The sequence below is a fragment of the Lysinibacillus sp. NPDC093190 genome, assembly GCF_050280425.1.
Lineage (GTDB): Bacteria > Bacillota > Bacilli > Bacillales_A > Planococcaceae > Lysinibacillus.
The window spans coordinates 1-45,226 of sequence record NZ_JBNNVG010000025.1; the positions used below are offsets into that span (position 1 = coordinate 1).

General features: G+C 37.0%; 46 protein-coding genes and 5 pseudogenes. 3 read left to right on the forward strand and 48 right to left on the reverse strand.

From position 1 onward, the window contains the following. From ACQKOF_RS17980 to ACQKOF_RS18005, 6 genes are all read right to left on the reverse strand, one after another. On the reverse strand, nt 1–2,742 hold a 2,742-nt coding region (locus ACQKOF_RS17980; RefSeq protein ID WP_427559890.1), incomplete at its 3' end, for a DUF6531 domain-containing protein. 30 nt (nt 2,743–2,772) lie between these two features. Then, complete coding sequence (locus ACQKOF_RS17985) at nt 2,773–3,171, reverse strand: DUF4280 domain-containing protein (protein WP_427559893.1); 399 nt, start codon at nt 3,169–3,171, stop codon at nt 2,773–2,775. Nucleotides 3,172–3,248: 77 nt separating this feature from the next. Further along, nucleotides 3,249–3,746, reverse strand: coding sequence for a hypothetical protein (locus ACQKOF_RS17990; RefSeq protein WP_427559895.1), 498 nt, complete (start codon nt 3,744–3,746; stop codon nt 3,249–3,251). A gap of 39 nt (nt 3,747–3,785) precedes the next feature. Then, on the reverse strand, nt 3,786–4,883 hold the full coding sequence (locus tag ACQKOF_RS17995) for a pentapeptide repeat-containing protein (RefSeq protein WP_427559898.1): 1,098 nt from the start codon (nt 4,881–4,883) through the stop codon (nt 3,786–3,788). A gap of 15 nt (nt 4,884–4,898) precedes the next feature. Beyond that, nucleotides 4,899–6,425, reverse strand: a complete 1,527-nt coding sequence (locus ACQKOF_RS18000) for a phage baseplate assembly protein V (protein ID WP_427559901.1) — start codon at nt 6,423–6,425, stop codon at nt 4,899–4,901. Beyond that, the gene (locus ACQKOF_RS18005) at nt 6,422–7,066 is read right to left on the reverse strand and encodes a hypothetical protein (RefSeq protein ID WP_427559904.1); all 645 of its coding nucleotides are present in this window, start codon (nt 7,064–7,066) and stop codon (nt 6,422–6,424) included. The genes ACQKOF_RS18000 and ACQKOF_RS18005 overlap by 4 nt, the downstream gene beginning before the upstream one ends. A gap of 388 nt (nt 7,067–7,454) precedes the next feature. Between ACQKOF_RS18005 and ACQKOF_RS18010 the strand changes: the two are divergent. Then, nucleotides 7,455–7,620: pseudogene (locus tag ACQKOF_RS18010) on the forward strand (IS1595 family transposase); the annotation flags it as partial. A gap of 668 nt (nt 7,621–8,288) precedes the next feature. Then, complete coding sequence (locus tag ACQKOF_RS18015; RefSeq protein ID WP_427559907.1) at nt 8,289–8,951, forward strand: hypothetical protein; 663 nt, start codon at nt 8,289–8,291, stop codon at nt 8,949–8,951. A gap of 204 nt (nt 8,952–9,155) precedes the next feature. Here ACQKOF_RS18015 and ACQKOF_RS18020 read toward each other — a convergent pair whose 3' ends face one another. The 9 genes and pseudogenes from ACQKOF_RS18020 to ACQKOF_RS18060 all read right to left on the reverse strand — a co-directional run bounded on the left by ACQKOF_RS18020 (nt 9,156) and on the right by ACQKOF_RS18060 (nt 13,650). Beyond that, on the reverse strand, nt 9,156–9,449 hold the full coding sequence (locus tag ACQKOF_RS18020) for a hypothetical protein (RefSeq protein WP_427559910.1): 294 nt from the start codon (nt 9,447–9,449) through the stop codon (nt 9,156–9,158). Nucleotides 9,450–9,617: 168 nt separating this feature from the next. Then, a complete protein-coding gene (locus ACQKOF_RS18025) occupies nt 9,618–9,749 on the reverse strand; it encodes a deaminase domain-containing protein (protein WP_427559913.1) in 132 nt (43 codons plus the stop codon). After that, a pseudogene (locus ACQKOF_RS18030) lies at nt 9,734–9,965 on the reverse strand (PoNe immunity protein domain-containing protein); the annotation flags it as partial. The gene ACQKOF_RS18025 and the pseudogene ACQKOF_RS18030, both read right to left, overlap by 16 nt. A 248-nt stretch (nt 9,966–10,213) precedes the next feature. Further along, complete coding sequence (locus tag ACQKOF_RS18035) at nt 10,214–10,669, reverse strand: DUF6630 family protein (protein ID WP_427559915.1); 456 nt, start codon at nt 10,667–10,669, stop codon at nt 10,214–10,216. Nucleotides 10,670–10,690: 21 nt separating this feature from the next. After that, nucleotides 10,691–11,662 carry a hypothetical protein gene (locus ACQKOF_RS18040; RefSeq protein WP_427559917.1) on the reverse strand — a complete coding sequence of 324 codons (972 nt, stop codon included), beginning with the start codon at nt 11,660–11,662 and terminating at the stop codon, nt 10,691–10,693. A gap of 14 nt (nt 11,663–11,676) precedes the next feature. Then, a complete protein-coding gene (locus tag ACQKOF_RS18045; protein ID WP_427559919.1) occupies nt 11,677–12,009 on the reverse strand; it encodes a hypothetical protein in 333 nt (110 codons plus the stop codon). 180 nt (nt 12,010–12,189) lie between these two features. Further along, a complete protein-coding gene (locus ACQKOF_RS18050) occupies nt 12,190–12,531 on the reverse strand; it encodes a hypothetical protein (RefSeq protein ID WP_427559922.1) in 342 nt (113 codons plus the stop codon). Then, nucleotides 12,531–12,719, reverse strand: coding sequence for a hypothetical protein (locus ACQKOF_RS18055; RefSeq protein ID WP_427559924.1), 189 nt, complete (start codon nt 12,717–12,719; stop codon nt 12,531–12,533). Before ACQKOF_RS18055 ends, ACQKOF_RS18050 begins: the two co-directional genes overlap by 1 nt. A 658-nt stretch (nt 12,720–13,377) precedes the next feature. After that, nucleotides 13,378–13,650: a hypothetical protein gene (locus ACQKOF_RS18060; RefSeq protein ID WP_427559927.1), complete on the reverse strand. Its 273-nt coding sequence runs from the start codon at nt 13,648–13,650 to the stop codon at nt 13,378–13,380. Between the two features lie 112 nt (nt 13,651–13,762). Between ACQKOF_RS18060 and ACQKOF_RS18065 the strand changes: the two are divergent. After that, nucleotides 13,763–13,953, forward strand: a pseudogene (locus tag ACQKOF_RS18065) (IS3 family transposase); the annotation flags it as partial. A 79-nt stretch (nt 13,954–14,032) separates the two neighbouring features. Here ACQKOF_RS18065 and ACQKOF_RS18070 read toward each other — a convergent pair. From ACQKOF_RS18070 to ACQKOF_RS18230, 33 genes and pseudogenes are all read right to left on the reverse strand, one after another. Then, on the reverse strand, nt 14,033–14,467 hold the full coding sequence (locus ACQKOF_RS18070) for an SMI1/KNR4 family protein (RefSeq protein WP_427559929.1): 435 nt from the start codon (nt 14,465–14,467) through the stop codon (nt 14,033–14,035). A 15-nt stretch (nt 14,468–14,482) separates the two neighbouring features. Continuing rightward, nucleotides 14,483–14,959 carry a hypothetical protein gene (locus tag ACQKOF_RS18075; protein ID WP_427559932.1) on the reverse strand — a complete coding sequence of 159 codons (477 nt, stop codon included), beginning with the start codon at nt 14,957–14,959 and terminating at the stop codon, nt 14,483–14,485. 4 nt (nt 14,960–14,963) lie between these two features. After that, complete coding sequence (locus tag ACQKOF_RS18080; protein ID WP_427559935.1) at nt 14,964–15,404, reverse strand: phage baseplate assembly protein V; 441 nt, start codon at nt 15,402–15,404, stop codon at nt 14,964–14,966. A 291-nt stretch (nt 15,405–15,695) separates the two neighbouring features. Next, nucleotides 15,696–16,181 (reverse strand): hypothetical protein, encoded by a 486-nt coding sequence (locus ACQKOF_RS18085; protein WP_427559937.1) that lies wholly within the window; start codon nt 16,179–16,181, stop codon nt 15,696–15,698. Between the two features lie 19 nt (nt 16,182–16,200). Beyond that, the gene (locus ACQKOF_RS18090; RefSeq protein WP_427559940.1) at nt 16,201–16,800 is read right to left on the reverse strand and encodes a zincin-like metallopeptidase toxin domain-containing protein; all 600 of its coding nucleotides are present in this window, start codon (nt 16,798–16,800) and stop codon (nt 16,201–16,203) included. Further along, nucleotides 16,694–17,323, reverse strand: a complete 630-nt coding sequence (locus ACQKOF_RS18095) for a pre-toxin TG domain-containing protein (protein WP_427559943.1) — start codon at nt 17,321–17,323, stop codon at nt 16,694–16,696. Before ACQKOF_RS18095 ends, ACQKOF_RS18090 begins: the two co-directional genes overlap by 107 nt. A 466-nt stretch (nt 17,324–17,789) precedes the next feature. Next, a complete protein-coding gene (locus tag ACQKOF_RS18100) occupies nt 17,790–19,022 on the reverse strand; it encodes a PoNi-like cognate immunity protein (RefSeq protein WP_427559945.1) in 1,233 nt (410 codons plus the stop codon). A gap of 27 nt (nt 19,023–19,049) precedes the next feature. Next, nucleotides 19,050–19,534, reverse strand: a pseudogene (locus ACQKOF_RS18105) (hypothetical protein); the annotation flags it as partial. Between the two features lie 177 nt (nt 19,535–19,711). Beyond that, a pseudogene (locus tag ACQKOF_RS18110) lies at nt 19,712–20,437 on the reverse strand (pre-toxin TG domain-containing protein); the annotation flags it as partial. Then, complete coding sequence (locus ACQKOF_RS18115; protein WP_427560095.1) at nt 20,437–21,105, reverse strand: phage baseplate assembly protein V; 669 nt, start codon at nt 21,103–21,105, stop codon at nt 20,437–20,439. The pseudogene ACQKOF_RS18110 and the gene ACQKOF_RS18115, both read right to left, overlap by 1 nt. A 392-nt stretch (nt 21,106–21,497) precedes the next feature. Next, a complete protein-coding gene (locus ACQKOF_RS18120) occupies nt 21,498–22,175 on the reverse strand; it encodes an endonuclease V (protein WP_427559947.1) in 678 nt (225 codons plus the stop codon). A gap of 25 nt (nt 22,176–22,200) precedes the next feature. Then, the gene (locus ACQKOF_RS18125; RefSeq protein WP_427559950.1) at nt 22,201–22,623 is read right to left on the reverse strand and encodes a toxin-antitoxin system YwqK family antitoxin; all 423 of its coding nucleotides are present in this window, start codon (nt 22,621–22,623) and stop codon (nt 22,201–22,203) included. Next, on the reverse strand, nt 22,613–24,040 hold the full coding sequence (locus ACQKOF_RS18130; RefSeq protein ID WP_427559952.1) for a YwqJ-related putative deaminase: 1,428 nt from the start codon (nt 24,038–24,040) through the stop codon (nt 22,613–22,615). The genes ACQKOF_RS18125 and ACQKOF_RS18130 overlap by 11 nt, the downstream gene beginning before the upstream one ends. Next, nucleotides 24,040–25,572, reverse strand: a complete 1,533-nt coding sequence (locus ACQKOF_RS18135) for a contractile injection system protein, VgrG/Pvc8 family (protein WP_427559955.1) — start codon at nt 25,570–25,572, stop codon at nt 24,040–24,042. The genes ACQKOF_RS18130 and ACQKOF_RS18135 overlap by 1 nt, the downstream gene beginning before the upstream one ends. 33 nt (nt 25,573–25,605) lie before the next feature. After that, a complete protein-coding gene (locus tag ACQKOF_RS18140) occupies nt 25,606–26,013 on the reverse strand; it encodes a DUF4280 domain-containing protein (protein ID WP_427559958.1) in 408 nt (135 codons plus the stop codon). 151 nt (nt 26,014–26,164) lie between these two features. Further along, on the reverse strand, nt 26,165–26,896 hold the full coding sequence (locus ACQKOF_RS18145) for a hypothetical protein (protein WP_427559961.1): 732 nt from the start codon (nt 26,894–26,896) through the stop codon (nt 26,165–26,167). Nucleotides 26,897–26,931: 35 nt separating this feature from the next. Next, nucleotides 26,932–27,483: a serine protease gene (locus ACQKOF_RS18150; protein WP_427559963.1), complete on the reverse strand. Its 552-nt coding sequence runs from the start codon at nt 27,481–27,483 to the stop codon at nt 26,932–26,934. Between the two features lie 26 nt (nt 27,484–27,509). Continuing rightward, the gene (locus ACQKOF_RS18155; RefSeq protein WP_427559966.1) at nt 27,510–28,640 is read right to left on the reverse strand and encodes a pentapeptide repeat-containing protein; all 1,131 of its coding nucleotides are present in this window, start codon (nt 28,638–28,640) and stop codon (nt 27,510–27,512) included. A 47-nt stretch (nt 28,641–28,687) separates the two neighbouring features. After that, complete coding sequence (locus ACQKOF_RS18160) at nt 28,688–30,112, reverse strand: hypothetical protein (RefSeq protein WP_427559968.1); 1,425 nt, start codon at nt 30,110–30,112, stop codon at nt 28,688–28,690. A 2-nt stretch (nt 30,113–30,114) separates the two neighbouring features. Beyond that, a complete protein-coding gene (locus ACQKOF_RS18165) occupies nt 30,115–30,807 on the reverse strand; it encodes a hypothetical protein (RefSeq protein WP_427559971.1) in 693 nt (230 codons plus the stop codon). A gap of 40 nt (nt 30,808–30,847) precedes the next feature. Then, nucleotides 30,848–31,621 (reverse strand): DNA and RNA helicase, encoded by a 774-nt coding sequence (locus ACQKOF_RS18170; RefSeq protein ID WP_427559974.1) that lies wholly within the window; start codon nt 31,619–31,621, stop codon nt 30,848–30,850. A gap of 117 nt (nt 31,622–31,738) precedes the next feature. Beyond that, complete coding sequence (locus tag ACQKOF_RS18175; protein ID WP_427559975.1) at nt 31,739–34,387, reverse strand: molecular chaperone; 2,649 nt, start codon at nt 34,385–34,387, stop codon at nt 31,739–31,741. 22 nt (nt 34,388–34,409) lie between these two features. Next, nucleotides 34,410–35,105: an iron-dependent peroxidase gene (locus tag ACQKOF_RS18180; protein ID WP_427559977.1), complete on the reverse strand. Its 696-nt coding sequence runs from the start codon at nt 35,103–35,105 to the stop codon at nt 34,410–34,412. After that, nucleotides 35,096–36,370, reverse strand: coding sequence for a normocyte-binding protein (locus ACQKOF_RS18185; protein WP_427560098.1), 1,275 nt, complete (start codon nt 36,368–36,370; stop codon nt 35,096–35,098). Before ACQKOF_RS18185 ends, ACQKOF_RS18180 begins: the two co-directional genes overlap by 10 nt. A 4-nt stretch (nt 36,371–36,374) precedes the next feature. Then, entirely contained in the window at nt 36,375–38,006 is a 1,632-nt protein-coding gene (locus tag ACQKOF_RS18190; RefSeq protein ID WP_427559980.1) for a serine/threonine protein phosphatase, read from the reverse strand. A gap of 50 nt (nt 38,007–38,056) precedes the next feature. Then, nucleotides 38,057–38,896 (reverse strand): PP2C family protein-serine/threonine phosphatase, encoded by an 840-nt coding sequence (locus tag ACQKOF_RS18195; protein WP_427559982.1) that lies wholly within the window; start codon nt 38,894–38,896, stop codon nt 38,057–38,059. Nucleotides 38,897–38,902: 6 nt separating this feature from the next. Further along, nucleotides 38,903–39,430, reverse strand: a complete 528-nt coding sequence (locus tag ACQKOF_RS18200; protein WP_427559985.1) for an FHA domain-containing protein — start codon at nt 39,428–39,430, stop codon at nt 38,903–38,905. Between the two features lie 39 nt (nt 39,431–39,469). After that, nucleotides 39,470–40,045 (reverse strand): FHA domain-containing protein, encoded by a 576-nt coding sequence (locus tag ACQKOF_RS18205; RefSeq protein WP_427559987.1) that lies wholly within the window; start codon nt 40,043–40,045, stop codon nt 39,470–39,472. Nucleotides 40,046–40,081: 36 nt separating this feature from the next. Further along, a complete protein-coding gene (locus tag ACQKOF_RS18210; RefSeq protein ID WP_427559990.1) occupies nt 40,082–40,516 on the reverse strand; it encodes a J domain-containing protein in 435 nt (144 codons plus the stop codon). Nucleotides 40,517–40,607: 91 nt separating this feature from the next. Further along, nucleotides 40,608–41,033: a membrane-associated protease 1 gene (locus ACQKOF_RS18215; RefSeq protein WP_427559993.1), complete on the reverse strand. Its 426-nt coding sequence runs from the start codon at nt 41,031–41,033 to the stop codon at nt 40,608–40,610. A gap of 226 nt (nt 41,034–41,259) precedes the next feature. Further along, complete coding sequence (locus ACQKOF_RS18220; RefSeq protein WP_053486090.1) at nt 41,260–43,428, reverse strand: hypothetical protein; 2,169 nt, start codon at nt 43,426–43,428, stop codon at nt 41,260–41,262. Between the two features lie 541 nt (nt 43,429–43,969). Further along, nucleotides 43,970–44,893, reverse strand: a complete 924-nt coding sequence (locus ACQKOF_RS18225; RefSeq protein WP_427559996.1) for a serine/threonine-protein kinase — start codon at nt 44,891–44,893, stop codon at nt 43,970–43,972. A 148-nt stretch (nt 44,894–45,041) separates the two neighbouring features. Beyond that, nucleotides 45,042–45,226 (reverse strand): hypothetical protein (locus ACQKOF_RS18230; protein WP_427559999.1); only part of this gene is annotated, 185 nt, incomplete at its 5' end.

Sequence of the window (45,226 nt, forward strand, 5' to 3'; positions counted from 1 at the left end):
TTTTTGCATCATTAAGTGATTAACATATTTAATATGCGTACTTTGCGCTAACGCATCTTGGATTTCGATTAAATCTTGTCCATCATTGTAAACATAGCGAATTAAGGCTTCACGACTCATCTGGTTACGTAAGGCGACTTCTGTCATTCTGCCTAACTCATCCGTCGTAACCTCGAGCACTCTACCAACACTGTCGGTTACTTGAGATAAGAAGCCTTTAAGGTTATAGGCAAATTGAATATGATGCTCTTGCTCATTTTTTACTTCTTTTAATCGGTATTTCGTCTCTGTTGTTTGTTCAAATACATAAATCAATCGTGTATCATGCTCAAACAAATGATACTCCTCACCTGTATTTGTTAAGGTCATTCTTTCTTGTTTATTAAAATACGGCAAGTTTATTGGTAAATTTGGAAATACGACTGCGCGACCATCCGTCACAACAATCCCAATCAGGTCTTCTTCTTCAAAAATCTCTAAGGCTAGATCGTATGTAAAGTGCATACCATGACCTGACAAGCCAATCCGGCTACTATCACTGTACCAAGCGCGCTCCCATGAAAGGGGGATAGGTCCAGGTAGTTCAAAATCGACGTCTTCATAAACCATACGTCCAGTGATTAAATCAACGGGTTCAAAACCCCACTGACAGAATTTCTCACTTAACCCTTGTGTACATTTAAATTTACTGTTCATTAATACTTTATGATTTAATTTCGTTAACCCTTTTGTAGCCATATCCTTCATACCGTCTAATACCTTCGACACACCTAGCAATTCATCCATAGACGAAATGACTTTATCTGCGGCCGTCTTCACAGCCTTAGATCCTTTGTTAGCTAGTTCCGCTAGTCCCTTTACTGCATCTAACGTTTTAGATACTTTTGGATAAGCTGCCTTCATCCCTTTTGCTACAGCTTTTGAAGCATCTATTGCCTTATCAGCACCTTTTGCGACATCAGCAGCTTTATCTAAGAGTTTTGCCCCTTTTTTGACCTTGTAAGCTGCTTTCGCGGCATCACCAACTACCGGGACCGCACCTACAATGTTCATGGCTGCATCCATGTAGTTCCCTCTTGCCAAGCTAATTCCTGCATTTGCAATATCTGCAAATGTACCTATGACAGGAATAAACCCAGCGATATCCAGCGCTGTACTTACGCCATCTACTAAACTACTAAACCAGCCTTTCTTCTCTTTTTTCTCTTCTGCCTTTTGCGGGAAAATTAAGTCAACTTTACTCATAGCTTCGATTGCTTCTTCATTTAACTTCGGTGGTTGACTCTGCTTCTCTATACCTTCTTGATCAATGAGCGTACTAATTAATTGTGTGTCAGCGGCCATAATTACATGACTTTGCTCCTTCGCTGATATCGCAATCCATTCTTCCGCCTCTACGGATAGCTCTTTCATTCCACTAATTTCGAGTGTTTCATCCGCCGCTAGCATGATGGTACTGTTACTTTGAAATGTTACGCCATCTCCATCATCCATCTTTAAGTCCAATACCCCATCTACTGCACTAAAGGTAATATCTCCAACTCCTAATGTCACATCTTTCCCAACATTGGTCGCCAATGATTTAACGGTAGTATCCGCCATTTTCTTCGTCTGCTTTTGTCCACCCTCTGGTGTGGCTGGATTCACACGCACCGAGCTAATAACAATGGCTTCTTCTTCAACTGCACTAGGAAAATGCAATTGGGCACGTGCACCTATTTGAGGCATTAAATACATAACGCCATTGGCATCTGCTGAATAGGCAAACCAATGTGCTTTTTCTTGATCCTGGCTTTTATCTATATCTAAATGAATTTTAACGGTGTTTTGCGTAACATCAATGATCTTTCCTGTAAATGCTGCACCAATGAGATCTAAATTACGTACTAATCGCTGACGAATACTTTTCTCTGGTTGGGCAGTGTATTGAAACTTCAACACACCCTCATCAAGATGAGTTTCCCTAGCCGTTACGATATAGGAACTTCCCTTGAATTGCACCAACGTGCCTAACTCATGGGGCTCTGTGCTTTCAAACTCACAAAAAGTATAATCTGCTTCACTCACATCTGTACCATCGTTTTCAGTAATCAGCCGATACGCATCGACGTCCATTCGTACTATAGAAGGCAGATGGTCGATCGTTATGCTTTTTCTACTTTGAGGTGTACCAAGCCAAAATCGAGCACCCTTTCCTTTTAAATCAGGAAAAACAACGGCGTGCAAATGAGAAGCCATTCTTTTAATGAATTCCCAATCTGTTTCTAAGTATTGAATCGCAATACTACCAATGGCTTGACCGTTAGAAGCTTGGTCAATGTAATCCCCATTAGGATAGGCGCTTACGATATTTTTTATTAACTGCACGTACGTCATGTTCACATCTTGAAAAGAACGTGAGCGCTTTGCAATATCCATATTTGCTGTAAATGATACTGCCTCAACGGAGACAAAGTGCACCCCTTGTGCTGCCTGCAACTCCGCATTTTCAATTCTTCCTGAGAACAATATGTCACTAGATCGTCCAAATTTCACAACAACTTCATCTGTATGATTGACCCGCTGAATATACTTTTGCGCTTGCTCTTCAGCGATCATTCCCGTAAAGTACAACCTCGCATGGTCATTGCCCTTATGTTTGATGGTTAGTTTATCTAAATGAATAAGTGGATATGGCCATTCGAGCACAAGATCCTCATACGTACTAACCATGTGTATTTCCTTTTCTTCTAGCGATTTCATTACTTACCTCCTTTCAACCAACCTCGTCTTTTAAAAACCTTGTTTCGGTATTTCTACTTCCTCTTGACCGTCATGAATAATTTCGATTTTGCCTCCACCTGCTGAGCATTGGGTATGGCAGCGGCTTAATAACGCTTGCTTCCCCTCGATATTGACATTTTCCATGCCTTCCAACCAATCAATGGAACATGTTGGTGTACATGGCTTTTGCAACTGTAAACAAACACCAAAAGTTGGAATGTTGTCAGGGTTTCGATCCCCTACATTCATTACGGCTTTCTCTTTAATATAAACGCCATGGTCTTGCGGCAAATTTAAATAATTGAGATGGCTACCATGTTCACATGAAATGATTGCTCCATGTACGACATAACTAAATTGCTCTTGTTCCGAACCTTCTGTTTCCAAACTTTCTACAACTTGAGCCATTAAATATCCTTCCTTTCGAATCGATTGAACACTGTTTCAAACTACGACAGTGTTTTGGAATGATTTATTAGAATGATCTATCGACTTTGTAGTTTTACTCTCTGCAAATGAATCCCGATATATGGTCGTCGTAGCATACTTTCTGCCACGTCTAAATTAACGATTGTGAACGATTCCTTTTTGCCGTCGACTTGAAAAATACAATCCAGTTCCACTTTCTTCGGGTCAATTACGAGCTCCTTTATCTGTCCGTCTGGATAATAAGCCGTCTCATCGGAAATACAGTTCTTCTTTACAATGTCCATAAGCCAATGCACACGCTGTGTTCCTTTCTTCACATCCGTAAAGACAATGGCTGTAAATTCTAAGTTATCCTCATATTTCACCAATAACCCTTTTAAATCATCAGACACGATTCTTCGAGGCTTTTCTAAATAATCCAGATATACCGCATTCTCTTTTTCTATTACTTCCCCGAATACAGATGAACAGACAAAGTTATCATCGAGGTCTGTCTTGAAAGGAATAATTGGATTTGTAATGCTTTGATCTTGCCGAACAATAAAATACTCCATCTTTTCCTCCTGTAACTATCATTTCTGTCGATTCCAACGTTAATGAATCCAATGAATGTCTTTTATCTGGTCTGGGCTAAATAGACATTTTTCTTGATCGCGTTTAAAGAAGGTAGCCCCTTTTAAATTAGCACCTGTAAAATTAGCGCCTGCAATCTGCGCAAACTCAAATTTTGCATTTTCCAAATTCGCATGACTGAAATCAGTGCCTAGGTAACATGCAACTTCATCATCAGGAAGCATTAGCGTTTTTCCTTGTGCATGCGTAAAATTAGCGCCTGCTAAATTGGCATTTCGAAAATCAGCATCTTGAATGGCTGCATAGGAAAAATCAACATTCGCTAAGCTACAATCTACAAAACTAGTCCCGACGCAAACACTTTGCTTCAATGAAGCCCCTTCTAAGTCACAGCCATTGAAATTCGCATAGGAAAAGTCCATTTGGTCGAAAAGTTTTTGCTGTAACTGTAGGCTTGAGAAATTTTCAAATGTATATGATTTATCCGTCTCATTTTTCCCTAACCATGAGAGAAGATTTTGTTCCACCCGTTCCCGTTCGTCGAGCATTGCAACATCTTCACTAAATCCTTTATATTCACCGACACGAAATCGCAAGCATGCTGCTCGTTGGAAATCTATTTCAGGTACGCTTTCTTGTTGATAACGGAAAAGATAGCGTACCAATTGAATAATATACTGATGAAACAAAATCACAGTCTGTTGAATAATTCCTCGAACGTCAGCTGCTTGGATAGCGAGATATGGTTTTCTTTCTTTTTCAAGCGTTTTGTGTAAATCTATAATCGCCTCGCTGAGCCATTCCGCTTCATACTGTGCCGTGCATTCGCCCCAGTCGTAGTACCATTTTTCTCCATACGCTTCTAGCAAATACGTACACTTGTTATCTAGTAATGATGTTCGTAGTAATGAAAAATGAATAAAGGCAACTGGCGCTAGCCTTCCTTGATCTTGCTGACCTCTAATATTTGAAAACAGCTGTTCAAGTGAGTGAATGATTGGTTTTAGTAATATTTCCTTCTCTTGGCGAAACTGTCGATCAACCTTCTCTTGTAATCGGCTGATATGAACTGACACGCATTCATCCATAAAATGCTGTAATGCTTCTTCTCGTTTCATGCGTCCACATCCTCACTAATTTGCTCGTACTTCTGTTCCTTTGATCTCCATTTTGTCTTCCATCTTGATGGAACTGTCTTTACAAACCATCTCTATTTTCTCGCTCGCATTAATCATAATTTGCTTCGCATTGATGGCGACTTTATCTGTTGCTTGTAAGGTAATATTTTTATCACTTATGATGGAGATCCCATTATCATCCATAAGCGAAATCATTAATCCTCCACCAGATATGACAATCCGATCAGGTGCAAGTAGAATTTGTTTACCGTGCTTCGTTCTGAGTGTTTTGACATCTGGATCGGCCATCCGTGCTGGGTCTTGGCGACTATCCTCCGGTGGTGCAGGTCTTGAACCACCGCCGCCACCGCCACTAGCACTTCCACCGCCTCCTGGACTAGGCGGATTCGTCGCTGCTAACATCGAACCAGATTGCGGAGGGGCTTTAGATACGGAACTAATCGCAATCCCTTCATCCTCACGATTGCCTGGGAAATAGATTCTCACATTATCAGATAGCTCCGGCATGAAGTACCAGCCTGTATTATCTTCTGATGCATAGATCGTTGAATACGGAAACCAATACGCTGTATCTTTTTCTTGACCCTCGTCGAAATCGACATGAATACGAATTTTGTCCCCCGCAACATCAATTACTTTTCCTTGAATGGAGGCGCCAATAATAGCTTGATTATAAGTAGTGTGTACACTGAAGCCGTTCTGAGGTGTTAACGTATAAATATGCTTGAACAAGCCATCTTTTAAAGTTGAGTAGATTTTATAGACATACAATTTTTTTGATTGAAATGTAACTTCATTGCCTATTTTGAATGGTTGGAACGATTCTACTTCATAGTACATGTAGTCACTATCAGTTATACCGTCGAGATGATTTTTACTGGACACAAGGAAATTGCCGATCGCCTTTTTAACTCGATAATTAATGGCCTCCATTTTTTGCGTGCCCCCAGCTTGAAACGGAACACCGAAGTAAAACTTTGCGGCTGGGTGAACCGTATCTGGCACCAGACCTGTATGGAATCTTGATGCCATACGTTTAAGAAACTCCCAATCTGTCTCTATATATTGCATCGTAAAGCGTCCAATAGTAGCGCCCTTTGAGGCATAATCCATGAAATCTGCACCTTTTTGATCGGCAATACATGCATTTATTAATTCACTATAGGGCATACTCGCATTTTGATAAGTTTGGTTTATCTTCTTCACATCTAACACATACGTATGCGAAACTGCTTTAACCTCTAAATAATAGGTACCTAAAACCGATTTCACTTGTACATCTAACGCCAGGCCATTGAAGATAGGAATAGTTTGTCCACCACTACCGATTTGCACTACTTCAATAGCCGTTTCGGCATCCGTCATATATACATAGGAATCTTCGAGTTCATCTGGAATCACGCCCGTTAAATGCAATGTAGCATGCTCATTCATTTGTTGCGTAATTTCGATTTGATTGACGCGAATATTATAGGGCATCACGATGATATCTTTATACGTCAAGGCTGTTTCCTTACTCATTCGACAACACCTTCCCCATCTAATAATTTGTTTTCAACAAAGATGGATTCCATCATGCCGTAAGCAATGGGCTTCCAAATATCCATCTCTTTTTTCAAACAATTGACCGAGCCCATCGTCACATTCTCGCCTACTATAAACAAAAACATTAAATTATAAATCTTGTTATCTAGTGCTGGCGAAATGAAATCAAAGTAACCAATTTGTAAACCGTTAACTTCATTCATGCCGGTATCCAACATTTTTGTAGTTGGCTGCGTTTTTTGAAGGATATTCCTCATAGCCTCTGTGAAATCTTCTAATTCCTCTTCTTTTACCTGTTGTTCCATGATTTTCAGTGTGACATTGATGGACGTACTTTCGCTTGTATAAATATAATCGGGTCTACGACTGGATGGATATTTAATATCCATTAATTCAGGTTCCATCACATCAAATGTTGCAGGCATGCACATCCGGATTTGATCCTCATAAAAACTCATTTCTGTAAACGCAATCGTTTCATCTTCAATCATGAGCTGACCATCTTTAATCGCTTGCACGATATCAGTATGTAATAATTGGTTTTCGATGTTCTCCATTCGTTTCTTCTGCCTTGCCTGTTTCGTCATCTCGATAACTTCTTCATCCATGTAATTCATTGTTTTCGCTCCTTTGTTTTATCTACTATTCGTTCTATCTCATAACCTTGTATTCTTTTGTTTTCCTATTAAATAGCACCGATTTTTTATCAGTAATAAATCAAAAGTTATTGTTATTAATTTTATTTTTTTCAGTAATATTCCAGTGTAAAATACATTTATGACAAAATAACCATTAACTGGTTATTTTCATCATTAAATATGCTAATAAACCCTAGATAAAAAGTCAACATCCATAAGTTCTATTATTTGGAATAGACAAAAAAATAATCCTGAAGATCGGAAAAATTTGAAATTTAGTAGTTAGATATACTGTGTGAGGAAAAGAAAATATAGAACTTTAATCATTGTGGTATAGAAATAAAACTCGATCGAACGACGAATATATGGGAAGAGAATAATTTTAAGTTGTAACTATGAGCCACGCAAACGTGGTGATATCGCTAAGAGACGAGGGAAATCAAAGGAACAAATATGTGTGGTCATTTGCTTACGACATTGGTAGAGGAATCCTCTCTCAAATGGCAAATAAGGGTCGGATTACCGCTCAAGAATAGGACGGGTGTTAGGTCCTACATCGACACCTCAGTTTTGTATAAACGTTGATATAAATATGTACAAAAATGCTTGTTTAACCAAATACATTTTTGATTCCCTTTGTATATTACAACTTTACAGGGAGTGGCGAGCATGATAGCCTGGGCCGGTTAGCCATCACTTGATATAGCTGGGTTCTATGCTATCGAATCGTGCGAGTAGAGGCTCCGTGTCAAGTTGTAATTATTCACGCACTTGTATAGAAAAGTAGTTAATCAGCAAAAGTGTACATGCTTAGACTAGCAAAAATGTACATGCTTAGACTAGCAAAAATGTACATTGTTATTTTGACATTTACATTATGTACAGATTCTACAACGAACTATAAGAATTTTGCTAAAATGATAGGTATGCAATACAAAGCCGTTAATGTGCGACAAGGCAAATAAGTTAGAAAAGGATTTATCATATTCAACACGTCAATAGTTACCCAAGCGTTTAAAGGAATGGATGAATCGTTTCCAAAGCGTGGCGACACGTTACTATGTCAAATCAAGAAAAAGCTAAATTAGTGCTTCTTCAAACGTGTCGTAAGGTCAAGTTCTTGACAACTAACTCTTTTAGGAAAGCTACATAATGAGAGACAGGATGTTACTTATATAGACTAGAAAGGGATTGGGTAGCTATGAAAAAGATCACTTGGAATAGAGGGAAACTTTGGAAAGGGTGTATGTTGGCTTCTATCGCTCACGCAATAAACGTTGCACACTACCCAGAATTTGCTCACGAACAGTCTTGGGACGGCTTCAATTACAACGTACAGGATAGTTCTGGCACACGAGGGACAATAACATTCCATTCTAACTACCTAGTAGCCGCCTTTCGTAATGATAATAACGAAAGGCTATCAGACTATAAAAATGCTTTAGAATACTTTAAGGATGCACCCGAAGAAGTAAAAGAGTTAGCCACAGATGAAACACCCCCATATTTGTTAGAAGATATTAATGGAGAGACAAGACCTATGATTACTGCTGCTTTTTGGGGAACTGGCGAGGAAATCTATTCACAAGAGGAAATTGATGAAATGATTGAAAACAGGGGCTTTCTCTTAGAAAGACAAGCAATGGACATAGAAACTGCTATCGCTGAATCGCAAGAGGATGCTGAAATGACTAATGTACAAATTAACCTACTAAAGTCTATCTTCCATCGTAAGATTGAAAATCCCTATAAAACCATTGTTTTAACGGCAGAGGAAATTCAAATGATTGAATCTGAAGATGAAGAAGGGTTAGCTGAAAGCAGAATTTCTTTTGAGGAAATAGGTATCGAGTGGGAAGTATAAAAAATCAGTACATATTGGAATAAGAGGCTGTGACATAACTAATTGTTTCCTTCATAAAGCCAAAGAATCCCTACGTTTTTTGTAAGTTGAAACACTTTCGTCCCAGTCTCTTACTATTATTTCTATTAGCAACAATAGTTACGCTCTTCTGAAATTATCAAATAATTGTCAAGTTAAAATCATTATGTTATTTAGACTCTTCTATCAATCGTATAGGGAGATTAAAAAATCTGATAAAGTATCACTGACCTTATTAAAATCATCTAATTCTACACTTTCATCATAACAATATACCGCTGGATCGTCCCCATCATTTAAATTAAAAAACCAGAACATATATCCTTGATGCATCATAAATATAAATTGATTATCTGTGAGCTTTTTTATGCAATTATTTTCCTCCAAAAGTTCAATAGCCCACTCTTTTAAATCAAAAATGTACTTCATGGAATAATCCGTACCAACTAAAAATTCAATTCCATTACCAGCTTTATTCATAAAATCCAAATAAGTTTTAGGAAGTGTTCTAGTTGGAGACAATTTTACTAATTTTGATATATCATCCTTCTGCAGGGTTTCATTGGATAAGAATCCTTCTCTAAGGATGTCAAGAAATCCTCTATATTACTACTTTTATAAAAGTTCATACTAAATCTCCTTCATATTTTACTCATCTAATATTTGTACTCTCGTAATATTAATGTTTGGGAAATCCTTTTGAAATTGATCAATAATATCATTACAACTTTGACAAATCGCCTTGTGAGAAATGATTTTCAATATAAGGAAATCGTCCAAAGCAGATCATATCTCAGACTATCCTAGTACCTGTATGCTCTTTAATTACATTAAGAAAGTCTTCTTCTATTGTACTAATGATCCCCTAAAGAATACTTAGCACTAATATCATCCATCTCATATCTAAAACTTGCCAGATAGGTTCCTTCTATAATACTCTTATTATCTTTAGAATACCTCCGGATGATATTCAATTCCTTCTCTACATTCTTCTATACATAAATGATCTCACATTACATTTGATTCCTGCTCGTCTCTGAATTAAGGCCATTCTCCAATTATCTCACCCTTTGAATTAATAGTGTTGTTTTTAGAGTACTAAGTACCTACTCTCACTTTATAATAAAAGGTTGCTTATGGTTTTAGTCTAACCATAAGCAACCTATCAAATTTATAATTTCCATCATTTTGTACAAGCCTGTAAGTACAAAAATTTGAATCAAAAAACATTCATATTATACTTTTCAGGAAAAATACTGGATAAACCTTTCTTTATGAGGAATATATTCATCTTCAAGTAATTCCACTTCCAATAATTTCTTTTTATTCTCTAATTTCACAATAAATAAAGCGTAAAAATCACCATTAGTTGGGTAAGAGAATAATCCATACCCTTTGGAAGATATGACTTTGTTGACTTCCCTTATCTTTTCGGGTAAAAACTCATATTCAAATTCTCCCAACTTCTCAAGCTCTTCTTGTGAAGCTAACTCAATATTTTTGTCAAATTCATAATCTAAAATATAGTTTACAATTTCATAATTATCTTCACCTTTATAATCAAGATAAAGAAATTTCTTCGTAAGCATTCCATGTTCTAATACACTTGTATATATACTCTGCATTTCTGAATTATTTAAAATGGCTTCTAAATCATCATTATCATCGAAAATAAGCGGTACGATTTCCTCTTCAGACATTTTGATTTTCCTCCTGTATAACTATTGGAATAGTTCCCCATGTTTGTTTGGGATATAATCTGGATAATTTTTTCGATAAAAATTATCGATTAAGCGCAATAAAGGGTCCCATTCAGGATATGGTTCGGGATCACCTATTGTCATCTTTGCTTCCGGTGTATTCATTAGCAAATCATCGAAATGGTCGGGAACTGGTAAGCCAATCTTTTTCCTTACATGTATTAGGAACAAAATTTCATAGGGATAAAATCCATATCTATAATCACCAAACTCAATAGATTCCCCTAGCTCTGAGGCTAAATTCGAATGAAACATAGACATTTTCTCTATTAAAGTTTTGATTTCATCAAGTTGAGGTGTAGCCCAATTTTCTAGTACTTCTGAATAAATATCTAAATCCTTAGGTATTAAGTCGTACTCTAAATTTGATTTATTAAATTGTTCTCTCACAGTGATATGCAAGTTTTGGTTTGCTCCAGCAATTGTCTTGTTTCGATATTGTAAGTAAAGCTCTAACAAAAACCAAGTATGTTTGTTCCAATCATTTGTATCCAGTAGACGACCGCCAAAATGCTTTACAATAAAATCAAATAATATTTTCTCTTCTTTCTCCCATCCAAACATTGTGAAATGAATTAAGCTTGCTATAACGTCTCTAAAAGAGTATTCAAGCATCATTTTCGGATAACGGATTTTATATAGGTCTTGTCCCATACATTGATAAAAAACAACAATCATTATTTTTTTAAAATCTTCTATATTATCTTCGCGATTAATTAATACATCATTTTTCCATTTTGAAAGGTAATAGGATTCTATTGAATCTAGGTCTATTAATAAAATATGATCCTTTTCTACAGAATTCAGATCAACTATAGAAGTAATTTCATTTTGATTATCTAAGTAACCTTTTTCTACATCCTCAAATTTTATCCCTTCAAAGTTTTTGCTGTACCTTCTATACGCTAACTCTAATTTTTTTTGGTTTAGCATTGTAATCTCCTTAATTAATCAAGTTTTTTATTCCAATCTTTTACCTTTAATTCGTCTACTCCAAAACCTGTTTTAGTAATTTTTATATCTGTTTCTACCCTAATAAAGTCAAATTCTAGTCCCGGATTCTCCTTTTTTAGTTTTTCATATTGCACTTTAAAATCAGAATACCTTAAATCATCACTATCAACCATGTTTTGGAAGTACTTTTTACCACCCATTTTCTGTTTATCCGAATAACTGAAACGTGCAGAATCTGAAGCTTTTGATTCTATCATTGTTAACTTAGGTGGTGGTCCTTTCGATAAAAATGTCCCATCAATACCATTTCTACCCACCTGGAACATATCTGATATATCGTCCCCTAAGTTATTTCTCTTAGCTACTATTTTCGATACTTCTTCTCCAAAATCCCCCTTGTCATGGGAGAAATATTTAGTATTATCGATTTTTCTTTCGTATGTTTTTGCATCTTTTAGCTAGCTAATAAACTTGATACTCTAGATGATATAAGTAAAAAATATGAATTACTTAGATAAACAAATAGATAAATTGAAAAAAGAAGGAAATAAAGATGAAGCTAAAAAATTAGAACGAGAAAGAAGTAATTTAACTGCTTTTTTTACAGCCTTTTTAAACTTCTTGACCAATTTGCTCTTGGATAAATTATTTTTTAGCTTCCTGGCTTTTGTCAAGACCTTGCCTAACTTTTTCTTGAGCTTTTTCTTCGCTTTTTTTAAGGCTTTCTTTAGTTTCTTTTTGGCCTTTTTGATTTTCTTTTTAGCCGCTTTTTTAATTTTCCCTACGACAGGGATACTGCTTAAAGCACTACCAAGTGCTCCGAAGAATCCTTTACCATTCTTCGCCATTAAGCACCACCCCCACCAATAGGGATCATGCCCATGACGTCTAGTGCGGATTCAAGGTCAGCACCTTCTCCCGATGTATTAGACACGGACACAGGTGCTTTGTTCGAGCCTTCCATTGTGACAACCTGTCCCTGCATATCGGTGATACCGTCAAGAACGAGACTGCTAGTGCCACATGTCAAGCGCATGGATTCTGTTGCACTCATGGAAATGCTTTTACCAGCAAAGGTGATCGTATCATTGGCTGTTAGTGTAAGCGGATGCTTACTATGTACTTCTACCCCGCTTCCCTGATCCAGCTTTAGGAAAACGGCGCCTTCCTTTGCAGTAAACGTGACAGATTGTGGGTCTAGCTTGATGTCCTTGCCTTTTGGTGTACCCCAGTAGGACGTTTTCGGATCGGCTGTTTTTGGATTCGAGTCGCCGCCCTTTCGTACCCTGTGGCGGACAACGGCTGCTTCCTCCCGGTATGTCGGGAAGGCAAGATGAACGCTATCGCCTTCTTCTGGCGGGCTGTAAAAACCGCTATGTCCTTCTGCAATATAAGGCGTAGCAAGCGAGAACCATGTGGCTTCTTCCTTTTTTGTGCCTTCAATGATAGGTGCAGGCGTCCTCTAATACCTTACCCTCAGTGGCTGTGCCTGAAGGAATGTTGGGTCTTTCATATAGGAAGCACAATTTGTTTCAAAAGACTGTCGACTTTGCCTACAATGCAAAAATAAACAGCTCACACCTACCAATAAAATGGTTGTATGAGCTGTTTAAGTAGATGAAAAGATTTTTTAGCATGTGATGATAGCTATTAAAATTTAGCAATTATGGTTTTGTGAGCATATCCATATTAAATTAAAATAATCTTTTAATCTCTTTTTTGAAAAATATACTTATCTTTAATATACCTACGCTGTAAAAATTTGTAAAAGTATCTGTAATCTTATAAAAACCATCTTTCTTTTTGCCTTCAGAATAAAAATAGACTGCAGGATCTTCACCCTCATCTAATTTAAAGAAACAAAACATACACCCTTGACTTACCCAAAATACAAAGTCATTAGAAGTACGGACCAAAGACACGTTATTTTCTTCTAATAATTCTGCTCCCCATTCGTTTAATTCCAATAACTCGTCAAAAAAAACATGCTTAATTCAACACGAATTACTTTGGAATATTTGAAGGAATCATTGATTTCAAACTAGACGTATTAACTTCTCCGTTTTTCAGTTGATTTTGAACTGTTACTACAACTCAGTCATGGAGAATTACTTTTGGAATTATGAAATCTGAATTCCTTTACATGAAGGAGTTTGAAAGTATAGAGCATTTAAAATAGAATTAGAAAAATATATAAATTACTATAATACGAAACGAATTAAGGCAAAATTAAAACGAGTCCGGTGCAAAACCGAACTCATTTAACCTAGCTGGCCTAATGAAATAACCGTGTTTAACTTTTAGGGGTCACTTCAAAAGCCATTTTAGCTAATCAAGATTTTTTATCTATTAGCTCAAAAAAGCTGGCAACTGATTTAACCATTTTTCAAAGTTATCAGCATCCTTTTCGATATTATTCTCTTCATGTGAATAATAATAGACTCCTGTATTGGGGCATTTATTTGAGAGAAGACAAAAGTAGTCTCCATTACCTACACTATAAAATGGAATTAATTCCTTCTTCCACCCTCCAAATTTCATTTCATAGTCATAGGTAAATTCAATAGTGTCATTTCCATTTGTTTTACCATTGGAAACATTTAAAATGTCCCCTGGAAAGGAATATTCAGTCATTAATTCAATAAAAAATTTAAATTCCATTGGTAACTGACACCCGAACTTTTTCTCTATCTTTTCCCAATCACTAATCGAAGGAATATCTAAATCCCCTAATTCTTTATCTAAAATACTATCTAATAAATTTGCAATCTCATCTCTTGTCACTATCTTTTCCTCCTTTTAAATCCCTTCTCCTGGTAGTATATATTCTTTGCCTCTTTCTTTATAATGTTCTCTAATTTCCTTAGTTCTTTGAGAAGAAGTTAACTGGGAAGGTCTATTATGACGTGTATGATTCCCTTCACCCCTATGAGTTCTTTGTTCTAATTCATCTAATTTCCCTCCATCTTTAACAGGGACTTGTTGTCTATGATGTGCTTCTATATTTTTATCACCATGCGTCTTTTTAGTTGTTGGTCCTCTTCCATTACGCATTCTAATGACTTCTTCTATTGTTTTTGGTTCATACCTTACAGGTGGTAGAGACATTGGTGGATCTGGATTTGGATAATTGTTTGGACTTAGTTTAGCATTATCCGTACCCTTATTCTGCTGTTGGGCAGTTGACGTACATAGTAAGCATCCGCTTACACTAACAGCCAGTGATACGATCACCTTTGCAGGTAAAAGCATCTCCATGAGCGCAACAGAATCCATGCGCTTAACATGTGGCTCCAGCAGTCTTGTTTTTGACGGGATCACCGATATTCAGGGACAGGTTGTCACAATGGAAGGCTCGAACAAAGCACCTGTGACCGTATCTAGGGTTCGAGTCGCTGCCCTTTCGTACACTATGGCGGACAACAGCTGCTTCCTCCCGGTGTGTCGGGAAGGCAAGATGAACGCTATCGCCTTCTTCTGGCGGGCTGTAAAAACCGCTATGTCCTTCTGCAGTATAAGGCGTAGCAAGTGAGAACCATGTGGCTTCTTCCTTTTTTTGTGCCTTATCAATGGATAGGTACAGGCGTACTTGATCCTTTTTGACCTCTAATACCTTACCCTCAATCGCTGTGCCTGACAGCGAAGGAATATTTAGTCTTTCTTGACGAATACCTGCCTTGGACAGTAGATGATATTCATATGTAAGGACACCTTGTTGCATATGAGTGTTGCCTTTGCCACAATGTAAAAATAAACAGCTCATATTTACCTTAAAAATGGTTGTATGAGCTGTTTGAGTTGATGGAAAGCGTTTAACTTGTAATAGTAACTATATTAAAAACCCATATTGGTTTTATTATAAAAATATTGCGTTTGATTCCAGTGTTTTTCTTGTTCTTCTTCTGTGAATTCAGTGACACCTACTCTACTGAGCTTCGCAAATATTCTATCTTTTAGGGACTATAATCAATAGACTACCTTTAGAATTTAACAAAATAGACTTCAAACGTTATTAATCGTTATATCCTTCGGGATCTTCTTCACTCATGATATACTCTATATCTTCATCCGTGAATTCTTTACCTTCCCTTACAGGTTGTCCATTAGGATCTAACATTCCCATTACTGCTTTATCTCGGTCTGATACAATTAAAGTATAATCTTCAACTGAAAATGGATTTGGTGGTAAATCTACGGTTACTCTCCACGCTGGCCGGATGTCATCATTATCTCTATTTATCATATCCACTCTAAATGTATAGGCCTCATCAAAATATAAATTTTCTATTACTTCATTAACTGTCCCATCCAAACCATGTTCTTTATGATATTCTATTGCTTCTTCGGGTGTCAATATTGTATTTACTGTTATTTCTCCTATTTCGCGATAATGTCTCGGAAAATCTTCTTCCTTCAATTTTATATATTCTTCAAATTCTTCATCAGTTAAACTTTTAAACTCTTCATCAGTCATTCTTTTGTATTTATCTAAAGACATATTTTATCATTCCCCTTTTTTACTTTGAGTTTCTTCTTAATCTATTAATATATTCAAACGAATGTTCTATCGAAGCCTCATCAAATAGATGCCTATTCTTCATAACTTGTTTATATACGTATTCTTCTTTTTCTAGGCGACTCTGCTTATTATAAGCATCTCTTCCAAGTTCTAACCATTGTCCAGCATAATAACCCTCATGGTATAGATTAATGAGAGAAGGATCTTTCTTTATATAAATTTTTCCATTCACATTATCAAAGCCTGCTTCTAAAGTATCATTAAGAACTTTTTGCTCTTTATCTACCACAACATCTATACCGGATTGTTTCCATTTTTGCTTAAATTGTCTAATTTGTTTCCTTGTAGCCAATGTTTCCTCTCTACTGTTCTTTTTAGGTGCTTTTCTATAATCAAAATTCTCACTAGCTACCTTAACATCTTGGCTTGAACTTTTATTTGAAGCTGACGTCGGTTTCGCTGCCGGTTTTGCTGGGGCTGCTGCTACCTTCTTACCTCCTGTTGTTGGTGCCTTTTTCGGTGCTGCTAGCTGCTGTCTTCTTACTTCCAGAGTAGTATTTAACCGCAGCTTTTCCTCCTTTGCCAGCGGCTTTGGCAAATCCACCACCTAAGACACCTGCTGCTGCAATTCCTCGATCCAAGGCACTTAGTTTAGTCTTTGTAATTGGATCAAATCCAAAGGCAGCTTCAAAAGCAGCTTTGGCATTCCCGACGACTGGAATGAAATCGGCAGCCGTAGATATAGCTTGTCTGACATTAACGTTTTTTGCAGCTACTGCTACTTTCTTCGCTGTCTTTTTAACGACCTTAACTACTGTTTTTGCATACTTCTTGGCCTTTTTAACAGCTTTTTTCCCTGCAAGTACTGCTTTTTTCGCAGCCCGTTTAAACCGCTTGACCCATTTGCTCTTAGATAAATTATTTTTTAGCTTCCTGGCTTTTGTCAAGACCTTGCCTAACTTTTTCTTGAGCTTTTTCTTCGCTTTTTTTAAGGCTTTCTTTAGTTTCTTTTTGGCCTTTTTGATTTTCTTTTTAGCCGCTTTTTTAACTTTCCCTACAACAGGAATACTGCTTAAAGCACTACCTAGGGCTCCGAAGAATCCTTTACCCTTCTTCGCCATTAAGCACCACCCCCACCAATAGGGATCATACCCATGACGTCTAGTGCGGATTCAAGGTCAGCGCCTTCTCCCGATCTATTAGACACGGTTACAGGTGCTTTGTTCGAGCCTTCCATTGTCACAACCTGTCCCTGAATATCGGTGATCCCGTCAAAAACAAGTCTGCTGGTGCCACATGTCAAACGCATGGATTCTGTTGCGCTCATGGAGATGCTTTTACTAGTGTAAACAGATGTTTACTATGTACTTCTACTCCGCTTCCATGATCCATCTTTACGAAAACGGCAACTTCCTATAGAAGAGATAGAAATGGTGGTAGTCAGACCTTCCAACTACCACCATTTTATCATTTATTTAATTTTAACTTATTAAACATACATTTATTAACAGATCTTTTTATAATAACAATACTCTCTAAAGTTCTCATTAAAATCAAAAATCGATTTTTACTGATTTCTTAATCAAATTACTTTAAATCCTTAACAATTACTTCATACAACTCTCCAACATTTGTATCCATCGGTACCAATGCATAATAATTTTGATCATTATTTAAGATAAATTGAATCAGCTTTGTTCTTGCATCATTCCAATAATTTTTCATACCTGAATAGTATTCTTCCACATCTTCTTTATAATCTAACTGCAGTATATATCCTTTTTCCGTCATTGCAAAAACAATTAAACTTCCCAACAGATTTTTTTGCACATTTTCTTTTTCGTATTCTTTTGATAAAAACCAGATTTGATCTAACCCTATAAGTTTTTTGTATTTCTCATAAAAGCTGTTATCATCCATAACCTCATAATCATGTATCAATTCATTGACAAATGAGCGCCATCTTGTTGGAATTACCTTTTCCAATAAAGGGTTATTTTCAATACCTTCTATTATTTCATCTATCTCTTCAACCTCTTGTTCATTGTTGTATTCATTTATGGAAATAGATTTATATTCCATTGAATTCTTGTAATGTGCCAATTCATATGGATAGTGATTATTATTTATTAGGCTTGAATCATCTAGTTCTAGTATCTTTGCTAATGCGGCTGTTTCAAAGCTCCAAAACCCTACATATCCAGGTTCTTTATGTGCATTTTTCCATTCATAATCATAATGGCCTTTAAACCATTCTTTCTCCATATACTTTTGCAATCTTTTAGATGCTTCTTTCTTATCTGTTTGCGCAAGTTCTATAATTTCCCTTGTTTTTGCATATGGATTTTCTTTAAAATAAACATCTGTGATTTTGGTCCATCCAATATCACCCACACATAATAAATAATCAATCAATGAATCTTGGATATTCTTTTCTTCAACCACCTTAGCTAGTCTAACAATATTCTTTTTATCAGTTTCTAGTAATATTCCTAAGGAAATCATCCAAAGCAGATTTGTATATCCGACTACCCTAGTTCCTGTATGCTCTACATCATTAATTGCATGAAGAAAATCTTCTTCTATTGTACTAATGTCTTCTCCTAAAGAATACTTTGCTCTAATGTCACTCATCTCACGTATAAAATTCGATAGATAGGTTTCTTCTATAATACTTCTATTATCATTAGGATATCTTTGAATACCATTTTCTTCATCCTCTTTCAAACTTTTTATATCCTCTATATTTTCTTTGATGAACCTTTTATGGAATTCTATTCCCCTTATACATTTTTCCTCCACACACAAATGATCTCTCATTATATTTGATTCCTCCTTGCTTTTTAGTTAAGGCCAATCTCCAATTATGTCGCCCTTTGCATCTAGCTTATATGTTTTTACATTTCCACTACTATCAATTTTTGATAGTACTCTGTCTACTTCACCTTTTTTCAAAGATTTCTCAATCTGTCCCGCTAATTCTTCATCTCCATCAACGGCTTTCAATATTCTACTCTTTCCAGTTTCGGCTCCTGTCAACCATTCATTTGACATTTGTGGTCCATCTTTAGGTGTTTTCGATAATTGTGAACTACCAAACTTTGCTTCATCAATAACATATTTGATATTTGATTTTGAATTTGTATTTTCGTATAATCCGTCAATCCCTTTTACAATTTTATCATTAACACTTGATGGGGCACCCCTGCCAATTGGCTTTAAGTCATATCCAACATCTTTTAAACTTTGATTGTTTAATAAATTGTCACTTGATTTTCACCATAATTACCTTTTTGCTTGTTTGTAGCTGTACTCGGATTAAAGTCGTCTACATTATTCTGACTTGGAGTTTTATCCTTTGGCTTAGGAATCGTATCGTTTTTCTTCCCACCAGAAATAATACCACTTATTGCTCCGCCGGCCTGCTTACCTCCAACCGCAATTCCACCTACACGCTTAGCAATTTTAACAGCTGGACCACCGAAAACAGATGCACCGGATACTACACGTTCCCATGGCTCCAATTTCCGTCCGGTAATTGGGTCTTTTCCAACGATGGTTTCATACGCAGCTTTGGCGTTTCCGAGAATAGGAATACAATCTACCGCCGCAGAAAGTGCTTCTTTATATCCACCGTCTTTAAAAGCATTGTAGGCGTTAGCAACTTTGCCTCCTACTTTTACCGCTGCCTTTTTAACTGCCTTAACAGTTGTTTTCGCTGCGGTTTTAACCGTCTTAACAGCTGCCTTTGTTGCGGTTTTAACCGCCTTAACGGTTGTTTTTGCTGCGGTTTTAACAGCCTTAACCGTTGTTTTCGCTGCGGTTTTAACCGCCTTAACAGTTGTTTTTACTGCCTTTTTAACTGCCTTAACAGTTGTTTTGGCTGCTTTTTTAACTGCCTTAACAGCTGTTTTCGCTGCCTTTTTAACTGTCTTTACAACTTTTTTTACATACTTTTTGGCCTTTTTAACTGCCTTTTTCACAGCCTTTTTAAACCTCTTAACCAGTTTGCTCTTGGATAAATTATTTTTTAGCTTCCTGGCTTTTGTCAAAACCTTGCCTAATTTTTTCTTGAGCTTTTTCTTCGCTTTTTTTAAGGCTTTCTTTAGTTTCTTTTTGGCCTTCTTGATTTTCTTTTTAACGGACTTAGCCGCTTTTTTAACTTTCCCTACAACGGGGAGACTGCCTAAAGCACTACCTAGTGCTCCGAAGAATCCTTTACCCTTCTTCGCCATTAAGCATCACCCCCACCAATAGGGATCATGCCCATGACGTCTAGTGCGGAGTCAAGGTCAGCGCCTTCTCCCGATCTATTAGACACGGTCACAGGTGCTTTGTTCGAGCCTTCCATTGTCACAACCTGTCCCTGAATATCGGTGATCCCGTCAAAAACAAGTCTGCTGGTGCCACATGTCAAACGCATGGATTCTGTTGCGCTCATGGAGATGCTTTTACCTGCAAAGGTGATCGTATCATTAGCTGTTAGTGTAAGCGGATGCTTACTATGTACTTCTACTCCGCTTCCCTGATCCAACTTTAGGAAAACGGCGCCTTCCTGTGCAGTAAACGTGACAGATTGTGGGTCTAGCTTGATGTCCTTGCCTTTTGGCGTACCCCAGTAGGACGTTTTCAGATCGGCTGTTTTTGGATTCGAGTCGCCGCTCTTTCGAACACTGTGGCGGACAACGGCTGCTTCCTCCCGATGTGTCGGGAAGGCAAGATGAACACTATCGCCTTCTTCTGGTGGGCTATAAAAGCCGCTATGTCCTTCTGCTGTATAAGGTGTAGCAAGTGAGAACCATGTGGCTTCTTCCTTTTTTTGTGCCTCATCAATGGATAGGTGCAGGCGTACTTGATCCTTTTTGACCTCTAATACCTTACCCTCAATCGCTGTGCCTGACAGTGTATGCTAGAAGTTGTATAAAATTTGATACTAAGTACACTAATTTTCTGTTCAACTTACGTACTTAAACGTGCAAAAAAGCACTTGTCGTCTGTCATAGACAATCAAGTGCTTTAAGTTCATATATTTTCTAAGTTTATTAGTATTTGCATGTTTTACAAGTTATTTTTATATTGACTGTATGAAATCTTTTTTATCACTTGGCAAGTATACATTTAAACCCGTTAGGAATTAAAATTACATATTATATCATCTTTAATTTTACTTCTTTATTGGATATATCGTCAATATGTGAGCAATCTAAAAAGATCCCTCTACTTACACCCTATTTCCTCATCATTTCTACTACCTCTATTTTCTTAACTAAGAGTAAAATAGATACCAAAATTAATCTATTGAGTATATTTTCTTCTACTCTCATGAGTGGCTAAATCTGCATAACGTGTCGTGATTGGTAATCGGCTATTTTTTTCTACAAAATGTAGAGTTATTTTTATTGAAGTCTCCAAATCGATCCAGTTACCGCATGAAATAAAAATGGGCTTTACATCCTTTCTCGTTCTCATCACTGCCCCATATACTTCTCCATCAACCTCAATATAAGTAAATTTCCCCATTTCATTTTTTGGCATTTGAAAATCGGTATCTTTTATCTTCAAGTAACTTTTTGCAACACCTATTGTAGGTTTTTTCAAATAAAAAGAAGCATGTGTTGCGATTCCCATATGCCTATAATGAAGATAACCATTTCCATCAAACATATATAGATCTGGTTCACATTGCAGCTTTTTCACTGTTTCCATTACCATAGGAAGTTCCCTAAAAGCAAGATATCCTGGAATATATGGCACATCTATTTGACCCCAATATTCTACTTCTTCTATAATTTGTTTTGTAATATAATCTATTACGACAATACAACAAACCCCATAATCTATCTTTCCCTCTGTCCAATATGCAATATCAATTCCAGCTACCAAATGAATATCTGCTAACTGAAAATTATTTTTTAATGAAATCTTAGAAATCCATTTTTCTTGTTCACATTTAAACAATTCTTCATTTTTCATTATTCATCCTTTTTTCAACATACGCCTAATAAAGCTCTGTTGATTCGTTCTTTTCTTCTAAAACATTGCCTTGTACATCATATTTTTTAAAGCTCACTAATCTACCTAATACTCTATTTTCAACTAATTTTAAAATACCATTTTCATAAAACTCTTTTTGTATACCTTCTAAAGTATTTTTATCGATATGTTTAATTTCTTTGACTTGTCCATTCGGATAAAAATAAACCATCTCCCCATTCTTAATTCCATTCTTAACCATATAGTAGTTTGCTAAATTACCATTTTCATAACAGTCATAGATTATACCTGTAAAAAGATGTTCATTATTATTTTGATCATATTCCACTATAAAGGAATCATAATCATCTCCTCCATATCCAAAATTCTCTCCAAATTTCTTTCCATTTTTCATAACGTATTCTTTGTTTAATATTTTATCTTTCAACTTTAGATACCTCCGATATTACTTCAAATCCATCTAATAAATACGAACAGTGTGGACAACATTTAAACATAGTTCCACCAGGCTTATTCTTGTTAATTCCTGTTCTTATTACATTTACAGTCAAATCTTCTATTCGAGCACTCGGATTCATCATTAGCGCTTTATTTACAGCTAAAACTTCAGCATGTGAGCCTGCACCCTTACTGAGCTTACTATAAGAATCAAATACTTCTTTTGGCATATTGTCAAGTCTATTACGAAGTAACGGAGCTAACTCTGGAACTGCACCATCGATAGTATTTATATCATGGTAATATTTCCCAGTTTTTTTATCATACACTCCTGCAAGAGCTGGTCCCATTTTATCTTTTCCAAAATTAGGTTTACCATTATATACTTGTTTTAGTCTTTCCAATTCATTCATTGTCTCACCACGTAAGTTAATTCGTTGATTAATTTGTTCAGGTGTTAGCTTACCATACTTATCATGAAGTTTATCCAAGTGATCTGCATATTTTCCTCTTTGAAGTTTTTCAACTTCATCAGTAGCCTTAGTAATATCACCTTTAGCTGATGCCGCATTTTTCGATGATTTAGCAGCTGATTCGGTTGCATTGGTCGCATTTTTGCTTTTGGAGAAGAGATTTAATGTAGCCTTTCCACCTTTTCCAGCCACTTTTGCAAATCCACCACCTAAGATACCTACCGCTGATATCCCTCGATCCACCGCACTCAATTTTTCTAGTGTAATCGGATTAAATCCAAAGGCTGTTTCAAAAGCGGCTTTGACATTACCAACGATTGGAATGAAATCAGCTACGGTTGATATTGCTTGGCTGATGCTAACCGATTTAACAAATACTGCTGCTTTCTTTGTCGCACTTTTAGCCACCTTAACAGCTGTTTTCGCTGCGGTTTTAACCGTCTTAACAGCTGCCTTTGTTGCGGTTTTAACCGCCTTAACGGTTGTTTTTGCTGCGGTTTTAACAGCCTTAACCGTTGTTTTCGCTGCGGTTTTAACCGCCTTAACAGTTGTTTTTACTGCCTTTTTAACTGCCTTAACAGTTGTTTTGGCTGCTTTTTTAACCGCCTTAACAGCTGTTTTCGCTGCCTTTTTAACTGTCTTTACAACTTTTTTTACATACTTTTTGGCCTTTTTAACTGCCTTTTTCACAGCCTTTTTAAACCTCTTAACCAGTTTGCTCTTGGATAAATTATTTTTTAGCTTCCTGGCTTTTGTCAAGACCTTGCCTAACTTTTTCTTGAGCTTTTTCTTCGCTTTTTTTAAGGCTTTCTTTAGTTTCTTTTTGGCCTTTTTGATTTTCTTTTTAACCGCTTTTTTAACTTTCCCTACAACGGGGATACTGCTTAAAGCACTACCTAGTGCTCCGAAGAATCCTTTACCCTTCTTCGCCATTAAGCATCACCCCCACCAATAGGGATCATGCCCATGACGTCTAGTGCGGAGTCAAGGTCAGCGCCTTCTCCCGATCTATTAGACACGGTCACAGGTGCTTTGTTCGAGCCTTCCATTGTGACAACCTGTCCCTGAATGTCGGTGATTCCATCAAAAACGAGACTGCTGGAGCCACATGTCAAGCGCATGGATTCTGTTGCGCTCATGGAGATGCTTTTACCTGCAAAGGTGATCGTATCATTGGCTGTTAGTGTAAGCGGATGCTTACTATGTACTTCTACCCCGCTTCCCTGATCCAACTTTAGGAAAACGGCGCCTTCCTGTGCAGTAAACGTGACAGATTGTGGCTCTAGCTTGATGTCCTTGCCTTTTGGCGTACCCCAGTAGGACGTTTTCGGATCGGCTGTTTTTGGGTTCGAGTCGCCACCCTTTCGTACACTGTGGCGGACAACGGCTGCTTCCTCCCGGTGTGTCGGGAAGGCAAGATGAACGCTATCGCCTTCTTCTGGCGGGTTGTAAAAACCACTATGTCCTTCTGCAGTATAAGGCGTAGCAAGTGAGAACCATGTGGCTTCTTCCTTTTTTTGTGTCTCATCAATGGATAGGTGCAGGCGTACTTGATCCTTTTTGACCTCTAATACCTTACCCTCAATCGCTGTGCCTGATAAGGAAGGAATGTTTAGTCTTTCTTGACGAATGCCTGCCTCGGACAGTAAATGATACTCGTATGTAAGGACACCTTGTTGCATGCGTGCTAAGGACTTCGCCACAACTAGCTTCTTATTTTGGAGTTGGACACGGTCACCGAGTGCTAATGTTTTTTTAGACTCGATCACATAGGATACTGTATCCCGCTCCTCCATTGGTCGCTCAATGTCATTTTGCAGCGTATGTAAATACTTAGAGCGATCTTTGGTGATTGTATAGCTAGTAGCTGACAGTTTTTCTAATCGACCTTCTGGTAGTCCAAACCATAGCTTTGGTTTATCGGCATCTACTGCTGGTACAAGCACTGTTCGAAAATGTGAGGCCATGCGCTTTAGAAATTGCCAGTCCGTCTCCCTATATTGTAATATAAATTGCTTTAGAGGAGTAGCCTTTGACGTAGTGTCAATAACATCTGCACCCGGATAGTTAGCGAGTACTTGCTTAAGCATAGCATTATACGTCATCTTGTCGTGCTGGAAAGAGCGAGCATTGCGTTTACAATCCAAGGCAAATGTAGATGACACCGCTTCTAGCTCAATTTGGTATACGCCTCTCACCATACGAACGGCTACTTCGGATACTTGCCCCTTAAAAAGCGGTCGCACACGCTGTCCATTGCGTTTTTGATAGAGCTCTATCCGATCTGAACTGCTGGCAATCTGCATACAGCGATCTTTCTTCTCCTCTGGGATAAATCCCGTAATTGATAACCTTGCATGGTCATTCACAGTTTGGGTCAAGCTGAGATCATGCAACGTCTGAACTTCATAGGGGGATACGAGTTCAAGCTCTCCGTATCCAATCACTTCCTCATACGTGTTCACATGAATACCCTTCTTTCCTCAGTGGATGACGGCTTATTCCTGACCATCATCTTCTACCTTTATCGTCCCGCAATATATGCACATATTAGTAGATTGATTGATAAGCGCGGGAGAATTCTCAATCAACTGATCGCACTTTCCGTTAATCCATGGCATTGTGACCACTGGTGTACACGGCATCGGTTTCAAAACACCATTATTAGCCGCTGTTGCAGCTGCCACCGTAGGATTAGATAATGTTTGACATAAACCAAAGGGCTGAATATTGACATAGGGCTTATAATCCATCGTGTTCATCTTTGCCTTGTCTTTTGTATAAACGCCATGGCTTACAGGCATCTTTAATATGCTTGTCTGATCGCCTTGCGAGCACGATAATTTGGCACCAGCAACTACATAACTGCGCTGCTCATCGCCTTTTGTCTGCATTTCATCTGCCATCAAAAACCACCCTTTCTATAAGAAAAGTGCATTCACGTCGCTTCACTTAGCACACTCAAAAGCGAAAATAATACGTTCCTATTTCCGCTTTTGAGAATCTTTATCATGATGAGTGAATGCCTAGATATCGCTAAAAAAACTAATCACTACTTTAGAAAATAATGATTTCGTCTTTTTTCTCTTTACCTTCTTCATACAACTCTGTATAAATAATGTTTTTCTTGCTATCCTCTAGTTGGCCAATTGAAATTTTGAGAAGCTGTTTTGTATCATCGCCACCCATGCGATATATATGACCGTTCCATTTTCCTGTTATTTTTTGTTCATCGGAAGCTTTGATTTCCTCTTTATATGCAAGGTCACCTAAATCACTTTGCAATGTGCTTCCATCCGCGCTAATTGTTAGCTTCTTCACAATTGTAGCTGTAGGATTTTCAATCGTTGACTGATCATCCTTCTTTGTAATAGTAATATCACTTTCGCCAATTTTTCCGAGCTGGAAATGCTGATTAAGCTCTAGGAAAAACTTATATTCGTCTTCTGTAATGCCTAATTTTTCATCATAGGGAAGCTTCTCACCTTCAGCTAGCCCGGCTACTGTTTCTAAATACCACTCTTTATTTTTTGCGAGAGAAGCTTGCATCGCTGCTGTAATTTTTTCTGCTTTCTCGTTTAAATCTGCTGGAAGTCCAATTGCCATGACATCTGCCTTGAGTGTGCCTTCTTTAAAGCTTTTAGCTAAATTCTCTTTGCTCATATCTACTTTAACTGCACTACTCTGTTCAGCTACTGGCTCTTTTTTCTCACCTTTTTCAGCTTCATCTGCCCCACAACCAGCTAGTACTAATGCTGCAAAAGCAGCCGTTGCCCATCTTTTTTTCATGTCAATATTCTCCTACTCTATGTATTGCTAGTTTTCTATGCATGAAGGATCTCGTTCCATTTGCCTTCCGTTTGCACTTTGCGTAATCGAATACCTCGAAATGCTCGGCGCAATATACTTTCCGCTAGCTCAATATTGATAATGATATAATCCTCTTTAATACCTTCAATTTGAAAGAAGGTGTATGGTGCGGCTAAAGTCTCATCAATAACGAGCTTTTTCAGCGTTCCGTCTTGATTGAATTCGGTTTGTGCTGAAAGACAGGCCACTTTTGGCGGAATCGAGAGCCAATATAACGTCTGTTTTAATTTCGGCATATCTACGAGAACGACTGCTTTAAATGGTAAGCGCGGCTCATATTTTTCCACTAGCTGCTTCACTGGATCAGCTAAAAGAGCAATGGGCTTTTCGATAAAATCGATATAGTCATTTTCACTTTTATCTAAAACAGGAAATTGACGCTCAAGCTCATCTAGCTCCTCTATTCTTTCCACCGTTAATAGTTCTTTTTTAATAATTTTTGATAGTCCAACTGGTTCTACAGCATTCGAGATACGCTCATCCTGAGATAGAATAAAATAGTTCATCTTTTAATCTCCTTTTTTCACGACATCTATTTCCAAATGACACTCGCTGTTTGGAATGGATCTAGCTTCAGATGCTCCCGTGCTTCCTTCGAGAACACAGCTTTTTCTAAATTGGCGCCTTCAAAACGGGCATTCTTGACGTTAGCCCCGATAAAGCAAGCACCTCGTAAATTAGCTTGCTCAAAATCAGCACCTTCTAAATTAGCACCAGTAAAGCGCACTGGGAGATAGCCTGGCATTTCCCACTGCTGTCGATCAGTTAGTCCGCTTGCTCCCTGAGCTCGTTGGAACTTAGCACCTTGCAATTGACTATTGCTAAAATCCGCCTCATGGATTGTACTAAAACTCAAATCAGCGTCCATTAGCTGACTATCCCTTAGGTTGGCTCCAATGAGTAAGCAATTTCGCATTTGACTCTGTGCTAATTTCGTTTTCTGGAAAAAGGCATATTGAATATCTAGGTCTTCATAGTTGCCACCAGCTAGATTTAAGTTGCTAAATACTTCATATGCATATTCATCCTCTAATTTTTGAGCTAGCCAAGCCTTAATTTCTTCGATATCCTTCGAGGAGAAATCCTCACTATAGACAACTTCATTGACATCCAGAAATTCACCTATACGAATTTCTACAGCAACATCACGATCAAGTGCTAAATATTCGGGACATCTAATAATGTCTGGCAATGCATATCTAGCAAGGCTAATAACATATTGATGGAAATGAGTCGCTTCCTTTAGCTTGATTTGCTCAATATCCGCTTGTGTAATTGCTCCCATGAATGTTTTGCTGTATAAATATAATTCCTCAGCGAATTGCTCTAAAAAGCTTAAAGCCCAACTTGCATCATAGGTAGTTAAAATAGGACGCAGATCAAAGAACCATTCTTCATCTGTCCCCTCCACTAGATAGTGATGACGCCCCTCCAATAGCTCTGTACGCAGCATGGAGAACGTGATATGTCCAATTGGGCCTTTCTGTTGAAGAGCTTGTTGCTGCTGTAGCTGACGACAAATGATTTGAAAGGATTTTCTAAATTCCTCTGCAAGCTCTTCTTTTGAGGCTTGGAAAAGATCTTCTAACGCCAAGAGATATTTCAACCGTCTTTTCTCTACTTCTGTTTCATAAAAATGCTGTAAAACTCCCTCTGCTTGCATATGTGTCTCCTTCTTTCTCTTAATTAAGAAACCCATCTATAGGGCTATTAATTGGCCTTTACTTCTTTCCCGAAAATTTGCACACTGCCATCCATCGTTATTTTACTTTCCTTGCATTTTAGTGAAATTTCTTCCTCCGCAGATATAAGAATTTTCTTGCTTGCATTGACTGAAATATCTGCTTCGGAAATAAGCTTAATTTCCTTTTTACTAAAAATTTCAATACCGCTTGCTTCATTTAAACGGATAAAAATATCGTTATCCTGTGCTGTAATGACAATTTCCGTTGGACTCATCTTAATTTCTTTGCCAAAGGCTGTTCTGTAATATTTCGTCGAAGGATCATCTAGTTTATTGGTTGCGGTGCTGTCTGAATTTTTTCGAATCGAGCTGCTGGCAATTCCCTCTTCTTCACGATAAGAAGGGAAGTATACATGAACAAAGTCGTTAATTTCGGGCATACAATACCAACCACTATGCCCCTCAGCTGTATAAGGCGTTGAATAAAGGAACCAATGCGCCTTCCCTTTATCCTGTTTTTCATCAATATTTAGATGGACCTTAATATGGTCTTTGGCAACTTCCAACACCTTGCCTTCGATGGATACACCCGAAATTTCTTCGTTAAAGGTTTCACTCTTGTTCATACCTTTCTTCGTTGAAAGTGTATAACGATGCTTTAGTAAGCCATCCTTCATCGACGTATAAGCTTCACAAACATAGAGTATATGTTTATGAAAGGTTACGTGGTCGCCTATGGCAAGTACCTGATCGGTTTCCACTTCATAGTACATAAAGTCATGTTCTCCCATACCACCATTGCCGTTCTCTGTATAGAGGAGATAGTCTGCTAGTTTTTTTCTTGTCGTATAATGATAGTCTTCTAGCTTACCTTTTGCATGACCAGCAGGGACACCAAAATGGAACTTTGGCTTATCAAAAGTAGCTGCAGGAACTAGTCCAGTGTTAAAGCGGGAGGCAAGACGTTTTAAAAATTCCCAATCGGTTTCTCGGTACTGTAGGGTAAACTTCTCTAATTTCCCTCCCTTTGTAGCTTCATCGATTACATCGAGACCAGGGTAAAAGGAACTCATTGTTTTGAATAGAGATGAATAGGTCATCTCTTTATCCTGATAGGAGCCATTTTTCTTCTTAATATCGAGTTGATATGTATTGGAAGCTGCTTCTACTTCGATATAATAAATATCTCGAATCGTACTTACTTTGACGCCTAATATAACCCCCTTAAATAACGGGGTAGGTGCACCTAAATGATCGAGCTGATTTACTTCAATGGCTGAATGGACCTCTGTCATTTCGACGTACTGATCTCGAACTTCCTCTGGTACAATACCCGTGAAGTGTAATGTCGCGTGCTCGTTCATTTTCTTTGTGAGCGTAAGCTCTTGAATGCTCACTAGCTTGAATGGCAATACTTGAAGATTATGATAGGCAGTTACTACTTCACTCATCGTTATACTCCTCCTATCCTTCCGTTAGGTGCAAATTGCATCGTTTCCATCATTGCTCTTGCGATAGGACGCCAAGTCTCGGTATCCTCCTCCATACAATTAAACGTACCGATAAGCGCTTTCCCATCAATCGATACAAAGAACATTAAATTAAAAATCTCACCATCAATAGCAGGTGTAATGACCTCGATAAAGCCAATTGTTTTGTCGTCTATTTTGATTACATCTGTATCAAACCATTCTGCTGCAGGCTGAGATTGCTCAAGAACGTCAATCATATCTTCCTGAAACTCAGCTACCCTCTCATCAGGTAAAGAATGTGATGTCTTGTTGAAAGCTAGATTGATAGTAGATGATTCATCTGTATAAATAATGTTCGGTCTTCGTTCTGACGGATATTTTAATGAGGCTAACTGAGCTGGCATGATTGAAAATATTTTCGGCATTCGGAACGAAATTTTCCCTTCCAGGACATGCTGATCAATGACCGGCACTTCCTGCTCGTCTATATTGACAAAGTCCTTGTAAAGGTCAATTGCTTCTAGCTCAGACTGTTCCTCCTGTATAGGCTCCTCAGGCGGCGCTTGCTCCTCTTTTAAAGCTGCTTCCTTTTGAGCTAATTCATGTTGTTCCTGCTCTCGCATTTCATTTCTAAGAGCGATAATTTGTTCATCTAAAAATTTCAACCCATTCACCTTCCATTTCTTGAACGTTTTTTCATCAGTAGACCCTCAACTAGTCAACAATCATACGCTTTGGTCGCCCTTGGCTATGCCCTGTCATACGACCACCACGCTTTGATTCCAATAAAATACGGTTCAAGTATTTATGAATTTGACTATTCGAAAATGTTTGGTAGTCTAGCTCTAGCCGATTGCAAATATAAAAATCAATCGCATCTCGTTGAACCCGCTCCTGATTTATGCACTCTAAAGCAAAAGCTATATCATACGGATTCGCTGGGCGATTTTTTAACAGGTCTCGTGCAAAATAGCTCAAAATGATTGGATGGTATGTGCTTTTTTGAAAACCTGCATACTGACTGTGCAGATAATTAACCGTATTGTATTCAGTCGCAATATCGGAAAAATCAATATACTCCGAGCGCAGTTTTGCACCCGATTTTAATTTAAAGCGCGCCAACTCTAACTCATTATTTGCAAGTTCTAATGAATCATCTAGGACTATTTCTGTTGTATGGTTTCTAAAATCTAATTCATTCATTTCTTCAGCAAACCGTACTTTTAGAATCGTTTCGCTTCCTGTTGCCTCATAAGGAAGCTCATAGCTACTATGTAGCATATAGAGCTTTCCGTTATGCTTGATAATGCCTTTCGCTATAATGAGGCTTGTATCTGCTACGATAATATTGGCACCAGCAATAATGCCATTAGAATAATCTTGGAAATATAAATCTAAAAATTCTCTTGGGTAATCCCGCAAATTTTCCAGCATTTCTCGCTTTAAAATTCGGCCCTTTTGAAAATGTGGATATTGATTGGCAAACAAGCTGTCACCCACCTCTTTTCTTGTTTTTCACTGATTAAGTATGCCTCGGCATAATTGAGTCCGGAATCGGTTTGTGTTTATACAAAGCCGATTCCATGACATCCACCGGAGGCTACTTTACTTTAATCCATCAAAGAAATCTAGCTCAGACAAATCGGTCTCAAAGGCAAAGAATTCCTTGTTTCCGATAAACAGCTGCTCGTCTTTTCTTGCTACTGGAACTACATGGAAGCCCCAATGATCTTCGCCTGCAAAGACAAAGAACTTCACTTCCCCATTCATGATGGAATCTGTCTCGTCCTGAGGAATTTTATCTTGATAGTGCGTTGCGATATTCTCATAAAGAACAGGCGCATAATCTTCCTGACGATTAAAGTACGTGTATTTATACGATGAGTGATTGTCGCTACCGGTTAGGAAAAACTCAACCTCTTTTACACCCCATGGGCGAGAAATCGTACCGTGAATTTGATTCAGTCTTTCTAAACTACTAATAAGTAATTTTTCCTGACGATTATGTGTAAAGGCACTGACAGCATAAGGTACAACTGGCGCATGGTTCGTCACTTCTGTTTCAATCATGCCGATTTTCTTGGCATTTAAATAACGAAGTGCTCCCCTTAAACAAGCAAGTTTTAACTCTGGAACTTTACCGATATTTTCAGCTTTTTGTCTAAATTCAATGCTGCGTCCTGGTACAAATTCCTTTAAAGCCTCGCGAAATGCGTCTATTTTACAGGACTGTCCAGTTAATTTAATGATGGAATAGTCACTCAGTATGCCATTCTCATAAAATTCCTCTAAAAACTCTCGCACGATATCATAAATATCCGCCTTAATGAGATGATTGATTTCTTTAATGTTGAAAAAGACATTTGGATAGTCATATACTTCCTTAAATTGATTATTTTCTAGCAGTGACAGGCACCAGCTATCTACTGCTGTCACATTTAAATCACTATCGTGCTGCATATCGCTGTCCGCATAAAAACGACTTCTTAAAATACCTGTTTTGCGGAAAAATTCCTTCTTCATCTCTTCTGCCATTTCCCATAAGAAATAATAATTATTGCGGACACGTAGGTACTCATCACGTGTTCGATTTTCATATTCCTTAAAGCGTGTAGGGATAATATACTCGGCATCTAAAAAGGCTTTTTCGAATTGCTCGTACACTGCTTCTACGCCATGGTCGTCTACATATCGATAAATATCCTTACCTGGAATATCTATTAATGCATCGATATCATAAGCATTTTTTCCTCGACTATAGTAGTTTGCAAAGACGATTTTCATAAATTGGAAAATACGATATGTAATATTGTTACCACCAAAATTCGTATCTCCATTTTCATAGGTAGTATGAATATCAATTTTGTAAGAAATATGTCCGTCCTCTATTCGAAACTTACAAGAAGAAAGGTCTGTTGTTCCGCCTCCACAATCAATCACAAGTGCTTTATATTCCTTGCCATCGAGAAAGCTATTATTCTCTATTTGATTGGCGATCGTATTAAAAAGAACCGACATCCCTTCATCGAGGGCATGCTCAGTTTCGATTTGGTACTCAGGCAAAATCGCACGAAACATATTTAAAAATTGTGTTTTCAGCTTAACGGGACTAGAGATATGTAAATGCTTGAAGCGACATTTAAATTGATGCTCCGCCATTCGAATAATATAAAGCATAAACTCTCTTAAAATTTGGCTTCGTGGTACAAGTGCAGTATTCCCGTTGGCATCCATCACCTCTTCCAGCTTGGCATAATTACTAACCCATCGTTTAATACCTTGGAATTTCGTAGCCAATGATGTATAGCTATTTTTTTTCATCATTTTTAACGCTTCATAGCCGTAGTGATAGCTTACTTGATCTGCATTTGAGCAATCTGCTACAGTCATGACCGTCGGCACTACTTCAATCCATTCGTTTTGATGAAGTGGGTCTGGAAATTGTACAAAATTGATGCTATTTAGCTGAATCCGGTTATTTAATAAATCATGACTACAAGGAGAAGACACATAATCACTCTCTAAATAGACACCAGCCGTTGTATTTGTTGTTCCAAAATCAATGGCAAGAATGGCATTGGTTGTTTCCAGCTGTTTAATCTCTAAATCTGGTATTGGAACCTTATAATAATGAAGATTTGTCGGCGGAAGCGGGGTCTCCTGATAGTAAGTCTTATAGATATACTCAGAATCTTGCTTTCTTAAAAAAATAAAGCTGTAGTTTTTATTATTTGTCTTCCGAATACCTATTGCTTGATCAGCTGCGAAATAATATTGATTTGGGACTTCGTCGTCTTTAAGGATATTAAGAATGCCGCAAAGATCCAGCTGCTCATTTACTAGCAGTACATTGGATTCAACAAGAAAACCGCCTGTTTCTACGAAATACTGATCAGGTTTATCAATCTTCATCCCACTATATAAGCTCATTTTGGCAGGAATTTTAATGTCACCATTGTCAGACATCGGCGTTTTTAAATACTCCTGCATGACCGCTTCTACTCTTTCAAAGCCCCCTTCTTTTTTTTCTCTAATAAGAGGGTTTTCTTCAGAGCCACGATATCGTAAAATCTTGTCGATTAACTCGTCTCTTGTCAGGGTATTAATAAGCCCAGTCACAAGCTTTTCCTTATAGCAAATATTTCTAAGCTGGAAGGTTGTCATTTCCATTAATTCTACTCGTGTATAGGTCATATATTTCTTTTCTGTATTACGCTTATTGGCATACAGCTTATATGAATAGTTAGTTGTCATTGGAATCCCTCCTCTGCCCTATTTAGTAAAGAGCTATTTGATCTAGCTTCATTGTTTCCTCTGCATCAATAATGCCAAAGTGATACTGCCAATAAACCTCCATATGAAAGCCTATTGGCAGAAAAATTTCTTGTACAAGCTGTACCTTTTGCTGATTCTGCTCTGTCTTCTTCTGACGTATGTATAAAAGCAGCTCATCCTGCTCCTCCGATTTCACATAAATCATGCAATGCTTAAAGAGCCTTTTCAGCGTATCCTTTAATAAGTAAATTTCTTCACCTGTCTGGTAAAGTCTTAGCATGTTCAGCGCAATTATTTCTTGCTCCTTTTTCGTAAAGGCATGAATATTATCACGTACCAATTTTCCAAATACATTGGCCTCGATTTCTCTTAAGATAAAGCGAATATAGAACTCTCTTTTATTCATGCCCTGCATACGATCAATTTCAGCTAAAAAATGCAATCCGGTATCTAAAAGGTAATCCCTAAACTCTATATCTGAAGTATTATCAGGGTGGAACAGATTATTAAAAATTCCGTAATAGCGATAATACGGATTTACTTCAACATGCTGTTCAACAAACTGTGTATTTAATAGTTGTGGACTAAGTTCCATATAAGGTGAATAGGCTTCGGCAAGATGAAAATATATATCCTTTTTAGAAAGGCCTTCATCCTCAGCCTTAATGAGCAAATCCCAAATATAGTTCATAGCCAAACACCTACACATTCATATTCGAAGAAATGTCGTTGCACTTCTGACACGAGGAAGCTTAAAATATCATTTGCAATAAAGTTTCTTTCCTCATTTGCCTTAAACTTTAATAGCATCGTTTTTTTATGATTATTTTCTCCTATCATTTCCGTTAAGAAAGTGTTCGTAGAATGAGTAAAGCTTGTTCCTGAATAGGAGTCCAATATTTCGACATCTACAAGCTCAAAGCTGTCAGCTGCCTCGAAGGAATTAATCATACGAGTAATTTCGCCCTTCGTTTTAACATTAGCCGTATAATTGTTTGCAAATTTGTGAATAAAATGCTCAATTCTTCGATTTGATACAAGCTCGTAATTTAATTTTCCGATCTTGTCATCTTCTATTTTTGCAATTTTTATTAGCTGCCAAACCCCTGACTTATCCTGGGGTGAGACAATTGTTAATTCATTGTCTGAACGTTTAACGTAACGAACATTGTCCTCATCAGCCTCGACTAGATAGCCATGCTCGTTTCCGATTTTACGTATGGATAGGACATGTTCGTAATTTACCTTATCGATTGCAGGAATGGGGAAACCGACATTTTTGACCTCATGGCGTTCAATGTTCCATAGCGGAACCATATTCAGTCGTTTTTTTTGCTCATACTCCTCTAAGTCCACAATTATTTCAGTAATTTCAACATCTTCATTTAAAGGTTGGCACTCTACTAAATTCACATTAAAAAATTTATATACGAATGGATGATTAATGGTTTTCCATGGTAAGCCATTTATTTGGAAAAGCGGATATAGCTTGTTAATCTCTTGTAAGTAGTCAGTATTTTGTGTAAGGGTGACCTTAATCTCTACTTGTCCTTCTGTCGTTACTAGCCTTCCATTAAAGCGTCGCTGCTCAGCAAGTAACTGTTGAATTTGCATGGAATCACATTCTAGAAATAATGTGAACAGGACTGCAGGTTCATTGTTTTTTAACGATTCAAGTATTTTTTTAAGATCGATTGATTTACTTTCTAAATCAGCTGGCCGCATCGGGAATAAGCATTCATGAATAGGATCGACATTCTCCTTAGAACTTAACGTCACATATATATCAAACCTATTCTCGACATCATCTATTTCGTTGAATATGCGCTCCTCAAGTCTTTTGTTCATTTCATCCTGGTAGTCGATTAAATTTACAAAAACGCCACTGACAATATCCTTTAGCAGTTGACGTTGCTCTAAATCCTCTATTTTGCGTAACCGTTCAAGCATGAGCTCTTTCATCAATTTATTTTCCCTCTTTCATCACTTCAGCATTAGATGGCTCATTGGCAGCTGTCCCTTCATTCGTAGGCGGTGCTGCATTATCGGCAGCTTGTGCTTGAGGAGGAGGATTCAACTTATCATTGGCGTTCATAACCTTTCGCTCAAGACCTAAAACCTTCGACAGCAGCTCTGTCTCCTGATAAATTTCCTGTGCAAGTGTATAATATTCAATTGCTTTCCCAAACTCTTGGCGTGCATAGCTCTGATCTCCGCTTTTTTCTAAGCCTTCAGCCTTTAATTCCTTCTGGGCCTTTTTCAATTCAGCAATTTTAGCCTCTGTTTCTTCTATTTTTGTCTTTATTTGAGGTTCGCCAGTATAGGCAATTGTCAGTGCTTTTTTTCTTGCCTTTTGATACGTTTCAAGAGCCCCATTGTAATCCTCTGCCTCAAATCGAAAATCTCCATCCTTCACAGCTTCAGCAATTTGTACAATAGTATCCATATTGGCGATTCTTTGTTCAATTACTTCTTTCCCAAAGTTTTTAATAAGCTTTCCTTCTTTTTTAGCCTTTTCATATTGCTCAAGCGCATCGTTAAATTTACCTTCTTCCGCTGATTTATCTCCATTGATAATCAGATCGGTAACTCTTAATTTTTTAGCTAGTAAATTTCTATGTATTGGATCCTTCAATTTCTTGGCCGCATTTCTGCCCTCACTATATTCCAGCAGTGCCTTATCATAAGTCCCATCTTGAAAATAAAGGTTTCCGCTCTTTTCATGATCTTTCATCTCGACGGTTAATTCAGCCATTTTTTTGGCTTGCTTTGCCTGATAAAAAATCGTGCCTCCACCAACGACTAAAGCTAGGATTAATGCAGTTGCAATCATTTTGATGTATTTCATTTTTTTCTTATTTGTTTCCTGATAAACCTTATTAGCAAATATAGCTGCGATTGTGTAATTATTGACAACTTTTTTTTGCCTACTTAACAGTACCTCTTCTAATAAATCAATGTATTTCTCAGGCTCTTTTGCATCTTCCAACGCATCTGCCATTTCAATTTCATTGACATCCTCCCAAAAGCCGGCTGTACAAAGCACTAGTACATCGTCATCCATTAACTTCATTTTCTTTGAAACAAAAGGCTGAAAATCTTTTGGTTTACCAAGATAGTTTAGTAAATTAGTTCTTTCCTCGTGCTGACTAATATCGAGCGAACGGTTCCTATTATTCACTATCTCTTGCGCTAAGCTTTGATCAGTGCTTTTAAACGATAAAGTACCATTACGAAAATGATACAGTCTCGAATTTCCTGCAACTGCCACAATCATCTTTGAGTAATCTGATACGACTATGACAATACTAGCCTTCAATCTCACCCTTAAGCTTTGAGCTTGAAGTATGTCTTGCGCATTTTTCAAATATTTTTTAATGCTTCTTCTAGACATGGATGGCTTTTCCATGAATTTCTCTAAAATTGCCTTCACGGCAAGCTCTGCACTACTTATTTCCTGATCAGAATCTAACCCTTTTACAGCTACCCAGCAGGCTACATCATCCAGCTCTGTATAGGCAAAGTAATCTTTATTTTGCAAAAATGAGCCCGCTTCGGATAAAAAGCTTGTTTTAAAGTTGCTATTTTCCTTTCTCATGATTACTCCTCCTTATTTACTGACTCATTTAAAGACAACAAGTAAAATGATTACCATGTTTTTTCTAGAATAACGATGGTTGCATTATCTTGGTTTTTTAAGCGTTTTTGTTCAACGGCTTTTATCATGTCTTGAGCAATATCATAGGGAGTTGCTTGCTGAGAGAGAATTTTCTCCATTTCAACCTCTGTTAAAGTATCATAGACTCCATCACTAAATAGACATACCTTGTCCCCTCTATTTAGCTGAATCGGACTTTTTCCTATATCCATATTTTTAAAGCCTTCATATCCTAAATAATTGATAAGTCTCTTTTTCAAAGGATTTTCCTGCACCTCAAGCTGAGATATTTCACCAGATATATATCGCTCAGTTAACACTGATTCAAAAATATGCTTTTGATTGATTGCCTTAAATTCTCCATTCCGAAAAATGGTTATGACACTATCTCCTACGGCTCCCCAATGAAGAAATCCGTTGTCATCAATAACGGCTGCCACTAATGTAGTCCCACCATTCGAGCCATTTAAATTTTCGACAATCATATGATTACTTGCAAAAGCGGCCTCTTTAAAAAATTTTTCTAGAGTATTTAGACCGCTAAGCTTTTTAAATTCTTCTATAAATGTATTGACAGCAACAGTGCTTGCCATCCTACCGTTGGCTAAACCACTGATACCATCTGCCAGGACTGCAATTGTCCCATCTTTCGTTTCAGCTGTAGAGAAATAATCATCTTGCTCATCACGTCTGCCAATCGTTTGTCCATTTCCGATTGCTATTTTGTTTTTTTCATTTTGTTGCGCAAGCATGTTTCTAATGATTATTAATGCCACGAGTACAACGATAAAAATAAGTGCAATTATGTATGGCAGTAGTTTCTGATCCATTTATCATCATTCCTCACTGTTGTTGTTTTCCCATTCAAAATGAACACCACATAAGGGAATAAAAAGAAACATACTTCTGCCTAATTGAATAACATCATACGCTGCTAGCTCTGTTGGCGTATAAATCGCTTCATTATTAAGATAAGCTAAGCCTGATGCATCTCCTGGAAGTAGATAAAAGTTTCTTTTTTTAGGATCATAAACAATGACTGCATGGTTACGCTGAGAAATCGAATTATCTCCAACAATACGAATGTGCATATCCTCAGCTCTACCAATAAAGTTTTTTTCCGATAAAATCCGATAGTCTCGACCCATTTGAGGCCCTTCAATACAAACTAACCATCCAGTTACCGGATCAATGCCATCCATTTCTCCAAGATATGGCATTGTTTTATCATCTACCTCTGCTACAGCTGTTTGCTGACTGCTTGGTCTTTGCTCCTGTTCCACCATTACATTGCAATATGGACAAACATTTCTATGTCTTCTCGAACTAAACATGTGACCATTAGTACATCTAATCAAACTCATTTTCGCTATCCCCCGTCTATGTTACGAATTTACTTGTCTCTATTTCACTAAAATTCGCGTATTTGCTATGTATATCGTGTCTCCATTACCTATTGGGTTGGGACTTTCGTGTTTTATTCTATTTTTAACGCGCTTATGAGCTTTTTTTAAACCAACACCATTTACCGATTCAATATCCTCTATGTACCATACGCCAGAAACATTATTTAATACGGCATGTTCATAGTTAATAAGCGATTCATATTCTGTACCGCTTAAATCGATATCTACCTTATTGTCAGCTGAACTTTTCCCAATAAGTAATGATGTTTGGTCATCTATCTCCCATTCATCTATTTCACCTCCTCGATCATTGAGGAGAACTAATTTTCGAATTTTATTGTTTGTCACTTTGTAATTTGTATCTCTTGCTTCATACTTCATAGAGCCATAAATAATTGCTAGTATGACCAGCATTAGTCCAATAATTGTTTTCAAAATAAAATCCTGATTCATGACAAATACGTATAAAATAAAAAAGAAGGCGATTGTGACAATAATGATATCGATTATTTTTATAATCATTTGTTTCTTTGCGTTTTCAGTGTATGCATCCATTGAATTTTGGTCATACATGGTATCACACTCCCTCATACTAGCAATGGCATAGTTTTACTTGTTGAAAAAACGTTCAAATAAATCAGTTGTATCTAGTGGATTCTTCTTTGCATTTTTGTTAAGAGTTGATCCCATTTCTTTCGTTTTAGGATTAAAGCCAAAAAAATGCTCAAAGTTCTTTTCAATATTGCCCATATTAAAGTCTGGCTTTTTTTCAGTAGACTGTTGGCGTGTAGACTGTTTTTCATATGTCTGTCCATTACTCCAACTTTGACCAGCTCCATCTAGGCGAGCATCATATGCCTCTCTTGAAGCTTGATCCTTCAATACTTTGTATGCCTCTGTCACTTCTAAAAAAATCTTTTCAGATTCTTTATTTCCACCGCTTACGTCTGGATGATGTTTTTTTGATAGTTTTCGATAAGCGAGTTTTATTTGTGCTTGCGTGGCGTCTCTACTGACACCTAAAGTTTCATAATGCGTTTTCATGTTTTCATCCCCAGTATTAGGATTATTCAAAATTATCTAAGGAACTATGAAAGTCCCTTAGATAATTTGGAGTGTCTATCAAGCAGCAATCTTAGACAGCGTAGCCGCCTTCGATTTTCGCCAAGTCTGTTTTGTCTTTCTTTTGCTTAATGAATAAGTAAAATTCACCAATACCTTCTGTATCACCATATTTTTCTGAATAGTCAACGACAAAAGCATTTGGGAAATTAATTTTTCTTACTACTTGATCAGCAGAAATAACTTCTAATGTTACTTTACGGTAACAGTCAGCCTTTTCAGCTGGTACTAATGACCATAATCCTAATTTCATCGTATCGTCAGAATTGTCACCATCAGTTGCAGTAAGGATTTTACCTCTTATTTTTAAAGTTGCTCCTACATCTGTAGAACGTGCGTTAGAGTCATCTGGAGTGTCTGTTTCATACTGTACAGACATAATGCTATCTAACCCTAGTTCAATTGCTTCTGATCCTTCTACTTTTAATACAAAACCCATTTTTAGTACCTCCTAGTATTTGTTGAATCTTCTCAAAAACTGCTTTAGGTGAAATTTATAACTAGCTGTATGCATTCCTCCATGCCTAATGCAAGTACATGAAACATGGAGAAATATGTAATGTTACCACCATGCAATTTATGGAAGATTCTATTTATGTTAAAAGATTTATGAATAAATCTTAAACATCCCACTTAAAAAATTTTTGATTGTATGTTTAAACTTGTTAGGCCTTAACAGCACTACTTGCCTTTGTAATCATGACTTCAAGATTCTTCACATTACCGTTAAACACTAGATCAATCTGACATGTGCTTGTTTTTTCATCGATAATGTAGCCGATGTCATCTCCATCATGAATAATGGAGTTTACATAGCCTTTATCATTAATCCATTTGCTTTTTTGACTACTTGGATTATTACTAAAGAATCGAACGATATTTTCGTGCTTAAAGTCGCCTGATTGGAATCGTAAAATTCTTTCAATATACGTACTAACTTGTGTTTTGTAGATTGAATCAAATCCATCTTCTTCCATTGCTAGACTTCTAGCTTTATACACTGTAATACGTTTAATGTCTTTATCTTGAAGCTGTGCATTTTCTGAAGAGAATACAAAGCCAAAGCTTCTACTGTTAATAGCATCTTTAATGTTATTAGTAAATCCAGAGATTTCTTTCGCCATTGTTGTAACGGCTCTAAGTGAGTTATCACCAGCTTCGATATCGAATCGTACACCTGGATAATTTCTCTGAACATTTCTAAATGAGTCTTTCAAATATTCTGGACATTGATAAGCTGAAACAATACCTGCCGCTACATAGCTAGCACCAACATAAACGCCCTCTATCCAAAGCTTTAAAATATCCTCTTTTTCTTTAGATAATCTCGCTCCATTTTCTGTTGTCTGCATTCTTGTATCAATGATTACACCTGATTTATCTTTAGGAATAATAGTGAAGTTCGGTAAACATGGTATCGCAAACTCACTATAATCTTTTCGAAGAAGCACTGAGCATTTATCGATTAGTCGATCAATACCTGCTGTAGCAATTCCATTGAATGTCGTTTCTTCTTCTGCCATGAAGTTGAAGAAAATCTGTACTTTATAATCTTTCACAGTATCAAGAAGGACGGATAACGATTCCATAGTATTGCCATCTTGCTTGGCAACCTTCTCGTTCCCTTTAAATCTAGATCTGCTTACTTTCATTTTTCCGGAAGCCTCTAGTTCTAGGGCAGGGACAATTCCATACCATACCGTATCTGTAAAGTCATTTTTGGAGTTAACAGTGTTTAAATACGTGCGTAATCGTGGTAGATTATTACTTTTAACGAGCATATCTAACTTTGCGTTCGTTACAAGTAACGAGGGCTGCATACCTTTGTTTTTAGTTGCATACTGATCAAAGTACATTTTTACGCCTAATAGTTTTTCAACTAATGGCTTCACTGTTTTTACAAATTCATCCTTAGCATCCTTATAGAATTCTAAGTATGTATTGTAGTTTTGCACCTCTGTCTCTACATCAAATTCAGCTTTCACAGCTGGCAAAGGAGAGAAAGTTCTTACGACTAAATCTTTGACATAAGAGGATGGTGATTCTGTAATCGCCTCATAATCCTCTTCGAAAACTGTGCTTAAACCATAGTTACTATTTTCCTCAATAACCATCAGTTCCGAGCTATTATTTTGTGGTGCCTCAATGATTTTTAATTCACCATTATCACCAATCGAAAGTGTTCCAATTTGTAATTTTTCGGATTCATCTTCATCCTGATTAGCACCTAACAATAGTCTCGTTTTAATATCTTCAATTGCTAAAGGAAGCATCGCCATGACATTATTGTAATTTCTACTTGCTACTTCAAACATCAGGTTTAGCTTGTCCCCTGTATCCAATTTTTTTGGATCGCCTTCATCTAATTTGTCATATTCACCGTATAGGTAATGGATTTCTTTTCTGACTTGTCGAATGTCGTCCATAACCTTTTTAGGAGAGATCATATCGAGCAAATTTTCAAACTTAAAGTCAACATTCGCAATGCCCTGACTTCTTTTCGTATCAATGAGGGTAAATAGCATCTTTAAAAAATCATTATTTTGGTCAATTGCTATTTCAGAAATACAGTCATCTTGAATTCCTTCTGGTTTCTTTAATGTATACATAACCTTTTGGTTAGCAGCATTGTAGAATGAGTAAACCGTTGGAGAAAACTTATCTAAAAATTCGTCGAAGCTTTTGACAAGTAGATATTCATTCATTTCTTTAATCTTTTCATCACTAAGACTGTCAATCCCTTTTACATCTCCAACAAGCGTAATTAAATCCATTTTTTCCGGATTAATTTCCTCAAAGAGCATGGTTCTGTTTGTTTGACTAATAATCTCCATTCAGTCGGCCGTATAATTATACGACCATCCCTCCTTTTTGTAACGAATTTCGAGTAAGCATAGTCATAAGTGAGTAGCAAATAAAATATGATGGCAACGCATTTAATAACCTAATTTGAAACTAATAAGTAACAAAATGGTAATTCAAGACAAAGAATCAGCAGTTATTTTTATTTCATATGGGTCTGTATGTAATTATTCACAACAGTTACTCATACTAGAATTACTAAATGATTCTATAACCTTACATGCTTACTTCACTGATGACAGTATGTATCACAAAGTAACTATACAACATATAATTTTATTGTCAATATTTACAATAGAATTATATGTAAAACAAATGTATTTAACTGGTTACTTGGTAAAAAATAAACATATTAAAATTTATGATGTTTTTATAGAAATAAATGTATTTATTCTTTTTTTTTACTAAAAAAACAGCTTATGGAGTGAAAATTCATAGTCCATAAGCCGTTAATTAAAAATCTGTTTTTAAGTAATAAATGATACTATAGAATTACTATTATAAAAAAAACAGTCATTTAGTAACATTTGAATTAAAATAGTTCTTTATCCTATTGGCAATATTTTCGGTAGCAACAGCCAGTTCCATAAATTTAAGTGAAGAGCATCGTTTCTTTGCTTGCACTGCCAGCCCCCACATGATTGTTTGAGATAAAACAATACTCACTTTTCCATTATATTTTCTCACATTTTCAATTTTATCCTCGATTATACGTTGTGAGCTATCCAGTGGAATAATATCCGTTAGAGCATAATAAAATGTAGCTGCTAAACTATAAATATCTGTATATACACCTTGCTCAGATATATTCGAATATTGCTCAAGAGGGGAATAGCCTGGACTAGTAAATATTTGATAATTTTCTTCAGTTTTATAAAAAATCGCTGATCCAAAATCTAGTAAATATGGCTTACCCTCAGAATCTATCATAATATTACTTGGTTTAATATCACGATGGAGTATGCCTTTTTTATGTAAATAGCGTAAAGAATCAATTAAAGGGAGAAAAATACTAGTGTATAAATGTTCTCTATCATTAATAGGATAATCCTTTATGTATTGATCTAATAACTTTCCTTCATAATACTCCATAATGATATAAATCGATCCATTTTCCTCAAAGTGCTCAATATATTTGACGATATTGTAATGATTTATTTCCTGCATAATTAACGCTTCATTTAGAAAATTAATTTTTAAATCCTCGAATTTCTGCTTTGTTGAAGGCAAACGATTAATGACTGTTTTATTATCTAAATCCCGTAAAGCAATGTCATTTGGAAAGAACTCTTTAACAATTAACTGATTCCCTTCATTGATATTCTCCGCGATATAAACAAAGGACAATTTACTAGTAGCATTAACTTCTTTTATTTTATATGTATCGTTCAACACACTGTTTTCCGGTAAGCTCAATTCAACTTCAGTCGCTTGCATTTTTGATCTATCAGTCCTTTCAAAACGCGAATTACGAACAATCTGTTACATTTTTAGCGCGAAATATATATTTATTTTAACTAAAATACAAATTAATGTAAGTATATCAATATACACCCTTATATTAAATAGTTATCTTATTGTAGTTCTACATCGAATAGTGTGTTAGGCACAATTTGAAGCGGTTGCTTTGTTTTTTCCTAGCACCTTGCTGGTTCAATCCGTCGCTTAGACTCTTCTTTCCGTCACCCTGGCTCTTCTTTCCGTCGCTTGGACCATTCTTTCCGTCACTTCGACTCTTCTTCCCGTCGCTTGGATCATTCTTTCCGTCAC

Coding starts and splice junctions, on each gene's coding strand:
- ACQKOF_RS18045 (WP_427559919.1), bottom strand. CDS start 12,009: ATGTTCCAGGTGGGTAGAAATGGTATTGATGGGACATTTTTATCGAAA.
- ACQKOF_RS18020 (WP_427559910.1), bottom strand. CDS start 9,449: ATGAATAAAGCTGGTAATGGAATTGAATTTTTAGTTGGTACGGATTAT.
- ACQKOF_RS18080 (WP_427559935.1), bottom strand. CDS start 15,404: ATGCAACAAGGTGTCCTTACATATGAATATCATCTACTGTCCAAGGCA.
- ACQKOF_RS17990 (WP_427559895.1), bottom strand. CDS start 3,746: ATGGAGTATTTTATTGTTCGGCAAGATCAAAGCATTACAAATCCAATT.
- ACQKOF_RS18195 (WP_427559982.1), bottom strand. CDS start 38,896: ATGGATCAGAAACTACTGCCATACATAATTGCACTTATTTTTATCGTT.
- ACQKOF_RS18050 (WP_427559922.1), bottom strand. CDS start 12,531: ATGGCGAAGAATGGTAAAGGATTCTTCGGAGCACTTGGTAGTGCTTTA.
- ACQKOF_RS18035 (WP_427559915.1), bottom strand. CDS start 10,669: ATGTCTGAAGAGGAAATCGTACCGCTTATTTTCGATGATAATGATGAT.
- ACQKOF_RS18005 (WP_427559904.1), bottom strand. CDS start 7,066: ATGAATTACATGGATGAAGAAGTTATCGAGATGACGAAACAGGCAAGG.
- ACQKOF_RS18100 (WP_427559945.1), bottom strand. CDS start 19,022: ATGAGAGATCATTTGTGTGTGGAGGAAAAATGTATAAGGGGAATAGAA.
- ACQKOF_RS17985 (WP_427559893.1), bottom strand. CDS start 3,171: ATGGCTCAAGTTGTAGAAAGTTTGGAAACAGAAGGTTCGGAACAAGAG.
- ACQKOF_RS18075 (WP_427559932.1), bottom strand. CDS start 14,959: ATGGATTCTGTTGCGCTCATGGAGATGCTTTTACCTGCAAAGGTGATC.
- ACQKOF_RS18130 (WP_427559952.1), bottom strand. CDS start 24,040: ATGGCGAAGAAGGGTAAAGGATTCTTCGGAGCACTAGGTAGTGCTTTA.
- ACQKOF_RS18185 (WP_427560098.1), bottom strand. CDS start 36,370: ATGAAAGAGCTCATGCTTGAACGGTTACGCAAAATAGAGGATTTAGAG.
- ACQKOF_RS18225 (WP_427559996.1), bottom strand. CDS start 44,893: ATGCAAGCGACTGAAGTTGAATTGAGCTTACCGGAAAACAGTGTGTTG.
- ACQKOF_RS18150 (WP_427559963.1), bottom strand. CDS start 27,483: ATGAACTATTTTATTCTATCTCAGGATGAGCGTATCTCGAATGCTGTA.
- ACQKOF_RS18140 (WP_427559958.1), bottom strand. CDS start 26,013: ATGGCAGATGAAATGCAGACAAAAGGCGATGAGCAGCGCAGTTATGTA.
- ACQKOF_RS18215 (WP_427559993.1), bottom strand. CDS start 41,033: ATGGGTTTTGTATTAAAAGTAGAAGGATCAGAAGCAATTGAACTAGGG.
- ACQKOF_RS18205 (WP_427559987.1), bottom strand. CDS start 40,045: ATGTATGACCAAAATTCAATGGATGCATACACTGAAAACGCAAAGAAA.
- ACQKOF_RS18190 (WP_427559980.1), bottom strand. CDS start 38,006: ATGAGAAAGGAAAATAGCAACTTTAAAACAAGCTTTTTATCCGAAGCG.
- ACQKOF_RS18155 (WP_427559966.1), bottom strand. CDS start 28,640: ATGCAAGCAGAGGGAGTTTTACAGCATTTTTATGAAACAGAAGTAGAG.
- ACQKOF_RS18015 (WP_427559907.1), top strand. CDS start 8,289: ATGAAAAAGATCACTTGGAATAGAGGGAAACTTTGGAAAGGGTGTATG.
- ACQKOF_RS17995 (WP_427559898.1), bottom strand. CDS start 4,883: ATGAAACGAGAAGAAGCATTACAGCATTTTATGGATGAATGCGTGTCA.
- ACQKOF_RS18095 (WP_427559943.1), bottom strand. CDS start 17,323: ATGGCGAAGAAGGGTAAAGGATTCTTCGGAGCCCTAGGTAGTGCTTTA.
- ACQKOF_RS18160 (WP_427559968.1), bottom strand. CDS start 30,112: ATGAGTGAAGTAGTAACTGCCTATCATAATCTTCAAGTATTGCCATTC.
- ACQKOF_RS18000 (WP_427559901.1), bottom strand. CDS start 6,425: ATGAGTAAGGAAACAGCCTTGACGTATAAAGATATCATCGTGATGCCC.
- ACQKOF_RS18040 (WP_427559917.1), bottom strand. CDS start 11,662: ATGCTAAACCAAAAAAAATTAGAGTTAGCGTATAGAAGGTACAGCAAA.
- ACQKOF_RS18220 (WP_053486090.1), bottom strand. CDS start 43,428: ATGGAGATTATTAGTCAAACAAACAGAACCATGCTCTTTGAGGAAATT.
- ACQKOF_RS18085 (WP_427559937.1), bottom strand. CDS start 16,181: ATGTCTTTAGATAAATACAAAAGAATGACTGATGAAGAGTTTAAAAGT.
- ACQKOF_RS18200 (WP_427559985.1), bottom strand. CDS start 39,430: ATGAGTTTGATTAGATGTACTAATGGTCACATGTTTAGTTCGAGAAGA.
- ACQKOF_RS18145 (WP_427559961.1), bottom strand. CDS start 26,896: ATGAAAAAAAGATGGGCAACGGCTGCTTTTGCAGCATTAGTACTAGCT.
- ACQKOF_RS18210 (WP_427559990.1), bottom strand. CDS start 40,516: ATGAAAACGCATTATGAAACTTTAGGTGTCAGTAGAGACGCCACGCAA.
- ACQKOF_RS18120 (WP_427559947.1), bottom strand. CDS start 22,175: ATGAAAAATGAAGAATTGTTTAAATGTGAACAAGAAAAATGGATTTCT.
- ACQKOF_RS18055 (WP_427559924.1), bottom strand. CDS start 12,719: ATGCGCTTGACATGTGGCACTAGCAGTCTCGTTCTTGACGGTATCACC.
- ACQKOF_RS18175 (WP_427559975.1), bottom strand. CDS start 34,387: ATGACAACTAACTATTCATATAAGCTGTATGCCAATAAGCGTAATACA.